Genomic DNA, 54,050 nt, shown 5'->3' on the forward strand with positions numbered 1-54,050 from the left:
CGGTGGCGGAGGCGGGGCGTAGTAGACGGGCTGGGGCTGGACATAGACCGGCTCGCGCTCGACATACACGGTGCGGTCCCGGCCTGACGATACCGCGGCACCGACCACTGCAGCGCCCACGATGGCACCGACGACAGCCGGGCCGCCCCAACCGCGATCGGCGTTCGCCTGGCCTGCGATCGCCAGCGCACCGATAAACAGGGCAACTTTGGAAATATGACGAATCATGAGTGTTCCTCGACTTTCAACCCGTTGTCGCGGGCCTGCACTTATGTTCAAGCACTGCCACGGGTAACTTCTAAGACAGCGTTTGTGGAAAAAACCGCGAAGCCATTGGGTAAAGTTTGTGTAAGGTACTGCCTCGATACACGGACCGCAGGTCCACGCCGGGAACCGTGCTCGGCCGGCGGCGAGTTTACGCCTGCCCCGCAGGATTAATCCAATACCGTTGGGGAGATAACCCATGCCCGTTACAGCCAATCGGGACACCCAATTGTGCATGTCCATGGCCGCGCGTCCGGGAAACTTCGGTGTGCGCTTCCATAACCATCTTTATCGGCAGCTCGGCCTGAACTTTTACTACAAAGCCTTCGCGCCCAATGACCTCGAAGGCGCCGTACGGGGCATTCGCGCCTTGGGCATTCGTGGCTGTGGCGTCTCCATGCCCTTCAAGGAAGCCTGCATTGCGCTGGTCGACGAGCTGGACCCCTCCGCCGCGGTGATACAGTCGATCAACACCATCGTCAACGATGCTGGTCACCTAAAGGCCTACAACACCGACTACATCGCGGTTTCCCGCTTGCTGGACAGTCACGCCGTACCGCGCACCCGATTTGCCCTGCGTGGCAGCGGCGGCATGGCCAAGGCCGCGGCGTTCGCGCTGCGCGATGCCGGCTTCACCGACGGACTGATCGTGGCTCGCAACGAAGAAGCCGGGCGAGCGCTGGCACGCTCCTGCGGACTGCGCTGGCAGTCCGGACTCGACGGCGAACGCCCGGAACTGCTGGTAAATGTCACGCCGCTGGGCATGGCGGGGTCGCAGGCCGATGAGCTGGCGTTCGAGGAGGCAGCGATAGACGCTGCGCATACCGTTTTCGATGTGGTCGCGACGCCGGCCGACACGCCGCTGATCAAGGCGGCGCGAGCCTTGGGCAAGCCGGTGATCACCGGGGACCAAGTCGCGGCAATTCAGGCGCTCGAACAGTTCGTGCTCTACACCGGCGTGCGTCCCACTGACGCGCAGTATCTTGAGGCTGCGGCCTTCGCCAGAAGCTGAGCGGCGTTACTCCAGCCGGGCCAGCCGTTCCTCCAAGGCGGCGATTCTGGCTTCCAGATCGTCCAGACGTCGGCTGTCGTTGCTCGAAGTCGTCGAGCGCTCGGCAGCCTGCGGGCGGGCCGCGAGCAGAGCCTGCAGGTCCTCGGGCTCGCCGAGCCGATGCATGAAACGGTCCTCCCGCTGGCCGGGCTGGCGAGGAAGCTGTATCGCCAGCCCGCGTGCGACCAGCCGTTCCAGCTGATGGGCAACCTGCTCGCTATCTTCGAAATCATGCATTCGCTGACCACGGGTCAGCAATTCATTGACGGTTTGCGGACCGCGCAGCAACAGCAGTCCGGTGAGGATCAGCTGGGCGGGGACCAGTTCGAGATGCTTGTCGAGCCGATGTTCCCAGCGGTCGGCCCGACTGCCCATCACCAGGCGCGTCAGGCCTGAGCCTTCCAGCGCTCGCAGACTCTGGCCGACTTCGCCTTGGGTGAGGTTGAGCACCGGATCGCGGCTGGTCTTCTGATTGCAGGCGAGCACCAGTGCGTTGAGCGTCAGTGGATAGGTCTCCGGGTTGGTGGCCTGTTTTTCGATCAGACAGCCCATCACCCGGACCTGGATAGCGCTGAGTCGCAGCGCCTGGAGTTCGCCCTCCGGCGGCAAATCTGAAGTCGTATCGAGTTCGGAGCGCTCGTGGGTCATGATGCATCTTCCTGTGATATGGCAGGCTGCCAGCCTAGGGGCTTGCGAGCAAGAGCGCCAGTGCCGCGCGCGGAGAGCTATACTGCCGGGCTTTCAGACACGGGAACCGTCATGACCATTTCTCTGTACAGCGCATCCATTCCGGTTTTCCAGCAAATGCTTACTGCGCTCAGTGACGTGCTGATCAAAGCCGAAGCCTATGCCGCCACCCGCAAGATACAGCCCGAGGCGCTGCTTCAGGCGCGTCTTTTTCCCGACATGCTGCCGTTCACGCGACAGGTGCAGATCGCGGTCGATTTCGCCAAGGGTGCCTCGGCGCGACTGGCAGGGGTCGAGGTGCCCAAGTACGACGACACCGAAACCAGCTTCGCCGAATTGCAGGCACTGCTCGCCAGGGCACTTGCATTCATCGGCAGTATCGAGCCGAGTCAGGTCGACGGCAACGAGGAGGTTGAAATCGTGCTGCGCCCCGGTACCGACAAGGAGAGGCGCCTCAATGCTCAGGCCTATCTGTTGGGTTACGCACTGCCGCAGTTTTTCTTCCACGTCACCACGGCGTATGACCTGTTGCGCCACAACGGGGTGGAAATCGGCAAGCGCGACTATATGGGCCGTTTCTGATGTGCCCGGCGGGCGCTGTCAGGTTCAGTCGGGCGCGCTGAACAACTGGTTGCGGGCACCTTCGGCGATGGCGACCACGCCGGGGTGTCTGACCTTGCGCTCGACCGTGATGGCGTAGAAGGATTCGGTCACGGCGTCGGTCTGGCCCAGGAGCCGGACGTCGTATTGAGCACAGACTTCTTCAGCGATGACGCTGGGCGCGACGAAGATGCCGCTGCCGGATTGACCGAAGGCCTTCATCAACGCGCTGTCGTCGAATTCGCCGATGATTCGCGGCTGGAGGTTCTGCGCCGCGAACCAGCGCATCAGTCGACCTCGTACCACGGTCTCCTGACCTGGAATCAGCAGCGGAGCGCCATCCAGACACTGCGGGAAACGCTCGCCGACTCGCGATGCCACGTCCTCGGTCGCCAGGAAACTTACTCCGCATTCACCCAGTTTCTGACTCAGGCCCCGGATATCCAGGTGCGTGGGCATCGGACTGTCCGAGATCACCAAGTCCAGGCGCTGGACGGCCAGATCGGCCAGCAGGCGTTCGAGCTTGTCTTCACGGCAGGAGATGCGGATCGGCTGATCGATCACCATGGTTGGCGCCAGCAGCCGGTAGACGATCGACTTGGGCACTACGTCCGCTACGCCAATGCGCAGCAGCATCTGCTGCTCGCCCGCCCTGGACCGCAGCACGTTTTCCAGTTCGTTGCCCAACTGGAATATCTGCTCGGCATAGGGCAGGGCCTGATGTCCGGCCTCGGTCAACTCCAGTTGACGACCCGCTTTGCGAAACAGCTCCACCCCAAGCGACGCTTCGAGTTGGCTGATCTGCCCACTGACGGTCTGTGGTGTGAGATTGAGCTGCTCGCAAGCCCGGACGATGCTGCCGGTGCGGGCCACGGCCCAGAAGTAATGCAACTGCCGATAGTTGAGCATAGGGCTAACACTTCGAAAAAAACGAATCATACCTCAAGAAAATGCGAATTTTCCTGATGTTTAACCGCGCCTAAAATGCGGCCATGCCGATTCATGTAATAGAGGGAAACATGTTCAAACGCACGTTTTTGCTTGCTGCGGCTCTGTTGGTCGTGGCTGGCTGTGATCAGGTTGAATCGACGTCCAGAAAGATGCTGGACGTAGCTGCCGATTCCGCACGCCAGGCCATCGATGACACTCACAAGGCCGCGAACCAGGCGCTCGATGACGCGAAACAAGAACTTTCTTTATTGGAAGTGAAACCTGCCAAGCCGCAGGACGAGCCCGATAAGTAAATTAAACGTTCAATCTTCAGGCGCAGACAGGTACACCTATGGAATATCTATTGGAACTCGCAACCAGCCCGGCAGCGTGGGTTGCGTTGGCAACGCTGGTTGTCATGGAAGTTGTGCTGGGCATCGACAACCTGATCTTCATCTCCATCCTGACCAACAAGTTGCCCGAGCATCAGCGTCCGAAAGCGCGGCGTCTGGGTATCGGCATGGCGCTGATCATGCGCCTGGGTCTGCTCAGCACCGTGGCCTACATCGTTCAGCTCACCGAACCGGTGTTCGAAATGTTTGGTCAGGCTTTCTCCTGGAAAGACATGATCCTGATTGCCGGCGGTCTGTTCCTGGTATGGAAGGCCACCACCGAGATCCATCACAGCATGGACGTGAAAGACGAAACTGAGAAAACCCTGGGCTCTACGGTAAGTCTGAGCATGACCGCGGCCATTGCTCAGATCCTGATGCTCGACCTGGTGTTCTCCATCGACAGTATCATCACCGCTGTCGGTATGACCGAGCACTTGCCGATCATGATTATCGCAGTAGTATCGGCTGTGATCGTGATGATGGTGGCGGCCGATCCGCTGGCGAAGTTCATCCATGACAATCCGACGGTGGTCATGCTGGCGCTGGGCTTCCTGATCATGATCGGCATGACGCTGATCGCTGAAGGCTTCGGCGCCCATGTGCCCAAGGGCTACGTATACGCCGCCATGACGTTCTCGGCGCTTATCGAAGGCCTGAACATGCTGGCCCGGCGTGCGAAGAGGCGCAAGGCGGGCGTATCGGCGGTTCATGATTGATCGGATCGTCGGCATCCGGACCTGCGCAAGGCCAGCCGTGCACCGGCTGGCCTTCTTTGCATCCGGACAACAGGATCAATGCGACGAAGCGGGACGATGTCGGCGACGCTTTACTGTGCGCGCCGACGCCCGTGGCTCCGCGGGGCGGTGATGCTGGTGACGGCGCGCGATGCGCAAGATGCCCCAGAGCATTGCGCAGGCGATCGCCAGCCATGAGGCGATCAGCATTACGACGGTCATTTCCAGGCTCATGGCGACTCTCCCGCTGCCAACGAGTGTTGCAGTCCTGATAATCGACAGTCTAGCTTCTGACCTGTTGCACCTGATTGACGGATGGCACCTCGCTATGACCGTTTCGATATAAAGACACTCCGGGATCTGCCGCCAAGTGCTATACCGCCTGGCGCATGCGCTTTATCATCCGGCCATCATGCTCAGGCGCCTAGGAAGCGAGTCGTATGTCAGTGACGTTTTCGGTATTCAAGAGTGGACGGGCGTTGTGGGCAGGCATTCTCTTGCTGACGCTCTCTGGCTGTACATCCGGCCCGGCACCGCGAGTCGAGGGCCTGCCGGACCGGGTCGAGCTGAAGTCCGTGCCGTTCTTCCGGGGCAATGCGCATCAAAGCGCTCCGGGTACGCTGGCCAGCATGCTCGCCAGTCATCAGGTGCAGGTCACGCCTGGCCTGCTGGAAAAGCCGCTTGGCTTACCCGCCGACGAAGATCGGCTCGAACAGAACCTACCTCGCGTCGCGCGCCAGTTCGGGTTTCTCGTGTATCCGCTGGACCCCGAACTGGATGCCTTGCTGATGCAAGTCGCGGCGGGATACCCGGTCATGGTGCGCTATTCGGACGGCTCGGCATGGTGGAAAAGCCCTCGTTACGCCACGCTTGTAGGCTACGACCGGTTCAAGCAGACCGTGCTGCTCAACGCGGGCTTGTATCGTCGGGCAGTCATGACCTTTGGCGACTTTCGGTCAGCCTGGAAAGACGCGGGCAGCTGGGCGGTGCTGATCCAGGGGCCTCGGCAGATTCCCGCGAAAGTCGATCGGCAGCGCTGGCTGAAAGCGGCGCAGGAATTGTCCGACGCCGGGCAACCCCAGGCGGCTGAAGAGGCGGTGAAGAGCCTGGCCCGATAAAAGAGCCGGCTAATCGAACGGCGCCCTGAGGCGCCGTTTCTGTCAGTGCGTCATACGCCCAGGCGGTCGCGCAGGCTGTAATACCAGGCGCCCAGCGCCGACAGCGGTGTCCTCAGCAGTTGCCCGCCAGGGAAAGGGTAGTGGGGCAGACCGGCGAACGCATCGAAGCGCTCCGCCTGACCGCGCAGAGCCTCGGCCAGAACCTTGCCGGCCAGGTGGGTATAGGTCACGCCATGGCCGCTGCAGCCTTGGGAATAGTAGATGTTGTCGCCGAGCCGACCTACCTGCGGAAGCCGGGACAAGGTGAGCAGGAAATTTCCAGTCCAGGCGTAGTCGATCTTCACGTTCTTGAGCTGAGGAAACGCCTTGTGCATCTTCGGACGGATGATCGCCTCGATGTCGGACGGATCGCGCGCGCCATAGACCACGCCACCCCCGAAGATCAGTCGCTTGTCGGCGCTGAGCCGATAGTAGTCGAGCAAATAATTGCAGTCTTCGACGCAGTAGTCCTGGGGCAGCAGGGTGTTGGCCAGTTCTTCGCCGAGCGGCTCGGTGGTGATGACCTGGGTTCCGCAGGGCATCGACTTGGCCGCCAGTTCCGGCACCAGATTGCCCAGATAGGCGTTCCCTGCCACGATCACGAATTTGGCCCGAACCCGCCCCTCGGCCGTGTGGACCACCGGGTTTGCTCCGCGATCGATGCGGATCGCAGCGGACTGTTCATGAATGATGCCGCCCAGCGATTCCACCGCTGCGGCCTCTCCCAGCGCCAGGTTGAGCGGATGAATGTGGCCACCACTCATGTCCAGCATGCCCCCGACGTAGCTGTCACAGGCCACGACTTCACGGATGCGGCGCTGATCCAGCAGCTCCAGCTGCGTGTGCCCGTAGCGTTCCCAGAGCCGTTGTTGGGCTTCCAGGTGTCCCATCTGTCGGGCTGACAATGCTGCGAACACGCCGCCATCCTTCAGATCGCACTGAATGCCGTAGCGAGCGACACGTTCGCGAATGATCGCCGCCCCTTCAAAGGCCATCTGTCCCAGCAATTGCGATTCCCGAGGCCCGACGGTGCGTTCGATGACGTCGATGTCACGGCTATAGCTGTTGACGATCTGCCCGCCATTACGGCCAGACGCACCGAACCCCACGCGCGCCGCCTCCAGCACCCGCACCTTGAAACCGTTTTCGAGCAGGAACAGAGCGCTGGACAGCCCCGTGTAGCCGGCGCCAATGATGCACACATCGGTTTCCACCTCGCCTTGCAGGGCAGGGCGCTGCGGAGCGGGATTGGCCGATGCGGCGTAATAGGACTGCGGATAAGACGTAGAGGCCATCCCGATGCTCCGTTTAATATTCTTGACGATTGCGGCGATCGTACCCGAAGAAGCCTGCCGCCGCCAGCGCGCTGCATCTCGAACGCTCAGCGCTGGGAAGCTGTAAAAACTCGGCAAAAACAGAGACTTAGGGAAAATAACGCTTGACGCGGGACGGATTTGGCGTAAGATGCGCACCCACAGCAGGCACGTAGCTCAGTTGGTTAGAGCACCACCTTGACATGGTGGGGGTCGTTGGTTCGAGTCCAATCGCGCCTACCAGACAAAATCCGCTCTGCTGGGCGGTAGTGAAAAGGGCGATCCGAGAGGATCGCCCTTTTTTCGTTTCTGCATCGGGTGTGTTGCGAATCTTTCAGATGCAGGAAAGCACGAAGGGGAGCCTGGGCTCCCCTTCAAGGTTTCTTTGTATGCTCTTCTTGTTATCGGGCGGCCTCTTGTTGTTTTTGGCGACCGCGCCGGCTACCGCTGTATTCGACCCCAGCCGGGATCAAGAGCAAACGTATTTTTTTGAGCGCTGACCGCTTCCATTCTGTCCAGCCGATTCGGGCGCTACCTGAAGGTAGTTTTATTGTTCTCTGCCCGGCTGCGGAACCCTCGTGCGATCATGCGACCGATTCAAAGGTGTTCCAGGGAAGCCATCCACTCCAAAAAAATCAGTTAGCTGCGTCTCTGTCCGTGTTGTTCTTGTTATGTCAGAGCCGGTACATGTTGTTTTTATTGGATGCTGCCGTTGTTGTTATTGTTGTATCCCAGTGATAGCAGAACCCGTGCCAGTTTTGGAAAAGCCTTTGAAATCAGGCGTTTCGGGACTTGTCGGCAGCGGATTCAAGGCGGATTCTCCGGAAATGTGTTCCCGTGATACCCGTCTGCCTCAGCGTGGTGTCGCGCAGGGTAACACTCTGTGACAAGGTGTCGCACCCCATCCGACGGACGTACATTCAGGCCAGCGCCATTCCGGGCCGGTGCTCCATTGCCGTGACCCGCTCGCACAGTTCCAGAAGTTGTTCACGCATCCAGCGATTGGCGGGATCCTGGTCCGTGCTTTCGTGCCAGTAAAGATGGGTTTCCACGGGCGGCACGTCTGTAACGGGCAGCGATGTGTAATGCAGGCCATTGTGCCGCGCGAAGCGCTCCGGCACGGTCATGACCATGTCGGTCTGCCGCAATACCTGAATCGCCATCAAGTAGTGCTGGGAGCGCAGCGCGATCTTTCGCTGGATGCCCATCTTGCCAAGCGCCAGATCCACTTGCCCCAGGCCGCTGCGGCGACTGGAAATGTGAACGTGCGACTGAGTCAGGTAGTCATCGAGCCGCAGCAGACCTTTCGCCGACAGTGGATGACCCTTGCGCATCGCGCAGACGTAACGATCCTCCATCAGCTTGACGTGACGCACCTGGGGGTCGGTGTTAAGCGGCGCGTCGACTGCGAAGTCCAGTCGGCCGGCCGCCAGCTCCTTGGTCGTGTCACGGCGTTTAGCCTGGAAACTTTCGACGGTCACGCCCGGCGCCAGGCGTTTCAGCCGCTGGAACAGCTCGGGCAGGATCACCGCCTCGGTCAGGTCGGTCATGCTGATGCGGTAGTTCTTGTTGGCCTTGAGAGGGTTGAATATCCGGCTTTCCTGCACGGAAACCCGCAGCAGCGACAAGGCGTTGCGCACCGGGCCTATGATGTTCTGCGCCATGGGCGTCGGCACCATGCCTTGGGCGGTCCTCACGAACAGCGGGTCATTGAAGGTTTCCCGCAGACGCGCCAGCGCATTGGATACCGCAGGCTGGGTGATACCGATGATCTGACCGGCGCGGGTGAGATTGGCCTCGGTGTAGATGGCGTCAAAGACGATGAATAGATTGAGATCGACCTTGCTCAGGTTCATGGATGGTGCGCCTCGTACTGTTTTTGTGGATCGCCGCTTATTGCCGCGGCGTGGACCGATCGTATGTCGGTTATGAATGTTTATACACGTTGAGAATAGGTTCGATAAATAGCGACTTCTTCCCTAGCATCGTCTCAAAGAGGGTATTCCAAGCCTTCTGACCCCCGACAGCCTGAGTAGAAGGTAGCTGGTGATGGATTTTGCGTACTCCCCCAAGGTCAAGGACTTGTGTGAACGTGTTTCAGCCTTTATGGACGAGGATGTCTATCCGGCCGAGCCTGTCTTCGCCCGGCAGGTCGCGACCGGCGATCGCTGGCAGCCCACGGCGATCATGGAACAACTCAAGGATCGGGCGAAAAAAGCCGGTCTCTGGAATCTGTTTCTGCCAGACTCGGAAAGCGGCGCGGGTCTGACCAATCTGGAATACGCGCCCTTGGCCGAGATCATGGGCCGTTCGCTGCTGGGACCGGAACCCTTCAACTGCTCTGCGCCGGACACTGGCAACATGGAAGTGCTGGTCCGCTACGGCACCGAGGCGCAGAAACGCCAGTGGCTCGATCCGCTGCTGCGCGGTGAAATCCGTTCGGCGTTCGCGATGACCGAACCGGATGTCGCTTCCAGTGATGCCACCAACATGCAGGCGCGCGCTGAGCGGCAGGGGGAGGAGTGGGTCATCAGCGGGCGCAAATGGTGGACCTCCGGCGCCTGTGATCCGCGCTGCAAAGTGCTCATTTTCATGGGGCTGACCAACCCGGACGGCCCGCGCCATCAGCAGCATTCAATGATTCTGGTGCCGGCCGACGCGCCCGGCGTGACCATCGTCAGGCCGCTGCCGGTATTCGGCTACGACGACGCACCCCATGGGCATGCCGAGGTGCTGTTCGAAAACGTCCGCGTGCCGTACGAGAACGTGCTGCTGGGCGAGGGGCGGGGCTTCGAGATCGCCCAAGGGCGACTGGGTCCAGGACGCATTCATCACTGCATGCGCTCGATCGGCATGGCCGAGCGTGCGCTGCAGCTGATGTGCCAGCGTTCGATACAACGCACCGCATTCGGCAAGCCGCTGGCGCGGCTGGGCGGCAATATCGACCGGATAGCCGATTCTCGTATGGAAATCGAGATGGCGCGCCTGCTGACCCTCAAGGCGGCCTACATGATGGATACGGTCGGCAACAAGGTCGCCAGAAGCGAGATCGCGCAAATCAAGGTGGTGGCGCCCGGCGTGGCGCTCAGAGTCATCGACCGGGCAATCCAGATGCACGGCGGGGCCGGGGTGTCGGAGGATTTTCCGCTGGCGTACATGTATGCCATGCAGCGGACCTTGCGTCTCGCGGACGGGCCTGACGAAGTACATCGCCAGGCCGTGGGCAAGTTTGAACTGGGTCGGTACATGCGTTGATGACCTATCGCCAAACGTGTGTGATACGGGTCAGCGAACCCAGACCTCCACGCGGCGGTTCTTGATGCGTCCGTCATCGATGTCATTGGCGGCGACCGGCATTTCGTCGCCCAGGCCCATGACGTCGTGCAGCGTCACACCGCTTTTCTGCAGCTCGCGGCGAACCGCCATGGCGCGCAGCCGTGACAGCAACGCCGCGCGATCGGGATCGCTTTTGGCGTCACCGAACCCCACCAGCGTGACCTTGCGGTCGGCCTTGTCATTGGCTTTGAGATAATCGACAACCCGTTTGATGTCCCGCAGCGCCTTGTTGTCCAGGGTCGCGCTGCCTTGAGAGAAGCGAAAGTTGACAGACAACCGCTGCGCGTCGCGTATGAGTACCCGGTACTCTCCCGGCATGCGGGCCATAGGCTGAACCTTGAGCGCATCGATCGTCTGCGCCACGAACCCGCTGTCGGCAACAATCGTTTGTCCTGCGCTGCTCTGGGCAAAACGCGCCAGCGCACGGGCCCAGGGTTGCTCGACCAGCGGGGGCAGGTACAGATACAGACGCCGGGACAACGGATAGTCTTCGGTCGCGATCAGTTCGACAGTCGGCCGCATGGCCTTGGAGGCTCCGTCGGCGACAGCGAGAGCCTTGGCGTTGCGCACGTAGGGCAGACCGATGAAGCCGATTCCATTGGGGTCGCGTGCGACTTCATCGGACAACTGTTCGCTGGATTCGAAGCGTCGGGCGCCTGCGGCCAGCTTCACGGCACTGCGGCTCATGACCAGTTCCTTGAAGGTTTCCCAGGTGCCCGATTGCTCGTCCCGCGCATATAGATGAATTGACCCGGGGGTGCCGCCCAGCTCCTGCCAGTCGCGAATTTTTCCGGAAAAGATATCGCCCAAGTGCTCGATGGTGAGCTCGCGCAGTGGATTGCCGGGATGGACGATCACCGCCACGCCGTCGATGGCAATCACCTGTTCGCCTGCGGCACTGCGCAGATCGCCGAACTTCGCCAGTTGGGTCGCTTCGCGGTCATTGATCGGACGGGAAGAGGCGGCGATGTCGGCCTGCCCGGCGTTCAGTGCGTGGAAGCCGGTGCCGGAACCGTGTGCGGCAACCTCGATCGTGATTCGCTGGCCGGCCGGGCCGGTGCCGGTGACCTGCATTTCGTTCGCCGCGCGACCCGGCAGGATTTCGATATCCCGCAGCCCCTGGCGCTGCATCAGGCCCTGGGCAAGCGCCGGGCCCAGCCGGGCGTTGATGGTATTGGAGCCCTGGATACGCAGCACGCTGGCGTCATGGTCGGGGATCGGCAGGGCGGCGTGGCCGGCGGAGGACAGAGCGGTGGCGCACAGGCCCAGCGCCAGGAGTAAAGCGCGCAACATCTGCGTCACCTGGAATGGCTGAAATTGTGCGCAGAATAAGTCGGTGAAGTTGCCGAAATATGACGCCTGGCCGGGAATCAGAGTAGTCCGGTCAGCTCAGCTCAAGCCAGACTGGTGCGTGATCGGAGGGCTTTTCCATGCCGCGCAAATCGTAGTCCACACCCGCCGCCTTGATCCGGCTCTGCAGGGCGGCCGACGCCATGATCAGATCGATCCGCAAACCGCGCTTGGGCTCATCTTCGAAGCCACGGCTGCGGTAATCGAACCAGCTGTACTGATCGATCACCTCCGGGTACAGATGACGGAAGGTGTCGATCAGGCCCCAGCTCTTGAGGCGCTCCATCCATTCGCGTTCTTCGGGCAGGAAGCTGCATTTGCCGGTACGCAGCCAGCGTTTGGCGTTGTCGCTGCCAATCCCGATGTCGCTGTCCTGCGGCGAGATATTCACATCGCCCATCACGATCAGCGGCTGGTCGTTGCTGAAACGGCTCTCCAGCAGGTCCTGCAGGTCGCGGTAGAAACGCTGCTTGGCGGGGAACTTGGTGGGATGGTCGCGGCTTTCGCCCTGGGGGAAATAGCCATTCATGATGGTGACCGGCTGCCCGTCGTCATCGGCATAGGTACCCCAGATGAACCGCTTCTGTGCTTCCTCATCGTCGCTGTCGAAGCCCTTGTGCAACGCCAGGGGCATCTTGCGCGAGAGCAGCGCCACGCCGTAGTGGCCTTTTTGCCCGTGGTAATGCACGTGATAACCGAGCGCTTCGATCTCAGCCTGTGGAAACTGGTCGTCTGACACCTTGGTTTCCTGAAGGCCGATCACATCGGGCTGATGCTTGTCGATCAAGGCCGTCAGCTGGTGCGGTCGGGCGCGCAGGCCGTTGATGTTGAACGAGACGATTTTCATGAAGCGGCGATCCTGAGCGATAGCAAAACGCGATGCTAGCCGACCTGCCGGGTGAGAGCCAGCCCGCGATGGCTTGCGCCGTCGGGGTGCTACGCTCATTGAAAGCGCAACGGGCGGAACTGTCGCATCAGGCCGTTGCCCGAAGCTGTGCGCGCCCGAGGGCTGCGCAAGGAGCACCGCCCACCGCGTGGTGCCGTAACCGCGAGATCGATCATTCATGACCCAGACTACTGCCATCGTGGCCGAAGTTCGCCAGCTGGACAGCGGTTACTCCCGGGAAGCCCGCTCCCTGCTATTCCAGGCCTACCGTCACGAGCCCAGCTTTGCCTGGCTGTTCAACGCCCAACGCGCCGGGTACGAGCATCGGGTCCGGGCGACCGTGCGCGAACTGGTCAAACAGCACTTTCTGCAGGACCTGCCGGGCCTGGGGCTGTTCATCGACGACCGGATGGTCGCCGTCGCGCTTATCGCTCCGCCGCAACGCCGGCTGGGGATCACGGAAAGCTGGGCCTGGCGGATCCGGATGGTCATGAGCACCGGCCTGAGCTGCACCCGACGTTACCTGGAGTACTACAACTCGGTGCTCGCGTGCCTGCCCACCGAAGCCGTGCACGTCCTGCCGTTGCTGGGCGTGCTGCCCGAGTACCAGGGACATCACTTGGGCGAACAACTGCTCCAGGCCTTGCACGACTGGTGTGCGGAAGACGAGAACTCCGCAGGTATCGTGCTCGACACGGGAAATCCCCACTATCTTGAGTTCTATAAGCGACAGGGCTATCAGGAAATCGGTGAAATTGCAGTAGGACCGATCCTGGAGCACGTGTTTTTTCATCCAAACCCCAAGGGTAGCCAGCTTGCCACGGCCTAAGAGACTGAAATTCCGGTCTTTTGAGCGGTTCGGCGACGCCCTTCGATCGTGTTAGCATCCCCGCCCATGAAGGTTTTTAAAGTTGTTACCAGCGGCGCGCTCATGCTGTCGGTGAGCGCGGCAGTGTTTGCCGAGCCGCGTCTGGATGTGCGCATCGAGCCCGCCAACGTGGGTCTGAAGTCCAATGTCGAAGGCTACGTCGGCAGCCTGGGCGAGCGTGATGCCCAGGCGCTGCGCCAGTTCAGTCTCGGCGCCGAGGAGCAGGCGCAGAAGGCCGCGCAGGCGCTGGGGTATTACCAGGCTCGCATCGACAGCGAAGTGATCGAAGGCCGCGATCCGCGTCTGGTGGTCCATATCCAGCCGGGCGAACCCGTGCGGCTGCGCAACGTGACAGTGCGCGTGGAAGGGGCGGCAGCTTCTCTGAAAGCGTTTCGGGTTCCGCGAAGCGACCTGCTGAAGCCGGGTGCGATTCTCAATCATGGGCATTATGAAGAAGCCAAGAGCCTGATCCAGAACCAGGCTTCGCGGTACGGATTCTTCAGTGGGCGCTTCACTCGCCAGCGTCTGGCGGTGGACCCCCGCGCCGGTGTGGCGGATATCGAACTGATCTATGACAGCGGCCCGCGCTACTCGCTGGGACAGGTGTCGTTCAGCGGCAATACGCCGTTCGACCAGGATTTGCTGAAGCGCATGGTGCCGTTCAAGGAGAACACGCCCTACGACTCCGAACTCATCGCCCAGCTGAACCAGGCCATGCAGTCCAGCGGCTACTTCGAAGTGGTGCGGGTCGACGCCGCGCCGACCGCTGCGGTCGGACAGACCATCCCCGTCAACGTGCTGCTGCATACCCGCAAACCCCGGACCATGGGCCTGGGCCTGGGCTACTCGACTGACGTCGGTCCCCGGGGCAGGGCAAACTGGACCCGCCACTGGATCAACCCCCAAGGCCACAGCTGGGGACTGGAGTCCGAGCTGTCCGCGCCCAGGCAGAACATTGGTCTGTGGTACGACGTCCCGCTCGATCCGCCGCTGACCGACAAACTGCGCTACGCCGGAGGCTACCAATATGAAGAGATCGCCGGCACCGACAGCCTGAGCAAACTGCTCACCGTCGGTCCTGAGTGGCACAGTCGACTGGCCAGCGGCTGGGAACGTGTGGTTTCGCTCAAATGGCAACGCGAGGAATACCGGCTGGGCGACGATTCCGGGCTGAGCACACTGCTGATGCCCGGCATCAGCTTTTCCTACCTGCGCAGCGACAATCGCATCGATCCGCAGAATGGCTACCGCCTGCAGTTCGGCACCCAGGTCGCGGCCGAGGGTCTGCTGTCCGACGCCAACCTGATCCGGGGCGACGCGCTGGTCAAAGGCCTGACCACTCTTGCCGAGAAACACCGTCTGCTCGGCCGGGTGCAGGTCGGCGGCAACTTCACCAACGGCTACAGCGCCATTCCGCCTTCGCTGCGCTTCTTCGCCGGTGGCGACCAGAGCGTTCGCGGTTACGACTACCAGAACCTGTCCCCGACCAACTCCGACGGCGACCGTATCGGCGGCCGTTACATGGTCGCCGGCAGTGTCGAGTATCAGTACTCGGTCGCCGAGAAATGGCGGGTCGCGACCTTCGTCGACCAGGGCAACTCGTTCAACAGCCTTGACCTGCCGAGCCTCAAGACGGGCGTGGGTATCGGCGTGCGCTGGGTGTCGCCGGTCGGCCCTTTGCGGCTCGACCTTGCCCACCCGCTCGACGGCGATGGCGGTGTGCGGCTGCATTTTTCGATGGGGCCGGAACTGTGAATACTATGAAACTCAAGCGCGGCGTGCTCTGGTTCGCTGCCGGTCTGCTCGCTCTGGTCCTGATGATCGTGCTGGTGCTCGCGTTGCTGCTCGGCACCCAGGCCGGCAGCCGCTGGGCGCTGGGCCTGGTGCCGGGCCTGGAGGTCGAGAACTTCTCGGGGCGGCTGGGCGGTCGCTGGAGCGCCGATCACATCGTCTGGCAGCAGGGCGCGGATCGGGCCGAGGTCGATGCCGCGAGCTTCGACTGGTCCCCTGGCTGCCTGCTGAAAATGACCCTGTGCATCGACCGGCTGCACGCCGCGCAAATCCGACTGAAGTTCCCGCCAAGCGATCAGCCTACCAGCGAAGGGCCGTTGACGCTTCCTGATCTCCAACTGCCTTTGCAGCTTCAATTGCAGGACATCCAGCTCGGCAGCCTGCAGCTCGACGGCGTCGAGCAGGTTCGGGACTTGCAACTCGCCGCCCATTGGACCCCCGAAGGCCTGCGGATTGACAGCGCTCACCTGCAGCGGGACGAGATCGTTCTGGATCTGGAAGGCTTGCTGACCCCCACTGGCGAGTGGCCTTTGAACGCCAAGGGCCGCTTGCAGCTGCCGGCCCAGGATAATCAGCCCTGGTCCCTGGCGCTGGATATCCAGGGCAATCTTCTGCAAACGCTGCAGTTGTCGGCTGATAGCACCGGCTATCTGAATGGTCGTCTGGCTGGCGAGCTGGAGCCCCTGACGGAAAATCTGCCGGCGCGGATCCGACTGACGTCCGAGCGGTTCAAACCCAGCGCTGCGCTACCCGATACATTGCAGCTGGAGCAATTGGTCCTCGCCATTGAAGGCGATCTGGCGAAAGGCTACGCGATAGAGGGCACCTCCAGCCTGCCTGCTGAGAAGGGGGCGATAGCGCTGGCGCTCAAAGGTCGGGTCGACGCCAAGGGCGCGCAGATTGCCGCGCTGGATCTGGCGGACGGCGATCAGCAACGGCTGGGGCTGGCTGGAACCGTGAACTGGGAGTCCGGGCTCAAAGCCGATGCCCGGATCGACTGGAAGGATTTTCCCTGGCAACGGCTGTACCCGGTCGAGAGCGAGCCGCAGGTACGGCTGAAAACCTTCGTGGGTGAGGTTTCCTATACCGACGGCAAATATCTCGGCCACTTCGACGGCAAGCTGGACGGCCCGGCCGGTGCGTTCAGCATCACCAGCCCGTTCAGCGGCGACTTGCAGAACGTCTATCTGCCGCAGCTGGAACTGGTAGCAGGGCAGGGCAAGGCGAGCGGTCATGTGAACATCGGGTTCGCTGACGGGATTGCCTGGGACACTGCGCTGGATCTCAGCGCCCTCGACCCATCGTACTGGGTCGCCGAACTGCCCGGCACCCTGGCGGGGCCGTTGCGTAGCAAGGGCCAGTCGAAGGACGGCCGGTTGCAGCTGGATGCCCATCTGGATCTCAAGGGCCGCCTGCGCGGTCAGCCGGCGGTGATCGCGGCCGTCGCCGACGGCGCGGGCGAGCAGTGGAATCTGAGCGCCTTGAACATCCGCCTGGGCGACAACCGTATAGAAGGCAGCGGCAGTTTGCAGCAGCGACTCGCGGGGCGGCTCGACCTTGATCTTTCCCGACTCGGCCAGCTCTGGCCGGGTCTGCAAGGACGGGTCAAGGGGCGGGTCGACGTTGCCGGTACGCTCCAGGCGCCGCAGGGTCAACTGGCCCTCCAGGGCAGTCAGATCGCGCTGGGCGCCAATCGCGTGCAAAGCCTGAATATCGCCGCGCGAGTCGATCAGGCCCAGCGAGGCACGCTGGATCTCGTTGCCAGTGGAATCGACGCCGGGGAGGCCCGGCTGGGCGTTCTGAATATCGACGGGCAGGGCACGCTCAAGGCGCATCAGGTCAAGATAGGCCTGCGCGGTCCCACTCTGAATCTGGCGACGGCGCTGGACGGCGGGCTGGACAAGGGCAATTGGCAAGGGCGGCTGGTCAATGGCAGCGTGCAGGCCGGCGGTCAGGACTGGCGGTTGCAGAACCCCGCGAAGCTGGCGTACATGGCCGATGGCCGCTTCGACCTGGGCGCCCATTGCTGGCTGTCCGGCAACGCCAGCCTGTGCGGCGAGGATCAGCGTCTGATGCCCGAACCGCGCTTGCGCTATCACTTGAAAAACTTCCCGTTGCAGAGTCTCGCGCAGTGGCTGCCGAAAGATCTGCAATGGAAGGGCATGCTTAATGCCAATGTGCGGCTCGATGTGCCGGCGGCAGGTCCATCCGGCCAGATCACGGTGGACGCGAGCGGCGGTACCTTGCGGATTCGTGACAAGGATCAGTGGCTGGATTTCCCCTATCAGGCCTTGAAGCTGGACAGCACCCTGGCGCCCAAGCGCATCGACACACGCCTGGACTTCGACGGCGCGCGGCTCGGCCGACTGCGCTTGAACGCCAGCATCGATCCGCTGGCCAAGGACAAGCCGCTGACCGGCGACTTCGATCTTTCCGGGCTGGATATCTCCGTGGCGCGCCCCTTCGCGCCCATGGTGCAGACGCTAACCGGACGGCTCAACGGCAACGGGAAGCTGTCGGGCAGCCTGCTCGCGCCGCAGGTCAACGGCCGCGTCATCCTTGACGGCGGTGAAGTGTCCGGGCCCGAGTTGCCCATGGAATTGCGTGACCTCCGGCTGCAGGCGCTGATCGCCGGTGAGAATGTACAGATCGATGGCGGCTGGAAAAGCGGAGCCACCGGGCAAGGCTCACTGAACGGCCAGATCAACTGGGCTCAGGCGCTGATGGTTGATCTCAACCTGAAAGGCTCTCGCTTGCCGGTGACGGTGGAGCCCTACGCGACCGTGGAAGCCGCGCCCGATCTGGAAATCGCCATGCAGGGCGATCGCCTCGCGGTGTCCGGAAAGGTCAGGGTACCCAAAGGCGCCATCACCGTGCGCGAGCTGCCGCCCTCGACTGTGAAGGTGTCGGAAGACACCGTGATCGTCGGTCAGCAGACTGACCAGGGCAAGCCGCCGATGGCGGTTGCGATGGATATTGACGTGGAGGTGGGCGAGGAGCGCTTGAGCTTCACAGGCTTCGGTCTGACCGCCAATCTGGCTGGGCATTTCCATATCGGCGACAACCTCGACACGCGCGGCGAGCTGACACTCGATGACGGTCGCTATCGGGCGTATGGCCAGCGCCTGACGATCCGCCGGGCGCGGCTGCTGTTCGCAGGTCCGATCTCCCAGCCGTACCTGGATATCGAAGCCATTCGCCAGACCGATGACGTGATCGCCGGCATTCGCCTTTCCGGCAGCGCCGAGCAGCCGACCACCGAGGTGTTCTCCGAGCCGGCGATGAGCCAGGAACAGGCCTTGTCCTACCTGATCATGGGCCGCCCGTTGGGCGAAACCGGCGAGGACACCAATATGGTGGCCCAGGCCGCCCTGGCGCTGGGGGTCGCAGGAAGCGCATCGACCACCGGCAAGCTGGCGAGCAATCTCGGCATTAAGGATTTCGAGCTGGACACCTCGGGCAGCGGTGACGAAACCAGCGTGGTCGCCAGCGGCAAGATCACCGACAAGCTGAGCCTGCGTTACGGCGTGGGTGTGTTCGAACCGGCCAACACCATTGCGCTGCGCTATCTGCTGAGCAAACGGGTCTATCTGGAAGCGGCGAGCGGAATCGCCAGTTCGCTGGATATCTTCTACAAGCGCGACTTCTGACCGCAGGCACGGTCTGCAACCGTGCCGCGGCACTTTCATGGTCCGCCGATGTAGGTTGTCGGCGGCTTTCGTGATTAACTTCCGACTCTTTCCCTCACTTTGCATAAGGACTGGTTACATGGCTCAAGTGACTCTCAAGGGCGGCGCCGTTCAGATCGACGGCGAACTGCCGAAAACCGGCAGCTCCGCGCCCGCGTTCACGCTGGTCGGCGCAGGCCTGGCCAACGTTTCGCTGGCCGACTTCGCCGGCAAGCGCAAGGTCCTCAACATCTTCCCGAGCGTGGATACCCCGACCTGCGCGACCTCGGTGCGCAAGTTCAACGCTCAGGCCAACGCGCTGGATAATGCCGTGGTGCTGTGCATCTCCGCCGACCTGCCATTTGCCCAGGCGCGCTTCTGCGGCTCCGAAGGTCTGGAAAACGTGCAGAACCTGTCGGTTTTCCGCAGCGCCGATTTCAGCCGCAACTATGGCGTGGCCATCGCCGACGGCCCGCTGGCCGGTCTGACGGCCCGTGCGGTCGTGGTGCTGGACGAGAACGATACCGTGCTGCACAGCGAGCTGGTCCCGGAAATCGCTCAGGAACCGGACTACGATGCGGCCCTGGCTGCCCTGAAGTAACAGGATCGTCACCTCGGCGGTCTGGTTTGCCCAGGCCGCTTTTTTATTGGCGTCTCAACCGTTTAATGAAAGTAAGCGCTTGGTAAAGGCGCTTTGCTTGTCACTCATCTGTGCTTATTGTTCAGCCTCCGAACAAGCCCCACCCCCGTAATGGTTGATTTATTCATGCAATCGTCTGGCCCCCGTAATTCTCGTCGCTGGTTGATCAGTCTGCTGGTTCTGCTGCTCATCGTTGCCCTGTGCTGGTGGTTGTGGCCTTCCGCGGCCAGCCGCAAGGACGCGACCCCCGGTGCATCCAGCGGCCCGGCACGAGCGGGCGGACCGGTACGTCCGGGCTTCGGAGGCTCCGCGGCGGCGGTGCCGGTGCGGGTAGCACCGGTGACCCAGGGAGATTTCCCGATCTACTACAAGGCGCTGGGCACCGTCACCGCGACCAACACCATCAACGTGCGCAGCCGCGTGGCGGGCGAACTGATCAGGATTCACTTCCAGGAAGGCCAGATGGTCAAGGCCGGCGACCTGCTGGCGGAGATCGACCCGCGCAGCTATCAGGTGGCCTTGCAGCAGGCAGAAGGCACCCTGGCGACCAATCAGGCGTTGCTCAAGAATGCGCAACTCGATCTCAAGCGCTACCGGGGACTGTTCGCCGAGGACAGTATCGCCAAGCAGACCCTGGACACTGCCGAATCGTTGGTCAACCAGTACCAGGGCACCATCAAGACCAATCAGGCAGCAGTTGCCGAGGCGAAGCTGAACCTCGACTTCACTCGTATTCGCGCGCCCATCGCCGGCCGGGTGGGCCTCAAGCAACTGGACGTCGGTAATCTGGTGGCGGCCAATGACACGACTGCGCTGGTGGTGATCACTCAGACGCAGCCGATTTCCGTCAACTTCACCTTGCCGGAAAAGGACCTCTCCGCTGTGCTGACGCGCTATCGCACGGGCGACAAGCTGCCGGTGGAAGCCTGGGATCGCGGCGACGTGCAAATGCAGGCCAGCGGCGTGCTCGCCAGTCTCGACAACCAGATCGACGTCGCCACCGGAACCCTGAAATTCAAGGCGCGTTTCGATAACAAGGACGAAACCCTGTTCCCCAACCAGTTCGTCAACGTTCGACTGCGCGCCGATACCCTGCGTCAGGCAGTGCTGGTACCCACTGCGGCCGTGCAGTTCGGCACCAACGGCACCTTCGTCTACGTGCTGGACGGCGACAAGAAGGTCAAGATCAATCTGCTCAAGACCGGCCCGAGCGACGAGCAGTCCACGGTCATCACCGAGGGGCTGGCGGCCGGGGCGCGGGTCGTGCTCGAAGGCACGGACCGGCTGCGTGATGGCGCCGAAGTCGAAGTGGTCAGCGACAGCAAGGACGTGCCGGCCGGGCCCAACCAGCAGTTGCAGGGTTCGCCAGCCAAGCCCGGCGAGAAATCGGCGATGGCCGACAAGGTGGAAAGTCCGCGCGTATGAACCTGTCCCGCCTGTTCATCCTGCGACCGGTCGCCACGACCCTCAGCATGCTGGCGCTCGTGCTCTCCGGCCTGATCGCCTACACCTTGCTGCCGGTCTCGGCCCTGCCGCAGGTCGACTTCCCGACCATACGGGTGATGACGCTCTATCCGGGAGCGAGCCCGCAAGTCATGACCAGCGCTGTCACCGCGCCGCTGGAACGGCAGTTCGGACAAATGCCGGGCCTGACGCAGATGGCGTCCACCAGTTCCGGCGGCGCCTCGGTGATCACCTTGCGCTTCAGCCTCGACATCAACATGGATGTCGCGGAGCAAGAAGTGCAGGCGGCGATCAACGCGGCCACCAATCTGCTGCCCGACGATTTGCCGGCGCCGCCGGTCTATAACAAGGTCAACCCGGCCGACACGCCGGTGCTGACCCTGGCGATCACCTCGACCACCATGCCGTTGCCACGGCTCAACGACCTGGTGGACACGCGCATGGCCCAGCGTATCTCGCAGATCAGTGGCGTCGGCATGGTGAGCATCGCCGGTGGTCAGCGCCAGGCCGTGCGAATCAAGGTCAATGCCCAGGCACTGGCGGCCAACAGCCTGAACCTGGCGGACGTGCGCTCGCTGGTCAACGCGTCGAACGTCAACCAGCCCAAGGGCAACTTCGACGGTCCCACCCGGGTGTCCATGCTGGACGCCAACGACCAGCTCAAGTCCCCCGAGGAGTACGCCAACCTGATCCTGGCGTACAAGGACGGCGCGCCGCTGCGGCTCAAGGACGTGGCGGAAATCGTCGACGGCGCCGAGAACGAGCGCCTGGCCGCCTGGGCCAATCGTAATCAGGCGGTATTGCTGAACATCCAGCGCCAGCCGGGCGCCAACGTCATCGACGTGGTCGACCGCATTCAGGCCATGCTGCCGGGCATCACCGATAATCTGCCGGCCGGTATTGACGTCAAGGTTCTGACCGACAGGACCCAGACCATCCGCGCCTCGGTCACCGACGTGCAGCACGAACTGATGATCGCCATCGTGCTGGTGGTGCTGGTGACCTTCCTGTTCCTGCGCCGGGTCAGCGCCACCATCATTCCGTCCATTGCCGTGCCGCTGTCGCTGGTGGGCACGTTCGGCGTGATGTACCTGGCCGGTTTCTCAATCAACAACCTGACCCTGATGGCGCTGACCATCGCCACCGGCTTCGTGGTGGACGATGCGATTGTCATGCTGGAGAACATTTCCCGGCACATCGAAGAGGGCGAACCGCCGATGCAGGCGGCGCTCAAGGGCGCCCGGCAGATCGGTTTCACCCTGGTGTCGCTGACCCTGTCGCTGATTGCCGTGCTGATCCCGCTGCTGTTCATGGCCGATGTGGTCGGCCGGCTGTTCCGCGAATTCGCCATCACCCTGGCGGTGGCGATCCTGATTTCCCTGGTAGTGTCCCTGACGCTGACGCCCATGATGTGTGCGCGTCTGCTCAAGCGTGAGCCCGAGGCGCACGAGCAGGGCCGTTTCTACAAGGCTAGCGGTGCCTGGATCGACTGGTTGATCGACGTGTATGCCGGTCGGCTGCGCTGGGTCCTGAAAAATCAGTTCCTGACCCTGCTGGTGGCGATCGGCACGCTGGCGCTGACGGTCGTGCTGTACATCGCGGTTCCCAAGGGCTTCTTTCCGGTTCAGGACACCGGGGTCATTCAGGGCATCTCCGAAGCGCCTCAATCCGTCTCCTTCGCCTCCATGAGCGAGCGGCAGCAGACGCTGGCCGACATTATTCTGCAAGACCCTGCCGTCACCAGCCTCTCGTCCTATATCGGCGTGGATGGTGACAACGCCACGCTCAACAGCGGGCGGCTGCTGATCAATCTCAAGCCCCATGGCGAGCGGGACGTGACCGCCGCTGAAGTGATCCAGCGCTTGCAGCCTCAACTGGACAAGCTGTCGGGCATCCGGTTGTTCATGCAGCCGGTCCAGGACCTGACCATCGAAGACCGGGTCAGCCGCACTCAGTACCAATTCAGCATGTCGTCGCCCGACGCCGAACTGCTCAGCCTGTGGAGCGGCAAACTGACCGATGCGCTGGCCCGCCGTCCTGAACTCACCGACGTCGCCAGCGACCTGCAGGACAAGGGCCTGCAAGTGTTCCTGTCGATCGATCGCGACGCCGCCAGCCGGGTAGGGGTGAGTGTCGCCAATATCACCGATGCGCTCTATGACGCCTTCGGCCAGCGCCAGATTTCCACGATCTACACCCAGGCCAGCCAGTATCGCGTGGTGCTGCAGGCCGACGCGGCGAATGAACTGGGGCCAATGGCGCTCGATCAGATCCACGTCAAGACCACCGATGGCGCGCAGGTCAAGCTGTCGAGTCTGGCCACCGTCGAGCAGCGCCAGGCGCAACTGGCCATCGCCCATATCGGCCAGTTTCCGGCGGTGATGATGTCGTTCAACCTGGCGCCCGGCGTGGCACTGGGTGAAGCGGTGCAGGTCATCGAACAGGTGCAGAAGGACATCGGCATGCCGCTGGGCGTGCAGACCGAGTTCCAGGGCGCGGCGCAAGCCTTCCAGGCGTCGCTGTCCAGTACGCTGTTGCTGGTGCTGGCGGCGGTGGTGACCATGTATATCGTGCTGGGCGTTCTGTACGAGAGCTACATCCACCCGATCACCATTCTCTCGACCCTGCCATCGGCGGCGGTCGGCGCGCTGCTGGCGCTGATGCTCAGCGGCAACGACCTGGGAATGATCGCGATCATCGGTATCATCCTGCTGATCGGCATCGTCAAGAAGAATGCGATCATGATGATCGACTTCGCCCTGGACGCTGAGCGCAATCGCGGCATCGACCCGCAGACCGCGATCTACGAGGCGGCGCTGCTGCGCTTCAGGCCGATTCTGATGACCACGCTGGCGGCGCTGTTCGGCGCCATTCCCTTGATGCTCGCCACCGGCTCGGGCGCGGAGCTGCGCCAGCCGCTGGGGCTGGTCATGGTGGGCGGCCTGCTGGTCAGCCAGATCCTGACGCTGTTCACGACTCCGGTGATCTACCTGTACTTCGACCGGCTCGGACGGCGCTGGCGTCGCCGACCGGGTGCCGCTCGCCTGGAGCAGGCTGACGCATGAACCTGTCGGCTCCTTTCATCCGCCGCCCGGTCGCCACGGTATTGCTGAGTCTGGCGATCATGCTGCTGGGCGCGGTCAGCTTCCGGCTGCTGCCGGTCGCGCCGCTGCCCAACATGGATTTTCCGGTGATCGTCGTCTCTGCCAGCCTGCCGGGTGCCAGCCCGGAGATCATGGCCTCGAGCGTCGCGACGCCGCTGGAGCGCTCCCTCGGCACCATCGCCGGGATCAGCGCCATGTCCAGCAGCTCCAGCCAGGGCTCGACCCGGGTCATTCTGCAATTCGATCTGGACCGCGACATCAACGGCGCGGCCCGCGAAGTGCAGGCCGCCATCAACGCGTCGCGCAACCTGTTGCCCAGCGGCATGCGCAGCATGCCGACCTACAAGAAGGTCAACCCGTCCCAGGCGCCGATCATGGTGCTGGCGCTGACCTCAGAGGTACTGGAAAAAGGCCAGCTCTACGACCTGGCCTCGACCATCCTGTCCCAGAGTCTGTCCCAGGTTTCCGGAGTCGGCGAAGTGCAGGTCGGCGGCAGCTCGCTGCCCGCGGTGCGGATCGAACTGGAGCCGCACATGCTCGACCAGTACGGCCTGGCACTGGACGACGTTCGCACCGCGATCACCAACACCAACGTGCGCAGGCCCAAGGGGTCGGTGGAGAACGCCGAGCACAACTGGCAGGTTCAGGCCAACGATCAGCTTGAAAAGGCCGCCGACTACGCACCCTTGATCATCCGCTACCAGGACGGCGCCGCGCTGCGCCTCAAGGATGTGGCCAAGGTCAGCGACGCAGTGGAAAACCGTTACAACAGCGGGTTCTTCAACGATCGCTCCGCGGTCCTGCTGGTCATCAACCGGCAGGCCGGCGCCAACATCATCGAAACCGTGGCGCAGATCAAGGAACAGTTGCCCGCGCTGCAGGCGGTGCTGCCGGCCAGCGTCAAACTGGATCTGGCGATGGACCGCTCGCCGGTCATCACCGCTACCCTGCACGAAGCGGAGATGACGCTGCTGATCGCGGTGGTGCTGGTGGTGCTGGTGGTCTTTCTGTTCCTCGGCAGTTTGCGCGCCTCCCTGATCCCGACGCTGGCCGTGCCGGTCTCGCTGGTAGGTACTTTTGCGGTCATGTACCTGTGCGGGTTCTCCCTGAACAACCTGTCTCTGATGGCGCTGATTCTCGCCACCGGGCTGGTGGTGGACGATGCCATCGTCGTGCTGGAAAACATTTCCCGGCACATCGACGAAGGGGTCGATCCGCTGACGGCGGCCTATCGCGGCGCGAAGGAGGTGGGCTTCACGCTGTTGTCGATGAACGTGTCGCTGGTGGCGGTGTTCATCTCGATCCTGTTCATGGGCGGGCTGGTGGAAAGCCTGTTTCGCGAATTTTCCATCACGCTGTCGGTCGCGATCATCGTTTCGCTGGTGGTGTCCCTGACCCTGACCCCGATGCTCTGCGCGCGCTGGCTCAAGCCTCACACCGGCGAGCAGAATGCCTTTCAACGCTGGAGCCAGCGGGTCAACGAGCGCATGGTGGCCGGTTACGACCGCTCGCTGGGCTGGGTGCTGCGCCACCCGCGTCTGACGCTGATCAGCCTGTTGATCACCATCGTGGTGAACGTCGCGCTTTACGTAGTGGTGCCCAAGACGTTCCTGCCGCAGCAGGACACCGGCCAGTTGATGGGCTTCGTGCGCGGTGACGACGGGCTGTCGTTCAAGGTCATGCAGCCGAAGATGGAAATCTTTCGGCGCGCCGTGCTCGCCGACCCGGCTGTACAGAGCGTGGCCGGTTTCATCGGCGGCAACGGCGGCACCAACAACGCGTTCATGATCGTGCGTCTCAAACCGATCGGCGAGCGACGCATCTCCGCCGAGAAGGTCGTCGAGCGGCTGCGCAAGAACATGCCTCAGGTGCCCGGCGGCCGGCTGTTTCTGGCGCCCGACCAGGACTTGCAACTGGGCGGCGGTCGCGAGCAGACCAGTTCCCAGTATCAATACATCCTGCAAAGCGGCGATCTGAGCGAGCTGCGCGAGTGGTATCCGAAAGTTGTCGCGGCGCTCAAGGCGCTGCCGGAGCTGACTGCCATCGATGCGCGCGAGGGACGCGGCGCCCAGCAGGTGACTCTGATGGTGGACCGCGATGCGGCGAAACGGCTGGGTATCGACATGAACATGGTCACCACCGTGCTCAACAATGCCTACAGCCAGCGACAGGTGTCGACCATCTACGATGCGCTGAACCAGTATCAGGTGGTGATGGAGGTCAACCCCAAGTACGCACAGGATCCGGTAACCCTGCAACAGGTGCAGGTCATCACAGCGGAAGGCGAGCGCGTGCCGCTGTCCAGCATCGCGCACTATGAGCGCAGCCTGGAAAACGACCGGGTTTCCCACGACGGCCAGTTCGCCTCCGAGAGCATCTCTTTCGACATTGCCGAAGGTCACACGCTGGATCAGGCGACGGTCGCCATCGAGCGAGCGGTCGCGGCGGTGGGACTGCCGTCCGAGGTCATCGCCAAGATGGCCGGGACCGCCAGCGCGTTTGCGTCAACGCAGAAAAGCCAGCCATGGATGATTCTTGGCGCGTTGCTGGCCGTCTACCTGGTGCTGGGCGTGCTGTATGAAAGCTATATCCACCCGCTGACGATTCTCTCGACACTGCCTTCCGCGGGTGTGGGAGCTCTGCTGTCGATCTACGTTTTGGGTAGCGAATTCAGTCTGATATCGCTGTTGGGCCTGTTCCTGCTGATCGGCGTGGTGAAAAAGAACGCGATCATGATGATCGACCTGGCACTGCACCTGGAACGCGACAGCGGCATGACGCCGCAAGAGTCGATCCGCAGCGCCTGTCTGCAACGCCTGCGACCGATTCTGATGACCACCATGGCCGCGATCCTCGGCGCACTGCCGTTGCTGCTCAGTACCGCGGAGGGCGCCGAAATGCGCCGGCCGCTGGGGCTGACCATCATCGGCGGCCTGGTGTTCAGCCAGATCCTCACGCTTTACACCACCCCGGTGGTCTATCTCTATCTCGACCGCGCGCGCCATCGCTTCAACCGCTGGCGCGGCGTGCGCACCGATGCTGCTCTGGAAACTCCGCTATGACCGTACGCCCAGCTGTTCCTGACCGTTTCCACCGGCTGTTCCGACCAACCGGTCTGGCCTTGGCTCTGTTATTGAGCGCCTGTGCCGTGGGCCCGGATTACCAGACCCCGGAAATGAGCGCGCCCGCGCAGTTCAAGGCCGCGCCGGGCTGGCGGCAGGCGGCTCCGAGCGATGCGATGGCTCGCGGCGCCTGGTGGGAGATCTACCAGGACCCGCAGCTCAATGCGCTGGTCGAGCGACTCAACAGCTCCAACCAGACCGTCGCACAATACGAGGCCCAGTATCGCCAGGCCCAGGCGCTGGTGCGCAGCTCACGCGCGGCGTTTCTGCCAACCGTCGACCTGAGCACGGGCAAGACCCGCTCCAGCCAGGGCACCGGCAGCAGCAGTTCGAGCCTGAGCAACAACAGTAGCGGTATCCGCAATACCTACAACGCGCAGCTGGGCGTCAGTTGGGAAGCCGATATCTGGGGCAAGCTGCGCCGAGGGCTGGAAGCCGATACCGCCAGCGCCCAGGCGAGCCTCGCCGATCTGGCGGCCATGCAGCTGAGTCTGCAGTCGGAACTGGTGCAGAACTATCTGCAACTGCGGGTGATCGATGAGCAGAAGCGGTTGCTGGAAGCCACGGTCGAGGCCTATCAACGCTCCCTGACCATGACTCAGAACCAGTACCGCGCCGGCATATCCGGCCGGGAGGCCGTGGCCCAGGCCCAGACCCAGCTCAAGAGCACTCAGGCCGATCTTATCGATCTGGTCTGGCAGCGAGCGCAGTTTGAAAACGCCATCGCGGTCCTGATGGGCATGGCGCCCGCCGAGTTCAGTCTGGCCATCGCGCCGTCAGTCCCCGCGTTGCCGGACATTCCGGTGGGCATACCTTCGCAATTGCTGGAGCGCCGTCCGGACATCGCTGCGGCCGAGCGTTCGGTGATGGCGGCCAACGCCAACATTGGCGTTGCCAAGGCGGCGTACTACCCGGACTTCACCTTGAGCCTGAGCGGCGGCTACAGCAGCAGCACCTTTTCCAACTGGATCAGCCTGCCGAACCGTTTCTGGTCGGTCGGCCCGCAGCTGGCGATGACGCTGTTCGACGGAGGGCGTCGTTCGGCGGAAGTCGAGCGTTCCGAAGCCGCCTATGACCAGACGGTCGCCCAGTACCGGCAGACGGTTCTGGACGGCTTCCAGGAAGTGGAAAACTACATGGTGCAGCTGAAAGTCTACGAGCAGGAAGCCGTGGTCCGCCAGGAGGCTCTCGAAGCCGCCCGCGAGTCCCTGCGCCTGACCAGCAATCAGTACAAGGCCGGTCTGATCGGTTATCTGGATGTGGTCAATGTGCAAGCCACCGCGTTGAGCAACGAACGCAGCGTGTTGAACGTGTTGCAGAGCCGGCTGATCGCCAGCGTGCAGTTGATGGCCGCGCTGGGTGGCGGTTGGACGGCCGAGGAGGGACTGACGCTCCGAGAGGACTGATGGAAACTCGGCGCCTGCCGATACATCAGGGAAGCCCGGCTCTCACATCAGGACTTCCCTTATGGCCTCGCGCCATTATTTGTGAGTCAGCACCGCGACATTTATCGCCGTTTGGGTACAATTCTTTCGACAGACAGCCCGCAAGTGCTGGACGCTCTTGTAACGGTGAATTTTATGTCAAGCGGTGCCTACATCCCGTCGCTGGTCCTCATCTCCATACTGGTCGCCATCCTGGCGTCCTATACAGCGCTTGACCTCACCGGGCGCATCGCTTCGGCGACCGGGCGCGCGGTCTGGTTCTGGATCGCCGGCGGCGCGTTCGCCATGGGCACAGGCATCTGGTCGATGCATTTCATCGGCATGCTGGCCTACGTGCCGCCGTTCGAAACCGCCTTTGACGTTCCGTTGACCCTGGCGTCGCTGTTCGCCGGCATGTTTTCCTCAGGGTTCGCCCTATGGCTGGTCAGCCAGCCGAGAATGCCGACGCTGCACCTTGGGCTGGGCGCGCTGTGCATGGGCGTCGGCATCGCGTCCATGCATTATCTGGGCATGGCCGCGCTGCGCATGCAGCCGGGGATCGACTACGACCCCGACCTGGTCGGGCTCTCGCTGCTGATCGCGGTCCTGGCCTCGGCCGCAGCCCTGTGGATTGCATTCCGGCTGCGCCAGCAGACCCGCAATGTCGTGCTTGCCCGGCTCGGCGCCGCGGTACTGATGGGTATTGCGATCGTTGGCATGCACTACACCGGCATGGCTGCGGCCAGTTATGCCAGTGGCGCTGTGTGTGGCGCTCTGGAAAACGGGCTGCGCAGTAATGGGCTCGACAAACTGGTGCTGTTCGGCACGCTTGCCGTGCTGACCATCACCTTGCTGACATCCATTCTGGATGCGCGCATGGAAGCCCGCACCGCCGTACTGGCCCAGTCGCTCTTCGAAGCCAACCGAGAGCTGACACAACTAGCGCTGCACGACAACCTTACCGGGCTGCCAAACCGCATATTGCTCGCCGACCGCATCGAGCAGGCGATGAAGGCTGTCAACGAGAAAGGCGGGTGCTTCGCCGTCATGTTCATGGATCTGGATGGCTTCAAGCCGGTCAATGATGCTTATGGCCATCACGTCGGCGACCAGCTTCTGTGTCAGGTTGCAACTCGGCTGAAGGAGAATCTGCACCGCAACGACACCCTGGCGCGTATCGGTGGTGACGAATTCGTCTGGCTTGTCGAACTGGAGGAGCCGCAGGACGCGTCGGGCATCGCCGCCCGCCAGGTCAACGTCATCTGCCGTCCGTTCGACGTCGCCGGTCACGCTCTCCAGGTTTCGGTCAGCATCGGCATCAGTATCTATCCGGGCAACGGTCAGACCCAGCACGAACTGCTGATGAACGCCGACGCCGCCATGTACCACACCAAGGCAGCGGGCAAGAATGCCTACAGTTTCTTCGACGCATCGATGAATACCGACGCGCGTAACAAGCTTCAGTTGCTCCAGGAGTTGCGGGTCGCGCTGCTGGAATCCCAGTTCTGCCTGCATTACCAGCCCAAGTTCGATGCCACCAATGGGCAGCCGGTGGGCGCCGAGGCACTGCTGCGCTGGAACCATCCGCAGCGCGGATTGCTCGGCCCCGATCACTTCATCGGCCTGGCGGAAAAGACCGGTCTGATCATTGCGCTGGGCGACTGGGTGCTTGACGAGGCGTGCAGGCAAATGCGCGACTGGTACCAGCAGGGCTACAGCCACTGGCGCATTGCAGTGAACCTGTCGGCGTTGCAGTTCGGTCACGAAGGGCTGGTCGACACCGTCGCCCGGACGCTCGGCCGGCACAGCCTTCCCGCGAATTGCCTGACCTTGGAAATCACCGAGACGACCGCGATGAGCGATGCGGATGCAGCGCTTTCAGTGCTTCGCAAGCTTTCCGACATGGGAGTGGATCTGTCCATCGACGATTTCGGCACCGGTTATTCGAGCCTGATGTACCTCAAACGCCTGCCCGCCAACGAAATCAAGATCGACCGCGGCTTTGTCCGCGACCTGGAACACGATCGCGACGATGCTGCCATCGTTTCCGCGATTGTCGCGTTGGGTCAGGCGCTGAACCTGCGTATCGTCGCCGAAGGGGTAGAAACCGTGGTCCAGCAGCATTTTCTGTCCAGGCTTGGCTGCAATGCATTGCAAGGGTTCCTGCTGGGACACCCGGCCCCGGCCAGACAGTTCATGGCCGACATCCAGGCGCTGGAACGTGACCGGGGCTCGCCCCGGGCGACTATCGCGACCACTTGACCGCAAGCGGGTTTACAGTTGAAACGCCGGTGCATTGATCGCCGGCACGCAAGCCGGCCACCTGCGCCGGACCGAACGACCTCGACGAACGAGACACATACATGGAAAAGGTTTTGATCATCACCGGCGGCTCACGAGGGATCGGCGCAGCCACCGCCTTGCTTGCGGCCTCGGAAGGGTATCGCATCTGCATCAACTACCTGACCGATCACGAGGCCGCCGATAAAGTCTGCGCGCAGGTGCGAGCGATGGGCGCTCAAGCCATCACCGTGCAGGCCGATGTCAGCAACGAAGACGAAATCATCCGGCTCTACGCGCGGGTAGACGCAGAGCTGGGCCGGGTGACACATCTGGTCAACAACGCCGGCACACTGTCCTCGACATCAAGAGTCGAGGACATGTCTGAATTCCGGCTTCTGAAAATGATGATGACCAACGTAGTCGGTCCGATCCTGTGCAGCAAACACGCCCTGTTGCGCATGCTGCCGGCCCATGGCGGCAGCGGTGGCAGCATCGTCAACGTGTCTTCCGTCGCCTCGCGACTGGGTGCTTCCAACGAGTATGTGGACTACGCGGCCTCCAAGGGCGCCATCGACGCCTTCACCATCGGCCTGTCCAAGGAAGTGGCCGGGGAGGGGGTGCGCGTCAACGCGGTGCGCCCCGGCTATATCTTTACTGACTTCCACGCCCTGAGCGGCGATGCGTTCCGGGTCGGCAAGCTCGAGGGCGCCCTGCCGATGGGGCGCGGCGGCAACGCCGACGAGGTGGCGCAGGCGATCGTCTGGCTGCTGTCGGACAAGGCCTCCTACGCAACCGGCACGTTTATCGATCTGGCGGGCGGGCGCTGATTCCGCCTGGGTTCAGACCGCTCCGCCGCGCGCGACCGTGTTATGGCGTTGATCATCGGCACCGTGCACGGTCAGGGCATCCGCTTCGGCTTCGGTGATCGGCACCGGCGTGCCGTCGATCATGGCTTCGGACATGTGCGTGGCATCGTTGGTGACGATGATCACATCAGCGATCGCGCCATTGAGCACGACGTCGTTGAGCGTGGCCGAGCAGGTTTTTTCCGCACTATCGATTTCCAGAGGCATGGCGTGTTCTCCCGTTGCTGTTGACAAGTCTGGACGATCAGAAGCAATGCGCCACCGCCTGCCGCCCGGGTCGGCACTCCTTTAGCCGGTTGCGGTCCGATGACAGGACGAGGCGAAGGAGACGCGATGAACAGCTGGTGGCAGGAAGTCATAGACACGTTGCAAGCAGAATTCTCCGACATTGCCGACCCTTCACAAGTGACCCGGATCACCGTCCGGCTGCTGATGGCCGCCGTTCTGGGCGGAATTCTGGGCTATGAGCGCGAGCACCGGGGCAAGGCCGCCGGAATCCGCACGCATATGCTGGTGTGCATGGGCTCGGCGTTGTTCGTGCTGGTTCCCAGCATGGCCGGCGCGGATGAAGATGCGCTCAGTCGGGTCGTACAGGGGCTGGTGGCAGGCATCGGCTTTCTCGGTGCAGGCACCATTCTGAAAGAGGGCGTGCGCAGCGCGGCGCAGGTCAAGGGCCTGACAACTGCGGCGGGTCTGTGGATGACGGCCGCTATCGGCGTCTCCGCTGGCATGGGGCGTGAAGCCACGGCGGTGCTCAGTACTCTGCTCGCGCTAGGAATCCTCAGTCTTGTTCCGAATGTGCTCGAACACGCTCGCCCGGATGCTGCCCGGACCCACAGACGCTCAGCCGCGACGCTGGATCGGACGCAGGACGAAAACCGCTCGTCCTGAGTCCTCACGCGTTCAGACAATCACCGGCGGCTCTTGCGCGGGCGGGTCACCGACCGGCGGATCGATCACCGGCGGCATGGTAGGAGGCGGTTCCTCGTCCGGCGGCGGAACCGGCAGGGTCGGATCGTCGATGTTCGGGTCCGGGGCTTCCGGCGGAATCGGGATGTTCATGCACAGCTCCTTTGCTCGGGGTCAATGACGCTTCGACCGCGCCGCGCCGGGCTAAATTCAGCGAGCGTCGCGACCGTGCAGCTCCGGTCGCCATCGCGACGCATTTCATGCGGTCTTTTTCCAGTGTGGTCTACGCTGCTGACGTCTCCAAACTTTTTGAACTTTGCCGTAGGCCACGGCTCGGAAAGTCAGGCGACCCGGTCACGCGAGGTCTTTACCGCCTCTGGCCGTCAGCCGTTGCACTGACCAATCTTTTACTGCATGGATCCGCACAGGAGCGTCCCTGGGGCGTGAGGAGTGATGCTCGATGAATGATCAGCCATACGGCCCGGATTCCCTGGCCACCGATGTACCCCATCCAACCCGTCCCTTGAGCCTCACCCACGCCTTGCAATTGCCGCGTGTCGTCATCGAAGACACGACGCCGGTGATCGACGGCGGGCTGTTCGCGGCCAAGGGCATCGTGGGCCAGCCGGTTACCGTGACCAGCAAGGTATTCGCCGACGGCCACGACAAGCTGGCGGTGCGGATTCGCTGGCGCGCCGCCGATGAAGAGTACTGGCATATTTCCCCGATGCGGGATCTGGGCAACGACAGCTGGGTCGGGCAGTTCACCCCCGTCTCGGTAAGCCGGTATGTGTTCCGGATCGAGGCCTGGATCGACCAGTACGCCAGCTACCGCTATGAACTGGAGAAGAAATTCGCCGCCGCCGTGCCCGTCGAGCTCGAACTTGAGGAAGGGCGCATCCATCTGGTCCACGCCGCCGAACGCAGTCAGGGCGAACTGCGCGCGCAGATCGAGCAGGTGATCGAGCACCTGTCACGGGGCGACAAGGAAGCGAAGGTTGCCTTGCTGCTGCACAGCGAAACAGCCGAGCTGATGCATCAGGCCGACAATCACACGTTCTTGAGCCGCAGCGTCGAATTTCCTCTGGACGTGGAGCGCGAACTGGCGCAGTTCGCCAGCTGGTATGAATTGTTTCCACGCTCGATCACCGATGATCCAAACCGGCACGGTACTTTCAAGGATGTCCACTCGCGCCTGCCGATGATCCGCGACATGGGCTTCGACGTGCTGTACTTCCCGCCGATCCACCCTATCGGCCGTGCCCACCGCAAGGGGCCGAACAACTCCTTGACCGCAGGCCCCGACGATCCCGGCAGCCCTTACGCCATCGGCAGCCCGGACGGCGGACATGAGGCCATTCACCCGCAACTGGGCAGCCGCGAGGATTTCCGCGAGCTGGTCGCGGCGGCCGCCGAGCATGGCCTGGAGATCGCGCTGGACTTCGCGATCCAGTGTTCCCAGGATCATCCCTGGCTCAAGCAGCATCCGGGCTGGTTCAGCTGGCGTCCGGACGGCACCATCCGTTACGCCGAAAACCCGCCCAAGAAATACCAGGACATCGTCAACGTCGACTTTTATGCCCCCGACGCCATTCCCAGCCTGTGGCTTGAGCTAAAGGACATCGTGCTGGGTTGGGTCCACGAGGGCGTCAAGATCTTCCGCGTCGATAACCCGCACACCAAGCCGCTGCCGTTCTGGCAGTGGATGATCGGTGAAGTCCGCAGCCAGCATCCGGACGTCATGTTCCTGGCCGAAGCCTTCACCAAGCCGGCGATGATGGCCCGGCTGGGCAAGGTCGGCTATTCCCAGAGCTATACCTACTTCACCTGGCGCAATACCAAGGCCGAGCTGTCGGAATACCTGACCCAGCTCAACGAGGCGCCGCTACGCGACTGCTACCGTCCCAACTTCTTCGTCAATACACCGGATATCAATCCGTTTTTCCTGCACGAGTCGGGACGGGCGGGCTTTCTGATCCGGGCGGCGCTGGCGACCATGGGCTCGGGCCTGTGGGGCATGTATTCGGGCTTTGAGCTGTGCGAGTCGGCACCGATTCCTGGCAAGGAAGAGTATCTGGATTCCGAGAAATACCAGATTCGCATCCGGGATTTTGCAGCGCCGGGCAATATCATCGCCGAGATCGCCCAGCTCAACCGCATTCGCCGTCAAAATCCGGCGCTGCACACCCATCTGGGCCTGAAGCTGTACGCGGCGTGGAACGACAATATCCTGTATTTCGGGAAACGCTCGGCCGATGGCGAAAACTTCGTGCTGGTCGCGGTCAGCCTTGATCCGCATAACGTCCAGGAGGCTCATTTCGAGCTGCCGTTGTGGGACATGGGTTTGCGTGACGACGCCGTGACGTCCGGGGAAGACCTGATGACCGGGCATCGCTGGAACTGGTACGGCAAGGTGCAGTGGATGCGCATCGATCCGGCTTACCAGCCGTTCGGCATCTGGCGAATCAAGGCAGCGAACTAAAACAACAAGGAGCCCTCGATGGCGAACGATCCCGCTGGTGCCGCCAACTTCCGCCAGGACCCGCTCTGGTACAAGGACGCTGTGATCTATCAGGTGCATGTGAAGTCCTTCTACGATTCCAACAACGATGGAATCGGTGACTTCGCCGGCCTGATCGAAAAGCTCGACTATATCGCCGGGCTTGGAGTCAACACGATCTGGCTGCTGCCGTTCTACCCGTCGCCGCGCCGCGACGACGGGTACGACATCTCGGAATACCGGGCCGTGCACAGCGATTACGGGACGATGGCGGACGCGCGCCGCTTCATCGCCCAGGCGCACAAGCGGAGCCTGCGGGTCATTACCGAACTGGTGATCAACCACACCTCCGACCAGCACCCATGGTTCCAGCGTGCACGGCGCGCCAAGCGCGGCTCACGGGCGCGGGATTTCTATGTATGGTCCGACACCGACAGCAAATACGACGGCACCCGGATCATTTTTCTCGACACCGAGAAATCCAACTGGACGTGGGATCCGGTCGCCGGCCAGTACTTCTGGCACCGGTTCTATTCGCACCAGCCGGATCTCAACTTCGACAATCCGCTGGTCATGAAAGCGGTACTCGGGGTCATGCGTTTCTGGCTGGACATGGGCATCGACGGGCTGCGTCTGGATGCCATTCCCTACCTCATCGAGCGGGATGGCACCAACAACGAAAACCTGACCGAGACTCACGAAGTACTCAAAAAGATTCGCGCCGAAATCGACGCCAATTATCCGGACCGCATGCTGCTGGCCGAAGCGAACCAGTGGCCGGAGGATACCCAGCTGTATTTCGGCGAGAGCCACGGAGGGCCCAACGGTGATGAATGCCACATGGCCTTCCATTTTCCCCTGATGCCGCGCATGTACATGGCACTGGCTCAGGAGGACCGCTTTCCCATCACCGACATCCTGCGCCAGACCCCGGAGATTCCGGCCAACTGCCAGTGGGCGATTTTCCTGCGTAACCACGATGAGCTGACCCTGGAGATGGTCACTGATCGCGAGCGCGATTATCTGTGGAACTATTACGCCGCCGACCGTCGTGCGCGCATCAACCTGGGCATCCGCAGGCGTCTGGCCCCGCTGGTGGAGCGCGACCGGCGCCGGGTCGAATTGCTCAACAGCATGCTGTTGTCGATGCCAGGTACGCCGACTTTGTACTACGGTGACGAGATCGGCATGGGCGACAACATCTATCTCGGCGACCGGGACGGGGTGCGCACTCCGATGCAATGGTCCATCGACCGCAACGGCGGTTTTTCCCGCGCCGATCCGGCCAGCCTGGTGCTGCCGCCGATCATGGACCCGCTGTACGGTTTTCAGTCGGTAAACGTGGAAACCCAGGAGAAGGACCCGCACTCGCTGCTCAACTGGAACCGGCGCATGCTGTCGGTGCGCAAGCAGCAAAAGGCTTTCGGGCGCGGCACGCTGAAAATGCTGTCACCGACCAACCGCCGCATCCTGGCCTATACCCGGGAATACACGGCACCGGACGGACACACTGAAATCGTGTTGTGCGTGGCCAACATGTCGAGCGCCGCACAGGCGGCGGAACTGGAACTGTCGGCCTATGCAGGCACGGTCCCGGTCGAGATGCTCGGTGGCAGCGCCTTCCCGCCGATCGGGCAATTGAACTATTTGCTCACCTTGCCCCCTTATGGCTTCTACTGGTTTCTTTTGGCTTCGGAGAATCAAATGCCCAGCTGGCACGTGGAACCTGCTCAAAGCATGCCGGACTTCCCGACGCTGGTGCTCAAGAAGCGCCTGGAAGAACTGCTCGACGAACCGCTGCGCGGGACGATGGAAAACACCTCGCTTGCGGTCTACATCCCCAAACGACGCTGGTTCGGCGCCAAGGACAAGCCTATCGAGCGCGTTCACATCGCCTACGCCACCCGATTTGGCGACCCGGCGCATCCGGTCCTGCTCAACGAAATCGAGGTCACTGCGGGCGGCCAGACCGAACGCTATCAGCTGCCATTCGGTCTCCTGGCCGAAGATGACATCGCCAGTGCATTGCCTCAGCAACTCGCACTGGCCAGGGTGCGGCGCGGGCGGCAGGTCGGGCTTATCACCGATGCCTTCACACTGGAGACGTTCGTTCGCGCGGTCATTCACGGCATGCAGGCGCAAACGGTACTGCACAGCAGTGACGGCGACCTGCGCTTCGAGCACACCGAGAATCTCACGGCGCTCGGGCTGAACAACGAGTCGGAAGTGCGCTATCTGTCGGCCGAACAGTCCAACAGCTCGGTGGTCGTCGGCAGCGCGCTGGTGCTCAAGCTGATCCGCAAGGTCAGCGCGGGCGTGCACCCGGAACTGGAGATGGGTGCTTACCTGACCAATGCCGGTTATCAGCACATTTCGCCGTTACTGGGTTCGCTGGTTCGGGTCGGCAGCGACGGACAGCCACATTTGCTGATGATCGCCCAAGGTTACCTGAGCAACCAGGGCGATGCCTGGGAGTGGACGCAGAACAATCTTGAACGTGCCGTGCGGGACGAAATGGCCCATGGCGTTTCCGGACAGGAACAGCATTACAACGCGCTGCTGGAACTGGCGGACTTTGCCCGGCATCTGGGTCAGCGTCTAGGCGAAATGCACCAGATTCTGGCAGAGCCGACCGACAACCCGGATTTCGCCGTCGAGCCGACCCGCGAAGAAGACAGCCAGGCTTCCGGCCGCAGTGTTGCCGCGCAGGTCGAAAATGCCCTGCAGCGTCTGGAACAGCGCAAGGCGGATCTCGAACCCCAGGATCAACAGCTGGTCAGCGATCTGCTGGCCAATCGCGAGCGGATCGGCCAGCACATTCAGGAACTGGCTCGTCGCTCGGTAGGCGGGCTGCGCATGCGGGTCCACGGGGACCTGCACCTCGGTCAGGTGCTGGTGGTCAAGGGCGATGCCTATCTGATCGACTTCGAAGGCGAACCGGCCCGTCCGCTGCAAGAGCGCCGAGCCAAGCACAGCCCCTTCAAGGATGTCAGCGGCGTGCTGCGCTCGTTCGATTACGCCGCTGCCATGGCGGTGCGCAGTGCCCAGAGCGTCGACACCTCGGAGGAAGCCGCGCAGGCGCGTCGTCGCGTGGCCGAGACCTATCTGTCCCAGGCCAGGCGGGCATTCATCGAAGGCTATGAAACCGCCACGGCCGGTATCGCCCATCAATGGCAAGAACAGGACGGGGAGAGCGCCGCACTGGAGCTGTTCACCCTGGAAAAAACCGCTTACGAAGTGATCTACGAGGCCGAGAACCGTCCCGCCTGGCTGGCGGTTCCGTTACAAGGTCTGCGTGGATTGCTGCAACTGTCTGATGGAGAGTCGAAATGAATGCGCCTGACAAGACCGGCACGGGCTTCAAAGCCATGCCAGCCACGGTAGACATGGATGCGCTGATCCGGGCCGAGCACCGTGATCCGTTCTCGATTCTGGGACCGCACGGCGACGGCGGCAGCGGTCAGATCGTGCGCGCCTACCTGCCGGGCGCCCTGAGCGTCAGACTGCTGGCCCGCGACGATCAGCGGGAGCTGGGCGAAATGCAGATGAGCGAGGTGCCCGGCTTTTTTGTTGGGCAGTTGGAGCACGCGCAGCCCTATCTGCTGAAAATCAACTGGGCGGGTGGTGAGCAGATCACAGAAGATCCTTACAGCTTCGGTGCCTTGCTGGGTGAGATGGATCTTTACCTGTTCGCCGAGGGCAACCATCGCGACCTGAGCAATTGCCTGGGTGCGCAGGTCATGACCGTCGAAGGCGTGGAGGGCGTGCGATTCTCGGTCTGGGCACCCAATGCCCGTCGGGTTTCGGTGGTCGGCAGCTTCAACAACTGGGACGGCCGCCGCCACCCGATGCGTCTGCGGCATCCGTCGGGCGTATGGGAAATCTTCGTACCGCGCCTGCAGCCGGGCGAGACCTACAAATACGAGATCCTGGGTGCCCACGGCATCCTGCCGCTCAAGTCGGACCCGATGGCGCGCGCGACCACCTTGCCGCCGGACACCGCGTCCAAGGTTGCCGCTCCCTTACAGTTCGAGTGGCAGGACCAGCAGTGGCTGGAATCCCGCGCCGAGCGCCAGACTCCAGCCGCGCCGCTGTCGATCTACGAACTGCATGCCGGTTCCTGGCAGATGGAGCAGAACGAGGAGGGGCAGTGGCGGCAGTACAACTGGCGCGAGCTGGCGGAGCGCCTGATTCCTTACGTGAAGGAACTGGGCTTCACCCATATCGAACTGATGCCGATCATGGAGCACCCGTTTGGCGGCTCATGGGGCTACCAGCTGCTGGCGCAGTTCGCGCCGTCCGCGCGCTATGGCACCCCGGAGGATTTCGCCGCGTTCGTGGACGCCTGCCACCAGGCTGAAATCGGCGTGATCCTGGATTGGGTGCCCGCGCACTTTCCTACTGACGAACATGGCCTGGCGCAATTCGACGGCACGGCGCTCTATGAGTACGCCAACCCGCAGGAAGGCTTTCACCAGGACTGGGACACTCTGATCTACAACCTGGGCCGCACCGAAGTGCACGGCTTCATGCTCGCCTCGGCACTGCACTGGCTCAAGCATTTCCACATCGACGGTCTGCGTGTGGACGCTGTTGCTTCCATGCTGTATCGCGACTACTCGCGCAAGGCCGGTGAGTGGGTCCCGAACCGTTTCGGTGGTCGTGAAAACCTCGAAGCTATCGATTTTCTCCGTCACCTCAACGATGTCGTCGCCCATGAAGCACCGGGTACCATGGTCATCGCCGAGGAGTCCACGGCGTGGCCCGGCGTCACCGGCAGTACGCAACAAGGTGGCCTGGGTTTCAACTACAAGTGGAACATGGGCTGGATGCACGATTCGCTGCACTACATGCAGCAGGACCCGATCCATCGGGCGCACCACCACGGTGAGCTGAGTTTCGGGCTGATGTATGCCTGGTCGGAGCGTTTCATCCTGCCGATTTCCCATGACGAAGTGGTGCATGGCAAACACTCCCTGATCGACAAGATGCCCGGCGACCGCTGGCAGAAGTTTGCCAACCTGCGCTCCTATCTGACCTTCATGTGGACCCATCCGGGCAAGAAGCTGTTGTTCATGGGCTGCGAGTTTGGCCAGTGGCGCGAATGGAACCACGACGAACAGCTCGACTGGTACCTGTTGCAGTACGCCGAGCACATCGGGGTCAAGAAACTGGTCAGCGACCTTAACCGGCTGTATCGCCAGGAAACCGCTCTCTATCAGCGCGATGCCGAACCGATGGGCTTCCAGTGGCTGATCGGCGACGACTCGTCCAACAGCGTTTATGCCTGGCTGCGCTGGAGCAAGGAGGGCGATCCGCTGCTGGTGGTCGCCAACCTGACGCCGGTGCCGCGCGAGGGCTACCGCGTGGGCGTGCCGTTCGAAGGCACTTGGGTCGAGCTGCTCAACAGCGACGCCGAGATGTACGCGGGATCGAACATGGGCAACGGCGGCGGGGTCCACACCCAGGACGAACGCGCCCATGGCATGCCGGTGTCCGTCTCCCTGAGCCTGCCGCCGCTCGCCGTGCTGATCCTGAAACCCAAGGCGGCGGAGGAGTAGACTGCAAAACTGACCTGTAGGAGCCAGCTTGCTGGCGATTCCCGCGTGCGCATCGCCAGCAAGCTGGCTCCTACCGGCGAAGTTGCAGTTCACCAACTCACCCGCACCCCCACGCTGCCTCGCAGTCCCCGATAGTCATTGGCATCCAGGTTCTGGCTGTAGTCGCCGTTGACATACAGACTGACTTCCCTCGACAAACGCGCGGCCAGTCCCGCGCCCAGATCGGCACGGGTGGAAGCGTGGCCGGTTTCGATGCGATCCACAGGGTCGAACTCGATTTGATCGTCGCTACCGAAGGTGTGCCAGATATTGGCCCGCAGGTAAGGCTCCAGCACCGCGCCCTGTAGCGGATAGCGGCCCTTGAACCGCGTTCCTATCCGGCCGGTATTGCGAGGCTGGGCGTCGAAAGACACATGTGAGATACCGTCGTTCTGGCTATCCAGATCGGTACGCTGGTGGATGAACTGCACCTGAGGCTCCGCAACCCATTGGTCGCTGATTCGCAGCGGATACCCGGCTTCGAGTGAAGCGCTCAACGCATCGCCCTCGGTATCGATGCCTGCCCCGCGCCCCGAACGAGCGTCACCCGTCAGCCGGCTGCCCATCAGCACCGCGTCCAGGTACCAGCCTCGCTGCCCGACCAGCGTCCAGTACGCGCCCAGACTGTCGGAGTCGATGTCCAGCTTGCCGCTGCGCCGGTCTTCGAAACCTTCCGCGAAGCCGTTGACGTGGCCTTTCAAACGGCCATGACCGGCGAACAGCCCCACGCGATGCAGGTTGCCGGTGTCGGAGCGCCATGCGTAGAGGTCATGGCCGACTTGCCAACCCTCAACCGTCGCATCCAGGGTTGGGCTCACCGTCCCGGACTCGGTCTGCCGGAAGTCATTGCCCAGCAGGCGGACCCACCCGGCCGGGACAGGCCCCGTTTCACTGAGCAGACTTTGCTCGCCCTGGCGTTCATGAAAGGTGCCGATGGAGGCGAGCGCGAGCGTTGCGGTCGCTGAGGGTATGGCTGACCAGACGGGCACTTCCAGCCGATAGAGCGCAATGGGCTCGGCGTCGAACGCTGCCCCGGGTAAGGCGGGCGTTCCGGGAGCAGGGACGGGCAACAGGGCGGCCGGTTCGGGTTGCGGTACTTCAGGCGTAGGCTGCGGTGTCGGCGCGGTCGGCGGCACTGGATCAGGACCCGATACCGGAGGGACCGGCGGCGGCACGGGCGGTTCGGCCGGTAGCGGCGCGCTGCGCGGAGAAACCACGGATGAGCGCAGGAACCAGCTGTTTTCCGAGCCGGCCGTCACACCACCTTTGAACAGGTAGTACTGAAAGGCCCCGGCGGACAGAGGGCTGCCGAGGCTGAAGGCGGTGCTGTCGCTGGTTGCGCCTTCAAGCGCCTGGACCACCTCGATGCCGTTCAACCGGGTCGAGGCGCCAGTGCCGTCGAGGTTGCTGACGTTGAGCTCGGTTCGACCGCTGATCGTGCCGCCGGCCACGATCAGTCGGTCGGTGGCCGAGTTGTCATCACCGAGAACCGACTGCAGCAGCAGGCGGCCATTGTCGCCGGTATAGTCGCCGTCGATTCGCAGGGTATCGCCCGCCACGGCGCCGCTGGACGTCAGATCCAGCGTACCGGCGTTACGCACGGATACCCGTTGCGTCGCCAGAAAAGGCACCACGCTGCCGGTCGTGGATGAAACACGACTGGTGGCGTCGATTTGCAAGGTTCCCGTGCCGCTGGCCGCGTCGCCCAGTACCAGGGGCGCGGCCAGATCGAGGCGCGAGCCGTTGCCAAGGTTGATCTGCTCCCAGTTCAGGTAACGTTGCGGGCCGGCGCTCTCGGTCGCCGACAGATCCAGCCGGTCGACACCGGTTCCCGCATCGATCGAAGGGGCAGGGGCCAGGAGTGTCTCGTCCAGATTTTCCAGCAGGGCCGAGTCGTTGCCGTCGGCCAGCAGTACGGCACCGCGCACCGTGCCACCGTCACGCCAGACAAATCGGTCGTTGCCGAAACTGGTGCGGATCTCCCCGCCGATGTCGCCGCCGGTCAGAGTGACCTGGTCGTCGCCGCCGCTGACACTGATCGCGCCACCAATGCTGCCGCCACGGACGATGATGGTGTCGCGCCCAAACCCGGTGACCAGGTTGCCAACGATGCGGCCACCGCTCAGATCGAAGAAATTGTCGTCCAGTTTCATGTCTACCCGGCCGATGGTGCCTCCGGACATGGTTGCATTGTCACCATCTTCGAACGCATTGCTGATGGTCCCGGCCGTCATATTGAAACGGTCCAGGCCGTCGCCCTGAAACAGCGAGCGCAGGCTGCCGCCGGTCATTTCGAAGGTGTCGATGCCCGATCCCTGGCTGACATCGCCGGTGATCGAGCCGCCGCTGATGACGAACCTGTCGGCGCCATCTCCCTGAGTGACATTACCCGTAATGACGCCGGAGGCCATGTCGACCAGATCCTGACCCGGACCGAAACCGACATTTCCGGTTATCGAGCCCGAACCGCCCGACGGAAACACCAAGGCATTGTCGCCCGTAAGGTCAGTCAATGGTCCGCTTGTGCCGCTGTCACAGACATAGCGATCATTTACGGTGGATGGGACAAGACTGCATGCGCCATGAACATCCAGTGGCACACAGGCAAGGGCGGTGAGGGGCAGAATCCTGAAGCTGTAACGCAGAACGAAACCCGGTTTCATGACAGCTCTCCCTGGTGACGTAGGCAGGGAGGCGATTGATAGGGTTCAGACTACAGAATGCCCGAATGCCACGTAGCGACCGCAACGTGATTGCGGCAAATTTCCAGCCGGATCAAGGCTGGATGGAGAAAGTCAAGATTGGATCCAGACGAGCGTCAATAAACCGACCGACCAGCGGGCCAGCATTTATTCATATGCTGGAAGGCAAAATGCATAGCTGGCTATATCAGCTGCTTTTCACCGACCGCTTCGACAACCACAAGGTCAGCAGCAGTGCGCTTGTCGATAAAAGCGCAGCGTAGAAGAAGATCCAGTCATACCCCTGGCCCAGCGCGATCGCGCCCATGACCGGCCCGGCAAGTGCCAGTGCCAGATCGAAGAACACCGCGTAGGCACTCAGGCCTGCGCCCCGGCTGGGCGTCGGCACGCTTTTAATCGCCTCGACCCCGAGCGCCGGGTAGACCAGCGACAGGCCCAGCCCGGCAAGACCGGCCCCGGTCAGTGCGAAGCCAGTGGTCGGAGACAGCCACAAAAGCGCCAGACCACAGGTTTCGACGCCCATGCAGATGATGGCGGCGTTGAAACCGCCCAGACGGTTGATCGCGCCGATGAACACCAGACGAGCCAGAATGAAGCAGACCCCGAAGACCGTCAGGCACCAGGCCGCGCCTTCCCAGCCGCGACTGACGTAGAACAGCGTGATGAAGGTCGTCAGGGTCCCGTAGCCGATGGAAGACAGGGTCAGGCCCAGCCCGTACGGCGCGATCCGGCCGAATACCGACCAATAAGGCAGGCGCTCGCCGGGGACCACTGGCACCGAGGGCTTGCCGCGGATCATGTACAAGGCCAGGCCGCCCAGCAGCACCAGCGCGATGCCCAGGCAGTCGATGCCCACCTGATCGATCATAACCACGCCCAGCGGCGCCCCGATGGCGATAGCGCCATAGGAGGCGATGCCGTTCCAGGAAATCGATCGGGCCGTGTGCTCCGCCCCGACTTTGGCGATGCACCAGCTGATGGTGCCGACGCCGATCATGCCCTGCGCGACCCCAAGAAACACCCGCGCCACGATCAGGATCGACAGGCTCGTCACGGGGAAGCTGTCCAGCAAGGTCGCCAGAAGCGTCAAGGCGCCGCTGATGACGATGCCGCTCAAACCGAAGACGATGGCGCGCTTGCTGCCCAGGTTATCCGTGGCACGGCCGGCGAAAGGACGGCTCAACAGCGTGGCGAGGTACTGCGAGGCAATCGCGAGTCCGGCGATCAACGCGCTGAAGCCCAGATGATCGTGGATGTAGCCCGGCAGTACCGCGATGGGCAGGCCGATGCATAGAAAGGCGATGAAGGTGTAGAAGACGATGGACACGATCTGCAAGGTGATCGTCATGGAGCTGGGCTGCGCGGGCGTGTTGTTGTTTTCGGCGACAGACATGAGGCACGTTCGCTGCGGGCTGAAGATGTACGCCATCATCGCCCGAGCGAAGCGGAAAGGAAAGCAGGCTAACGATCTACACCTTCACCCGTAGGAGCCAGCTTGCTGGCGATAGACCGTGTAATGATCGCCAGCAAGACGGATCGCCGCCCGCTGGCTCCTACATGTGTGCGGGATATTGCTTAGATCGCCACACCCTGACTGCGCAGGTAGTCATCGTAGGTGCCGCTGAAGTCGATGACGCCGCTCGGGCTCAGTTCGATGATGCGGGTGGCCAGCGAGGATACGAACTCGCGGTCGTGGCTGACGAAGATCAGCGTACCGGGATAGTTTTCCAGCGCCAGGTTCAGCGCTTCGATCGATTCCATGTCCAGGTGGTTGGTGGGTTCGTCCATCACCAGCACGTTGGGCTTTTGCAGGATCAGCTTGCCGAACAGCATGCGGCCTTGTTCACCACCGGAGATCACCTTGACCGACTTGAGGATCTCGTCGTTGGAAAACAGCATACGGCCCAAGGTGCCCCGTACCAGTTGCTCGCCGCCCTGAGTCCACTGACCCATCCAGTCGAACAGGGTGCAGTCATCTTCGAAATCGTGCGCATGGTCCTGAGCGTAGTAACCGATTTCCGCCGATTCGGTCCACTTCACAGAGCCGGCGTCAGGCTGCAGCTCGTTGACCAGAGTGCGCAGCAGTGTGGTCTTGCCAATACCGTTGGGGCCGATGATCGCGACGCGCTCGCCCGCTTCGACGGTAAAGCTGAAATCCTTGAAGAGAGTATTGCCGTCGAACCCCTTGGCCATGTGCTCGACGACAACGGCCTGACGGTGCAGCTTCTTGGTCTGCTCGAAACGGATGAACGGGCTGACGCGGCTGGAAGGCTTGACCTCGGCCAGCTGGATCTTGTCGATCTGCTTGGCGCGGGACGTGGCCTGCTTGGCTTTCGAGGCGTTGGCCGAGAAACGGCTGACGAAGGATTGCAGCTCGGATATCTGTGCTTTCTTCTTGGCGTTGTCGGCCAGCAACTGCTCGCGGGACTGGGTCGCCACGGTCATGTACTCGTCGTAGTTGCCCGGGAACAGGCGCAGTTCGCCGTAATCCAGGTCAGCCATGTGGGTGCACACGCTGTTGAGGAAGTGACGGTCGTGGGAAATGATGATCATCAGGCTGTTGCGCTGGGTCAGCACGTTTTCCAGCCAGCGGATGGTGTTGATGTCCAGGTGGTTGGTCGGTTCGTCGAGCAGCAGCACTTCCGGATCCGAGAACAGCGCCTGGGCCAGCAGGACACGCAGTTTCCAGCCCGGCGAGACTTCGCTCATGGGACCGAAGTGCTGCTCGATGCCGATCCCCAGGCCCAGCAGCAGTTCGCCGGCGCGGGATTCGGCGGTATAGCCGTCCATCTCGGCGAATTCGGTTTCCAGCTCGGCGACCGCCATGCCGTCTTCTTCGGTCATTTCCGGCAGCGAGTAGATGCGGTCACGCTCGGCCTTGACCTTCCACAGCTCTTCGTGGCCCATGATCACAGTGTCGATCACACTGAATTCTTCGTAGGCGAACTGGTCCTGGCGCAGCTTGCCCAGGCGTACGTTCGGCTCCAGCATCACCTGCCCGCCGGACGGCTCCAGATCACCGCCCAGGATTTTCATGAAGGTGGACTTGCCGCAACCGTTGGCGCCGATCAGGCCGTAACGGTTGCCCGCGCCGAACTTGACCGAGACATTCTCGAACAGAGGTTTGGGGCCGAACTGCATGGTGATGTTAGCTGTGGAGATCAATTGCCTTACCTATCAGTACTTTGGGGCCGCCAACTCGGAAAATGCCTGCGCAACGAAGGTTGCCGGAACGTGACCGGACAAGCTGCGACAAGCGTTCGAAGGTGGTGCGGCGGACATGCGTCGACAGCAACGCGAGCATGTCACAGCCGAGTTGCCGGAAGATGAATGCGGGTTGAATGCCAGACATTGGTGCGCATTGTCGCATAGGTGCGGCAGCAATTGCATGGCACGCATGCCCATGACCTGCGACAAAACGCGCAGCCGGGCCGGTGTTGCGAAAAGATCCGCAGCGCCTAGTCTGTCTGACAGCTTGTCCGTCGAAACCTGCCTCTGAGAATCTGGAGTCCGCCATGTCGAATCTGCCACCGCTGTTCACCGACGAGATCCAGGCCTGGGATCGCTACGCCGCCGCAGCGCTCAGCGGGCTGGCCGCACAGGTCCAACCCTGCGAGAAAACCGTTCAGGCCGCCGCCGAACTGGCCGATGGGCTGCTTCGCGAGCGGCAGAAACGCATCAAGGCCGCCAAGGAGCAACTGTTCCAGCACTGAAGATTGCCAGCGCATCGGCAACCGCGCTGCGATAGCCGGCGACCTCGGTACGCGGCTGATATATGCTGCCGAGCCATCGCCCATCGATCGTCAGTTCAAGGAGCAGCCCCGTGACCACTATCAGGATTACCGCCGGCGGATACGAGTTTCTGGCCGAACCCAACCCCGATGCGCCGCAGACGGTGGCCGCGTTCCTCCAGCTTCTGCCGTACCGGCAGAAATTCATTCATGTGCGCTGGAGCGGCGAGGGGTGCTGGGTGCCGCTGGATGACTACCAGTTGAAACTCGACGATCAGCTCATCGGCTTCGAGAACGCCACCAGCCATCCTTCGGTGGGCGACATCCTGTTCTATCCCGGCGGCTACAGCGAAACCGAAATCATCCTGGCGTACGGCTCCTGCTGCTTCGCGAGCAAGATGGGGCAGCTGGCGGGCAATCATTTCCTGACCATCACCCACGGCAAGGAGAACCTGCGCAAGCTGGGCGTAAAGACCCTCTGGGAGGGCGCGCAGGACGTGGTCTTCGAACTGGCGTGAACCACGGCGCGCAACGCGCAGTATTAGATAGCCAGCAGCGGTGAACTGCGAGCAGCGCTTCAAGGTCTAGAGAACATCGCTTCCGATATCTGGAGGCCGTGCCGGAGACAGTCCTTGAATATTTTCGAAGCCCTGCGTGAAAGCCATGAACGTCAACGTCGTTTCGCCGAGGCCCTGGTGCAGACCAGCGGAGAAAGCGAAGAGCGCATAGAGGCTTACAAGCGACTCAAGGAAGAGTTGCACGCCCATGAAACCGCCGAAGAGCGTTTCTTCTACATCCCGCTGATGGCCCATGACAGCGGCGTGGATCTGAGTCGTCATGCGATTTCCGAACACCACGAAATGGACGAGATGATCGAAGAGCTGGACGACACCGAAATGTCCAGCCCGGCCTGGCTGGCAACCGCCCGCAAGCTGTCCGACAAGGTTCATCATCACCTGGAAGAGGAGGAGCACAAGTTCTTCCAGATGGCGGGCAAGATCCTCGACGATACACAGAAGCAGACCCTGGCGCGCCAGTACTTCGAGGAATACCGCGAACAACTGGCCGAAGGCTGATACCGCAGTGCTAGACTTCGCTTTTTTTACGAGCGAAGTCCAGCCATGAAGTTACCGGTAATTGCCCTTGCAGCAGCGTGCCTGGCGGGTTGCGCCGCGCCATCCCAGTCGGATCGCGCTGCGGGGCCTGTAAAGGTACTGTCCAGCACCAAGCAGGCAGCGGCCGTTGCCCAGTGCATCCAGGTCTCCTGGCAGAACGAAGCGATGTTCGGCGCAACGTCGGATGTCTTCATGCACAAGCTGGATAATGGCGGGTTTACCGTATTCACCACCGAGGCGCGCTACTTTGCCGACGTGCGCGGTGGCGCTGCCGACACCGCGATCGAGTTCTTCGCCCCCGCCAATGATCCCCAGGCACCGCTACGGGCCGCCGCAATCGCGACCTGCCTGTAACGCCCGGCGGGCAGATTTGCTCTGTGTTTCAAGGAAAGAGGAGATCCCCATGAGCATCACCCGATATGGCGCTGGCAGTACAGCCGGAGGCGGACAGCCAAGGCCGTTCGCCAGGGCAGTGGAGGCCGATGGCTGGCTGCATGTGTCCGGCCAGGTGCCGGCGCTGGATGGCGAAATCATCACAGGTGGCATCGTCGAGCAGACTCACCAGACGATGCGCAACCTGATCGCGATTCTGGAAGAAGCGGGCTATACCCTGCAGGATGTGGTCCGGGTCGGTGTCTGGCTGGACGATCCCCGGGATTTCTGGAGTTTCAACAAAGTGTTCGCCGAGTATTTCACCCCTGAACATGCGCCGGCCAGGGCCTGCGTGCAGGCCAGCATGATGGTCGACTGCAAGGTGGAGATCGACTGCATTGCGTACAAAGCCAAAAGGCCGGAGTAGAGCCGCATGAGCATCGAAGTCATGGAGAAAGGCAGCGCCAGACCCGGGGACAGTCTGATCCGTGACGTCAGCCTGCCCGCGCTGGTGATTCATGAGCGGGCGTTGTCGCACAACATCCGCTGGATGCAGGCGTTCGCCACTGCCAGCGGAGCTGAGTTGGCACCCCATGGCAAAACCACGATGGCGCCGGCATTGTTCAGCCGGCAGCTGCGCGAGGGTGCCTGGGGTATCACTCTGGCAACCGCCGTGCAGACTCGAGCGGCTTATGCCCACGGAGTGCGTCGTGTATTGATGGCCAATCAACTGGTCGGCACTGCCAACATGGCGCTGATCGCCGAGTTGCTGACCGATCCGGTGTTCGATTTCTACTGCCTGGTCGATAATCCCGACAACGTGGCGGCGCTGGGCGCTTTCTTCGGTTCACGCGGGCTGCGGCTCAAGGTGATGATCGAATATGGCGTGCCCGGAGGACGTTGCGGTTGCCGCAGCGAGCAGCAGGTATTGGCCCTGGCCGACGCCGTAGCAGCGCAACCCACGCTGTTGCTCGCCGGCATCGAGGGGTATGAAGGGGTGATCAAGGGCGAGCAGGCCACCGACGGCATCAGGGCTTTTGCCGCTTCGCTGGTACGCCTGGCGGTCGGGCTGCAGGATCGTGGCGCATTCGGGCTGGAGCGCCCCATCGTCACGGCGTCCGGGTCCGCGTGGTATGACCTGATCGCCGAAGCCTTCGACGCACAGGCGGTACGCGAACGCTTTCTGGGCGTGTTGCGGCCGGGCAGTTACGTCGTTCATGACCACGGCATCTACAAGGATGCCCAGCGCGCGGTGCTTGACCGGCGAGCGGGATTGAGCGAAGGTCTGTTGCCCGCGCTGGAGGTGTGGGCCCATGTGCAGTCGCTTCCCGAACCGGGGCTGGCGGTAGTCGCCATCGGCAAGCGTGACGTCGCTCATGATGCGGGCCTGCCTACCCCCTTGCGGCGTTTCAGGCCTGAAGATCAGGCTTCCTCAGGGCACGATGTTACTGACTGCAAGGTGACCGCGATCATGGACCAGCACGCCTTTATGGTCGTCCCCGCCGGTTGCGATCTCAAAGTGGGAGACGTGATCTCGTTCGGCACTTCCCATCCGTGCCTGACCTTCGACAACTGGCGCAGAGGCTGTCTGGTCAATGAAGACCTGTGCGTGACAGAAGTCTTCGAAACCTGTTTCTAGAGGATTGCAGATCTGTGAAATGACCTGCAGTTGATCGGCTAAGGCATTGACCTCTAAGCATTTCGCTGGAGGTTAAAATCGTTTCGAGCCACCATAGCGCTCTTCGCCTGCGAATCATTTTCTGGAGTCTGCGTGCCTGACGAGCTGCCATCCGCCCCTCTGACCGACCTGGATCTGGAACTCAATCCGGCCGACCGATTGCCTTTCTACAAGCGGGTCCTTTCAAGGATTTTGGGCAGCAGCCTGAACGGGTTGAAAGCCCGTCATCAGCCGTCGTGGTTCCAGGGGCATGCCGATGGCTATCTGAACGGCCATATCGAAGGCGTTCGGGAAGGCTACGCCGAAGGGCATCTGGACGGCCTGGAGCAGGGGCGTCAGGTGTTGGTGATCCGCGACACACGACCTGTCGAGCACAAGGGCCCCAGAATCGACGATCACCTGTTCGAGGACTGGCGTCTGCCGCTGACGCCCGAACTCAAGAAAAGAATCAAGCAGGATGTGTCGCAACGGATCGCCGCTCACGCTCAGCCCAGCGCTGCCCAGTGGAAAATGATCCTTAGCGATACGCCTTCGACCTATGTGATCGCCGGAGCCGGCGCGGGCAAGTCTACATCGCTGGTCCTGCGCATCCTGCTGCTCCACCATTACCTGGGTTATGAGCTGGACGCGATGACGGTAGTCACCTTTACCCGCGAGTCCCGCAAGGATTTCATCGCCAGGCTTACCGAGGTATTCCGGCTTTGGGGTCATGAACTGGGTACGGGCGCGGGACGCAATCTGGTTCGCACCTTTCATTCGCGGATTCTGCCGCTGGTGCGCAGCCTGCCGGGGTTCGAGCAACTGGGCGCTTTCGAAAATCTGGGCAACGCGCCTGCGGGTCGTATCGACGACCCGGACAGCAATCCGTTCGACTTGCGCCTCAACGACGCCCAAAGGCAGCAGTTGAACCTCTGCTATCGCGACCTGTACGCTAGCAATGAGCGTTTCCGCGAAGTCATTGCGCCGTTGTACCGTCACGCCGTGCAGCTCAAGGCACTGGATCGTGATCATCCTGATGTGCAAAAGCGTGTCGCAGTGACCGAGCTGTCCGCCAAACGCGATGAAGAACTCTGCGACATCATCGAAGACTTGTGGATTCGCGCCGGTGCCTGGCCGATCAAGGGCATCGAGCCGATGCGCCAGACCTTCGAGATCAATGGCTCCGGGTTCTATGTGCATGGCTACTGCGCCGAGCTGGACGCCTGGATCGTGCTCGGGCTGGATCCGGGGGAAGACCAGCAGATGAAGCGTCCTGGGGCCAAGCTTCCGGTCTGGGCCGAATGGGTCATCAAACGCACCCTGTTTCAAGCTTTTGGCCGCAAACCTCTGATATGGCTGGAGGATTACCAACAAGGTCGGCAGGTTTTGCAGTCCCTGGCCGGCTCAGCCGTGGCCGGACCTGGCTTCGACTACCGGGTCAAAGGCGAACTGAGCGCCGCGCCGCTGCTCGACGCTTTCGTGACCGCCGCCAACTTCATCGAAAACCTGGGCCTGGACGTGCCAGCCGCAGTGGCCGAGATGAGTTTTGCCAGCGACGACCCAGACCGTTTTTTCTTCGAAGGCTTGAGCCTGTTCTGGAAAGCCTTCGAAAGCCATTTGCTGGCGCAGAAGCCGCCCGTCATGACTTACAACCGCATGTTCGCGTTGTTTGGAGAAACGGCGCCCGAGAATCTGCAACAGGTCAGCGATGAAGTGCTTCGCCCTTTGTCTCACTTGATGATCGACGAATTCCAGGACGTTTCCCCGCAGATCGTTTCCTGGCTCCGTGCCAGCCTGCGGGAAATCCGCCGTCGCGGTCCGGCCATGCACACCGGCCGCATCGCCCAGCACTCATCCCTGCTGTGCGTCGGCGACGACTGGCAGTCGATCTACGGCTGGCGAGGGAGCTCTCCCAAGTACTTCATGGAATTCACGCGCCAGTTTTCGTCTCCGGCCACCACCAGAGTGATGCTCAGCGACAACTTCCGCAGTCATCAGCACATCATCGATGCGGCGGAACACATCGTGCGCGCGGCACCCGCCATCCCCGGCAAGAAGGCTCGTGCCAGCGGCGCTGTCCAGGAATTGTTGCCAGTCCAGGTGCTGGACCGGGACGAAGAAGCCGTCGCCGATCATGTGGACCGGCATTACCGCGAGGGCGATTCAATCCTTTTGCTGTATCGCAAGGCGAGCGAAAAGGCACGTTTCTCACCGCGTCTTCAGGCCATGCTCGACGCCGAACAGGCGATGCCTGCGCATGCGCGCAGGATCAAGAGCCTGACCTATCACAGCTCCAAAGGGCTGCAGGCCGATGCGGTGTTCCTGCTGGGTGATTGTCAGCACCTGACGGTTTCGCCCTACAAGAATCAGGTCTATCGGCTGGCGGGGCTTGGAGAAACCGGCGACTTGCAACCTTTCGACTCGGCACAGAAGGACGAAACCCTGCGACTGGCGTACGTCGCGATCACGCGTGCGGCGCGGCATTGCTACTGGTATGTGGACAAGACGAGCAACGCGCCGGAGCAGGCAGCCATGCCCAAGGCGTCGGATCGGGTGGCAGGCGACAAACCGTTCTTCGAAGATATGCGCGCAGGGCAGTGACGCCCACGCTCAGGGCTTCAGCAGAAACGCACCTTGGGCTGAGCCTGAAACAGTTCCAGCTCGGCTTCGATGGCTTCGATGATGCGTTCCACGTCGGTAGCACTCATCACGGTCGAGCAGGGCAGCCCTGCGATCGCCAGTACCGTCTCGCCACTGGCCCGGTCGAAAAGGCGCGCGATCATACTGCCGGGCGCATCCATGCTGCCTTCGAAACCGACCGGGTGGAAATGCCAGCGCATCAACTGGCAGGCGTTGGGAAAGGTGACTTTATTCATGACGGCGACCCACCTGCTGCAATCGAGCACTTCCTTTGCTCCGATGGTAGGGAAAGACCGTTCTGGACTCGCGAATCGGCGTGTCTTATCCAGACCGGCGCTCAAACAGGGCGCCGGACGACTGGAACGGTCTCGGTAAGAACTAAAAGTAGCACCTGTAAGCACATCTTACGGAGATTTTTTCATGACAATTGAAAAAAGTTCCATTGACCTGACGCATGTCAGTGTTTTTGATCGTAGCGATATAGCTACGCATACCTTGTAGGAGCCAGCTTGCTGGCGATCTGCAGTATCCCATTTGTCTCGGGTGCACGTAATCGCCAGCAAGCTGGCTCTCATCAAACAAAACCTATCTTCTTGATTTGCATGGCCGAAAAACGCACTTGCCGTGGGAGGGAGCTTGCTCGCGACGGCTTTTACGGCGCTGGCACTGCCGGCTGCGGGCATATCTGTTACCGCGTGCGCTGGACCTCCTGGTTCCGGCCTTCACGGCCGGGTCACTTTCCTTTCGGGGAAAGTAACCAAAGCCTGAACTGACCCCCAAAAGTTGGACATCCAGTTCGACCCAAGGGGACAACCATGACGAAGTACAATCCGGCGTTCAAGCTCAAGCTGGTCAAGCAGTGCTTGTCCAGCGACAGTCTCAATAGCGTGG

The 54,050-nt window shown here is 62.2% G+C and carries 40 protein-coding genes and 1 tRNA gene (1 of these 41 running past the window's edge); 28 read left to right on the plus strand and 13 right to left on the minus strand.

From position 1 onward, the window contains the following. Positions 1 to 228: the 5' portion of a hypothetical protein gene (locus TRP66_RS18005; protein WP_333405263.1), read on the minus strand. The gene continues 135 nt to the left of window position 1, outside the view; the window shows 228 of its 363 coding nt (coding positions 1-228); the start codon lies at positions 226 to 228; the stop codon falls past the left edge of the window. Between the two features lie 235 nt (positions 229 to 463). On the opposite strand from TRP66_RS18005, the gene TRP66_RS18010 reads away from it, so the two are divergent. Further along, entirely contained in the window at positions 464 to 1,276 is an 813-nt protein-coding gene (locus TRP66_RS18010; RefSeq protein WP_333405265.1) for a shikimate 5-dehydrogenase, read from the plus strand. Between the two features lie 6 nt (positions 1,277 to 1,282). On the opposite strand, the gene TRP66_RS18015 is transcribed toward TRP66_RS18010, so the two are convergent. Beyond that, positions 1,283 to 1,963, minus strand: a complete 681-nt coding sequence (locus tag TRP66_RS18015; protein ID WP_333405267.1) for a YceH family protein — start codon at positions 1,961 to 1,963, stop codon at positions 1,283 to 1,285. A 111-nt stretch (positions 1,964 to 2,074) separates the two neighbouring features. On the opposite strand from TRP66_RS18015, the gene TRP66_RS18020 reads away from it, so the two are divergent. Continuing rightward, positions 2,075 to 2,584 (plus strand): DUF1993 domain-containing protein, encoded by a 510-nt coding sequence (locus TRP66_RS18020; RefSeq protein WP_333405269.1) that lies wholly within the window; start codon positions 2,075 to 2,077, stop codon positions 2,582 to 2,584. Between the two features lie 24 nt (positions 2,585 to 2,608). Here the strand turns inward: TRP66_RS18020 and nhaR are convergent, their stop codons facing one another. Continuing rightward, entirely contained in the window at positions 2,609 to 3,511 is a 903-nt protein-coding gene (nhaR, locus tag TRP66_RS18025) for a transcriptional activator NhaR (RefSeq protein ID WP_333405271.1), read from the minus strand. A gap of 110 nt (positions 3,512 to 3,621) precedes the next feature. Here nhaR and TRP66_RS18030 point away from each other — a divergent pair, with 110 nt between their 5' ends. The 3 genes from TRP66_RS18030 to TRP66_RS18040 all read left to right on the plus strand — a co-directional run bounded on the left by TRP66_RS18030 (position 3,622) and on the right by TRP66_RS18040 (position 5,779). Further along, complete coding sequence (locus TRP66_RS18030) at positions 3,622 to 3,846, plus strand: hypothetical protein (protein WP_333405273.1); 225 nt, start codon at positions 3,622 to 3,624, stop codon at positions 3,844 to 3,846. Between the two features lie 38 nt (positions 3,847 to 3,884). Beyond that, positions 3,885 to 4,643, plus strand: coding sequence for a TerC family protein (locus TRP66_RS18035; RefSeq protein ID WP_333405275.1), 759 nt, complete (start codon positions 3,885 to 3,887; stop codon positions 4,641 to 4,643). Between the two features lie 458 nt (positions 4,644 to 5,101). Continuing rightward, complete coding sequence (locus tag TRP66_RS18040; protein WP_333405277.1) at positions 5,102 to 5,779, plus strand: peptidase C39 family protein; 678 nt, start codon at positions 5,102 to 5,104, stop codon at positions 5,777 to 5,779. Positions 5,780 to 5,829: 50 nt separating this feature from the next. On the opposite strand, the gene TRP66_RS18045 is transcribed toward TRP66_RS18040, so the two are convergent. Further along, a complete protein-coding gene (locus tag TRP66_RS18045; protein WP_333405279.1) occupies positions 5,830 to 7,113 on the minus strand; it encodes an NAD(P)/FAD-dependent oxidoreductase in 1,284 nt (427 codons plus the stop codon). 184 nt (positions 7,114 to 7,297) lie between these two features. On the opposite strand from TRP66_RS18045, the gene TRP66_RS18050 reads away from it, so the two are divergent. Continuing rightward, positions 7,298 to 7,374: transfer RNA gene (locus tag TRP66_RS18050), tRNA-Val, on the plus strand. Positions 7,375 to 8,051: 677 nt separating this feature from the next. Here TRP66_RS18050 and TRP66_RS18055 read toward each other — a convergent pair. Beyond that, on the minus strand, positions 8,052 to 8,987 hold the full coding sequence (locus tag TRP66_RS18055) for a LysR family transcriptional regulator (protein WP_333405281.1): 936 nt from the start codon (positions 8,985 to 8,987) through the stop codon (positions 8,052 to 8,054). 193 nt (positions 8,988 to 9,180) lie between these two features. On the opposite strand from TRP66_RS18055, the gene TRP66_RS18060 reads away from it, so the two are divergent. Then, complete coding sequence (locus tag TRP66_RS18060) at positions 9,181 to 10,386, plus strand: acyl-CoA dehydrogenase (protein ID WP_333405283.1); 1,206 nt, start codon at positions 9,181 to 9,183, stop codon at positions 10,384 to 10,386. A gap of 30 nt (positions 10,387 to 10,416) precedes the next feature. On the opposite strand, the gene TRP66_RS18065 is transcribed toward TRP66_RS18060, so the two are convergent. Both TRP66_RS18065 and xthA read right to left on the minus strand, forming a co-directional pair. Continuing rightward, positions 10,417 to 11,760 (minus strand): phosphate ABC transporter substrate-binding/OmpA family protein, encoded by a 1,344-nt coding sequence (locus TRP66_RS18065; protein WP_333405285.1) that lies wholly within the window; start codon positions 11,758 to 11,760, stop codon positions 10,417 to 10,419. 91 nt (positions 11,761 to 11,851) lie between these two features. Further along, complete coding sequence (gene xthA, locus TRP66_RS18070) at positions 11,852 to 12,664, minus strand: exodeoxyribonuclease III (protein WP_333405287.1); 813 nt, start codon at positions 12,662 to 12,664, stop codon at positions 11,852 to 11,854. Between the two features lie 217 nt (positions 12,665 to 12,881). On the opposite strand from xthA, the gene TRP66_RS18075 reads away from it, so the two are divergent. From TRP66_RS18075 to TRP66_RS18120, 10 genes are all read left to right on the plus strand, one after another. Then, positions 12,882 to 13,532, plus strand: a complete 651-nt coding sequence (locus TRP66_RS18075) for a GNAT family N-acetyltransferase (RefSeq protein ID WP_333405289.1) — start codon at positions 12,882 to 12,884, stop codon at positions 13,530 to 13,532. A gap of 66 nt (positions 13,533 to 13,598) precedes the next feature. Further along, entirely contained in the window at positions 13,599 to 15,326 is a 1,728-nt protein-coding gene (locus TRP66_RS18080; protein ID WP_333405292.1) for an autotransporter assembly complex protein TamA, read from the plus strand. A 62-nt stretch (positions 15,327 to 15,388) separates the two neighbouring features. After that, positions 15,389 to 19,012 carry a translocation/assembly module TamB domain-containing protein gene (locus tag TRP66_RS18085; protein ID WP_442965222.1) on the plus strand — a complete coding sequence of 1,208 codons (3,624 nt, stop codon included), beginning with the start codon at positions 15,389 to 15,391 and terminating at the stop codon, positions 19,010 to 19,012. 118 nt (positions 19,013 to 19,130) lie between these two features. After that, entirely contained in the window at positions 19,131 to 19,631 is a 501-nt protein-coding gene (gene tpx / locus TRP66_RS18090) for a thiol peroxidase (RefSeq protein ID WP_333405294.1), read from the plus strand. A 150-nt stretch (positions 19,632 to 19,781) separates the two neighbouring features. After that, a complete protein-coding gene (locus TRP66_RS18095; RefSeq protein WP_333405296.1) occupies positions 19,782 to 21,095 on the plus strand; it encodes an MdtA/MuxA family multidrug efflux RND transporter periplasmic adaptor subunit in 1,314 nt (437 codons plus the stop codon). Beyond that, positions 21,092 to 24,199, plus strand: coding sequence for an MdtB/MuxB family multidrug efflux RND transporter permease subunit (locus TRP66_RS18100; protein ID WP_333405298.1), 3,108 nt, complete (start codon positions 21,092 to 21,094; stop codon positions 24,197 to 24,199). Before TRP66_RS18095 ends, TRP66_RS18100 begins: the two co-directional genes overlap by 4 nt. Next, entirely contained in the window at positions 24,196 to 27,300 is a 3,105-nt protein-coding gene (locus tag TRP66_RS18105; protein WP_333405300.1) for a multidrug efflux RND transporter permease subunit, read from the plus strand. The genes TRP66_RS18100 and TRP66_RS18105 overlap by 4 nt, the downstream gene beginning before the upstream one ends. Continuing rightward, on the plus strand, positions 27,297 to 28,766 hold the full coding sequence (locus TRP66_RS18110) for an efflux transporter outer membrane subunit (protein WP_333405302.1): 1,470 nt from the start codon (positions 27,297 to 27,299) through the stop codon (positions 28,764 to 28,766). Before TRP66_RS18105 ends, TRP66_RS18110 begins: the two co-directional genes overlap by 4 nt. A 174-nt stretch (positions 28,767 to 28,940) precedes the next feature. Continuing rightward, positions 28,941 to 31,046 carry a putative bifunctional diguanylate cyclase/phosphodiesterase gene (locus TRP66_RS18115; RefSeq protein WP_333405304.1) on the plus strand — a complete coding sequence of 702 codons (2,106 nt, stop codon included), beginning with the start codon at positions 28,941 to 28,943 and terminating at the stop codon, positions 31,044 to 31,046. Between the two features lie 101 nt (positions 31,047 to 31,147). Then, positions 31,148 to 31,894 (plus strand): SDR family oxidoreductase, encoded by a 747-nt coding sequence (locus tag TRP66_RS18120; protein WP_333405306.1) that lies wholly within the window; start codon positions 31,148 to 31,150, stop codon positions 31,892 to 31,894. Between the two features lie 12 nt (positions 31,895 to 31,906). Here the strand turns inward: TRP66_RS18120 and TRP66_RS18125 are convergent, their stop codons facing one another. Next, positions 31,907 to 32,140: a DUF3203 family protein gene (locus TRP66_RS18125; protein WP_333405308.1), complete on the minus strand. Its 234-nt coding sequence runs from the start codon at positions 32,138 to 32,140 to the stop codon at positions 31,907 to 31,909. A gap of 126 nt (positions 32,141 to 32,266) precedes the next feature. On the opposite strand from TRP66_RS18125, the gene TRP66_RS18130 reads away from it, so the two are divergent. Beyond that, positions 32,267 to 32,824 (plus strand): MgtC/SapB family protein, encoded by a 558-nt coding sequence (locus TRP66_RS18130; RefSeq protein WP_333405310.1) that lies wholly within the window; start codon positions 32,267 to 32,269, stop codon positions 32,822 to 32,824. A 12-nt stretch (positions 32,825 to 32,836) separates the two neighbouring features. On the opposite strand, the gene TRP66_RS18135 is transcribed toward TRP66_RS18130, so the two are convergent. After that, complete coding sequence (locus tag TRP66_RS18135; protein WP_333405312.1) at positions 32,837 to 32,995, minus strand: hypothetical protein; 159 nt, start codon at positions 32,993 to 32,995, stop codon at positions 32,837 to 32,839. A gap of 307 nt (positions 32,996 to 33,302) precedes the next feature. Between TRP66_RS18135 and TRP66_RS18140 the strand changes: the two genes are divergently transcribed. Genes TRP66_RS18140 through glgB form a run of 3 tightly spaced genes read left to right on the plus strand, consistent with a single transcriptional unit; the run spans position 33,303 to position 40,903 of the window. Next, positions 33,303 to 35,324 carry an alpha-1,4-glucan--maltose-1-phosphate maltosyltransferase gene (locus tag TRP66_RS18140; RefSeq protein WP_333405314.1) on the plus strand — a complete coding sequence of 674 codons (2,022 nt, stop codon included), beginning with the start codon at positions 33,303 to 33,305 and terminating at the stop codon, positions 35,322 to 35,324. 18 nt (positions 35,325 to 35,342) lie between these two features. After that, positions 35,343 to 38,675 (plus strand): maltose alpha-D-glucosyltransferase, encoded by a 3,333-nt coding sequence (gene treS / locus TRP66_RS18145; protein WP_333405316.1) that lies wholly within the window; start codon positions 35,343 to 35,345, stop codon positions 38,673 to 38,675. Beyond that, positions 38,672 to 40,903 carry a 1,4-alpha-glucan branching protein GlgB gene (gene glgB / locus TRP66_RS18150; RefSeq protein ID WP_333405318.1) on the plus strand — a complete coding sequence of 744 codons (2,232 nt, stop codon included), beginning with the start codon at positions 38,672 to 38,674 and terminating at the stop codon, positions 40,901 to 40,903. The genes treS and glgB overlap by 4 nt, the downstream gene beginning before the upstream one ends. 89 nt (positions 40,904 to 40,992) lie before the next feature. Here glgB and TRP66_RS18155 read toward each other — a convergent pair whose 3' ends face one another. The 3 genes from TRP66_RS18155 to TRP66_RS18165 all read right to left on the minus strand — a co-directional run bounded on the left by TRP66_RS18155 (position 40,993) and on the right by TRP66_RS18165 (position 46,809). Continuing rightward, positions 40,993 to 43,455, minus strand: a complete 2,463-nt coding sequence (locus tag TRP66_RS18155; protein WP_333405320.1) for an autotransporter family protein — start codon at positions 43,453 to 43,455, stop codon at positions 40,993 to 40,995. A gap of 376 nt (positions 43,456 to 43,831) precedes the next feature. Further along, on the minus strand, positions 43,832 to 45,037 hold the full coding sequence (locus TRP66_RS18160) for an MFS transporter (RefSeq protein WP_333405322.1): 1,206 nt from the start codon (positions 45,035 to 45,037) through the stop codon (positions 43,832 to 43,834). A 182-nt stretch (positions 45,038 to 45,219) separates the two neighbouring features. Next, positions 45,220 to 46,809 (minus strand): ABC-F family ATPase, encoded by a 1,590-nt coding sequence (locus TRP66_RS18165; RefSeq protein ID WP_333405324.1) that lies wholly within the window; start codon positions 46,807 to 46,809, stop codon positions 45,220 to 45,222. A 350-nt stretch (positions 46,810 to 47,159) separates the two neighbouring features. On the opposite strand from TRP66_RS18165, the gene TRP66_RS18170 reads away from it, so the two are divergent. The 7 genes from TRP66_RS18170 to TRP66_RS18200 all read left to right on the plus strand — a co-directional run bounded on the left by TRP66_RS18170 (position 47,160) and on the right by TRP66_RS18200 (position 53,120). After that, positions 47,160 to 47,357 (plus strand): hypothetical protein, encoded by a 198-nt coding sequence (locus tag TRP66_RS18170; RefSeq protein WP_333405326.1) that lies wholly within the window; start codon positions 47,160 to 47,162, stop codon positions 47,355 to 47,357. Positions 47,358 to 47,467: 110 nt separating this feature from the next. Next, positions 47,468 to 47,893 (plus strand): DUF3830 family protein, encoded by a 426-nt coding sequence (locus TRP66_RS18175; protein WP_333405328.1) that lies wholly within the window; start codon positions 47,468 to 47,470, stop codon positions 47,891 to 47,893. A 114-nt stretch (positions 47,894 to 48,007) separates the two neighbouring features. After that, the gene (locus TRP66_RS18180; RefSeq protein WP_333405330.1) at positions 48,008 to 48,451 is read left to right on the plus strand and encodes a hemerythrin domain-containing protein; all 444 of its coding nucleotides are present in this window, start codon (positions 48,008 to 48,010) and stop codon (positions 48,449 to 48,451) included. Between the two features lie 45 nt (positions 48,452 to 48,496). Next, positions 48,497 to 48,844 carry a 2-oxoacid ferredoxin oxidoreductase gene (locus TRP66_RS18185; protein ID WP_333405332.1) on the plus strand — a complete coding sequence of 116 codons (348 nt, stop codon included), beginning with the start codon at positions 48,497 to 48,499 and terminating at the stop codon, positions 48,842 to 48,844. Between the two features lie 49 nt (positions 48,845 to 48,893). After that, positions 48,894 to 49,289: a RidA family protein gene (locus TRP66_RS18190; RefSeq protein WP_333405334.1), complete on the plus strand. Its 396-nt coding sequence runs from the start codon at positions 48,894 to 48,896 to the stop codon at positions 49,287 to 49,289. A 6-nt stretch (positions 49,290 to 49,295) separates the two neighbouring features. Beyond that, a complete protein-coding gene (locus TRP66_RS18195; RefSeq protein ID WP_333405336.1) occupies positions 49,296 to 50,501 on the plus strand; it encodes an amino acid deaminase in 1,206 nt (401 codons plus the stop codon). 132 nt (positions 50,502 to 50,633) lie between these two features. Next, complete coding sequence (locus tag TRP66_RS18200) at positions 50,634 to 53,120, plus strand: UvrD-helicase domain-containing protein (protein ID WP_333405338.1); 2,487 nt, start codon at positions 50,634 to 50,636, stop codon at positions 53,118 to 53,120. Between the two features lie 17 nt (positions 53,121 to 53,137). Here the strand turns inward: TRP66_RS18200 and TRP66_RS18205 are convergent, their stop codons facing one another. Then, entirely contained in the window at positions 53,138 to 53,395 is a 258-nt protein-coding gene (locus TRP66_RS18205; protein WP_333405340.1) for a DUF1652 domain-containing protein, read from the minus strand. Positions 53,396 to 54,050: the final 655 nt, after the last annotated feature.

The sequence above is a fragment of the Pseudomonas sp. JDS28PS106 genome, assembly GCF_036706555.1.
Taxonomy (GTDB): domain Bacteria; phylum Pseudomonadota; class Gammaproteobacteria; order Pseudomonadales; family Pseudomonadaceae; genus Aquipseudomonas.

Excerpts from the sequence above, each read along its gene's own strand:
- TRP66_RS18010 (WP_333405265.1), top strand. The coding sequence starts at position 464 with ATGCCCGTTACAGCCAATCGGGACACCCAATTGTGCATGTCCATGGCC.
- TRP66_RS18015 (WP_333405267.1), bottom strand. The coding sequence starts at position 1,963 with ATGACCCACGAGCGCTCCGAACTCGATACGACTTCAGATTTGCCGCCG.
- TRP66_RS18020 (WP_333405269.1), top strand. The coding sequence starts at position 2,075 with ATGACCATTTCTCTGTACAGCGCATCCATTCCGGTTTTCCAGCAAATG.
- nhaR (WP_333405271.1), bottom strand. The coding sequence starts at position 3,511 with ATGCTCAACTATCGGCAGTTGCATTACTTCTGGGCCGTGGCCCGCACC.
- TRP66_RS18030 (WP_333405273.1), top strand. The coding sequence starts at position 3,622 with ATGTTCAAACGCACGTTTTTGCTTGCTGCGGCTCTGTTGGTCGTGGCT.
- TRP66_RS18035 (WP_333405275.1), top strand. The coding sequence starts at position 3,885 with ATGGAATATCTATTGGAACTCGCAACCAGCCCGGCAGCGTGGGTTGCG.
- TRP66_RS18040 (WP_333405277.1), top strand. The coding sequence starts at position 5,102 with ATGTCAGTGACGTTTTCGGTATTCAAGAGTGGACGGGCGTTGTGGGCA.
- TRP66_RS18045 (WP_333405279.1), bottom strand. The coding sequence starts at position 7,113 with ATGGCCTCTACGTCTTATCCGCAGTCCTATTACGCCGCATCGGCCAAT.
- TRP66_RS18055 (WP_333405281.1), bottom strand. The coding sequence starts at position 8,987 with ATGAACCTGAGCAAGGTCGATCTCAATCTATTCATCGTCTTTGACGCC.
- TRP66_RS18060 (WP_333405283.1), top strand. The coding sequence starts at position 9,181 with ATGGATTTTGCGTACTCCCCCAAGGTCAAGGACTTGTGTGAACGTGTT.
- TRP66_RS18065 (WP_333405285.1), bottom strand. The coding sequence starts at position 11,760 with ATGTTGCGCGCTTTACTCCTGGCGCTGGGCCTGTGCGCCACCGCTCTG.
- xthA (WP_333405287.1), bottom strand. The coding sequence starts at position 12,664 with ATGAAAATCGTCTCGTTCAACATCAACGGCCTGCGCGCCCGACCGCAC.
- TRP66_RS18075 (WP_333405289.1), top strand. The coding sequence starts at position 12,882 with ATGACCCAGACTACTGCCATCGTGGCCGAAGTTCGCCAGCTGGACAGC.
- TRP66_RS18080 (WP_333405292.1), top strand. The coding sequence starts at position 13,599 with ATGAAGGTTTTTAAAGTTGTTACCAGCGGCGCGCTCATGCTGTCGGTG.
- TRP66_RS18085 (WP_442965222.1), top strand. The coding sequence starts at position 15,389 with ATGATCGTGCTGGTGCTCGCGTTGCTGCTCGGCACCCAGGCCGGCAGC.
- tpx (WP_333405294.1), top strand. The coding sequence starts at position 19,131 with ATGGCTCAAGTGACTCTCAAGGGCGGCGCCGTTCAGATCGACGGCGAA.
- TRP66_RS18095 (WP_333405296.1), top strand. The coding sequence starts at position 19,782 with ATGGTTGATTTATTCATGCAATCGTCTGGCCCCCGTAATTCTCGTCGC.
- TRP66_RS18100 (WP_333405298.1), top strand. The coding sequence starts at position 21,092 with ATGAACCTGTCCCGCCTGTTCATCCTGCGACCGGTCGCCACGACCCTC.
- TRP66_RS18105 (WP_333405300.1), top strand. The coding sequence starts at position 24,196 with ATGAACCTGTCGGCTCCTTTCATCCGCCGCCCGGTCGCCACGGTATTG.
- TRP66_RS18110 (WP_333405302.1), top strand. The coding sequence starts at position 27,297 with ATGACCGTACGCCCAGCTGTTCCTGACCGTTTCCACCGGCTGTTCCGA.
- TRP66_RS18115 (WP_333405304.1), top strand. The coding sequence starts at position 28,941 with ATGTCAAGCGGTGCCTACATCCCGTCGCTGGTCCTCATCTCCATACTG.
- TRP66_RS18120 (WP_333405306.1), top strand. The coding sequence starts at position 31,148 with ATGGAAAAGGTTTTGATCATCACCGGCGGCTCACGAGGGATCGGCGCA.
- TRP66_RS18125 (WP_333405308.1), bottom strand. The coding sequence starts at position 32,140 with ATGCCTCTGGAAATCGATAGTGCGGAAAAAACCTGCTCGGCCACGCTC.
- TRP66_RS18130 (WP_333405310.1), top strand. The coding sequence starts at position 32,267 with ATGAACAGCTGGTGGCAGGAAGTCATAGACACGTTGCAAGCAGAATTC.
- TRP66_RS18135 (WP_333405312.1), bottom strand. The coding sequence starts at position 32,995 with ATGAACATCCCGATTCCGCCGGAAGCCCCGGACCCGAACATCGACGAT.
- TRP66_RS18140 (WP_333405314.1), top strand. The coding sequence starts at position 33,303 with ATGAATGATCAGCCATACGGCCCGGATTCCCTGGCCACCGATGTACCC.
- treS (WP_333405316.1), top strand. The coding sequence starts at position 35,343 with ATGGCGAACGATCCCGCTGGTGCCGCCAACTTCCGCCAGGACCCGCTC.
- glgB (WP_333405318.1), top strand. The coding sequence starts at position 38,672 with ATGAATGCGCCTGACAAGACCGGCACGGGCTTCAAAGCCATGCCAGCC.
- TRP66_RS18160 (WP_333405322.1), bottom strand. The coding sequence starts at position 45,037 with ATGTCTGTCGCCGAAAACAACAACACGCCCGCGCAGCCCAGCTCCATG.
- TRP66_RS18170 (WP_333405326.1), top strand. The coding sequence starts at position 47,160 with ATGTCGAATCTGCCACCGCTGTTCACCGACGAGATCCAGGCCTGGGAT.
- TRP66_RS18185 (WP_333405332.1), top strand. The coding sequence starts at position 48,497 with ATGAAGTTACCGGTAATTGCCCTTGCAGCAGCGTGCCTGGCGGGTTGC.
- TRP66_RS18190 (WP_333405334.1), top strand. The coding sequence starts at position 48,894 with ATGAGCATCACCCGATATGGCGCTGGCAGTACAGCCGGAGGCGGACAG.
- TRP66_RS18195 (WP_333405336.1), top strand. The coding sequence starts at position 49,296 with ATGAGCATCGAAGTCATGGAGAAAGGCAGCGCCAGACCCGGGGACAGT.
- TRP66_RS18205 (WP_333405340.1), bottom strand. The coding sequence starts at position 53,395 with ATGAATAAAGTCACCTTTCCCAACGCCTGCCAGTTGATGCGCTGGCAT.